The 57,671-nt window shown below is 34.0% G+C and carries 59 protein-coding genes, 3 pseudogenes and 2 other annotated features (2 of these 64 only partly in view); of the genes and pseudogenes, 51 read left to right on the top strand and 11 right to left on the bottom strand.

Annotation, left to right across the window (positions count from 1 at the left end):
- The 8 genes and pseudogenes from hitR to MHB70_RS08680 form a co-directional block, all read left to right on the top strand.
- Positions 1-451: the 3' portion of an envelope stress response regulator transcription factor HitR gene (hitR, locus tag MHB70_RS08645; RefSeq protein WP_000612405.1), read on the top strand. The gene continues 227 nt to the left of window position 1, outside the view; 451 of the gene's 678 nt are visible here — the last part of the coding sequence; its start codon lies beyond the left edge, outside the window; it ends in the stop codon at positions 449-451.
- Positions 448-1,521 carry an envelope stress sensor histidine kinase HitS gene (gene hitS, locus MHB70_RS08650; protein WP_061529890.1) on the top strand — a complete coding sequence of 358 codons (1,074 nt, stop codon included), beginning with the start codon at positions 448-450 and terminating at the stop codon, positions 1,519-1,521. Before hitR ends, hitS begins: the two co-directional genes overlap by 4 nt.
- 169 nt (positions 1,522-1,690) lie before the next feature.
- Positions 1,691-2,410 carry a 3-ketoacyl-ACP reductase gene (locus MHB70_RS08655; protein ID WP_000818985.1) on the top strand — a complete coding sequence of 240 codons (720 nt, stop codon included), beginning with the start codon at positions 1,691-1,693 and terminating at the stop codon, positions 2,408-2,410.
- A 149-nt stretch (positions 2,411-2,559) separates the two neighbouring features.
- Positions 2,560-2,964, top strand: a pseudogene (locus MHB70_RS08660) (O-methyltransferase); the annotation flags it as partial.
- 149 nt (positions 2,965-3,113) lie between these two features.
- Positions 3,114-3,381, top strand: a pseudogene (locus MHB70_RS08665) (O-methyltransferase); the annotation flags it as partial.
- Positions 3,382-3,514: 133 nt separating this feature from the next.
- Positions 3,515-4,387 carry an aminoglycoside 6-adenylyltransferase gene (locus tag MHB70_RS08670; protein ID WP_061529891.1) on the top strand — a complete coding sequence of 291 codons (873 nt, stop codon included), beginning with the start codon at positions 3,515-3,517 and terminating at the stop codon, positions 4,385-4,387.
- A 117-nt stretch (positions 4,388-4,504) separates the two neighbouring features.
- Complete coding sequence (locus MHB70_RS08675; RefSeq protein ID WP_000291210.1) at positions 4,505-5,335, top strand: peptidoglycan-N-acetylglucosamine deacetylase; 831 nt, start codon at positions 4,505-4,507, stop codon at positions 5,333-5,335.
- A 69-nt stretch (positions 5,336-5,404) separates the two neighbouring features.
- A complete protein-coding gene (locus tag MHB70_RS08680) occupies positions 5,405-5,746 on the top strand; it encodes an SdpI family protein (RefSeq protein ID WP_000964938.1) in 342 nt (113 codons plus the stop codon).
- Positions 5,747-5,794: 48 nt separating this feature from the next.
- On the opposite strand, the gene MHB70_RS08685 is transcribed toward MHB70_RS08680, so the two are convergent.
- Positions 5,795-6,403: an NUDIX hydrolase gene (locus tag MHB70_RS08685; RefSeq protein ID WP_000141364.1), complete on the bottom strand. Its 609-nt coding sequence runs from the start codon at positions 6,401-6,403 to the stop codon at positions 5,795-5,797.
- Between the two features lie 82 nt (positions 6,404-6,485).
- Here MHB70_RS08685 and MHB70_RS08690 point away from each other — a divergent pair, with 82 nt between their 5' ends.
- The 22 genes from MHB70_RS08690 to MHB70_RS08795 all read left to right on the top strand — a co-directional run bounded on the left by MHB70_RS08690 (position 6,486) and on the right by MHB70_RS08795 (position 31,506).
- A complete protein-coding gene (locus MHB70_RS08690) occupies positions 6,486-7,124 on the top strand; it encodes a pyridoxamine 5'-phosphate oxidase family protein (RefSeq protein ID WP_000510746.1) in 639 nt (212 codons plus the stop codon).
- A 235-nt stretch (positions 7,125-7,359) separates the two neighbouring features.
- Positions 7,360-7,591: a binding site (T-box leader), on the top strand.
- A gap of 115 nt (positions 7,592-7,706) precedes the next feature.
- Positions 7,707-7,938: a binding site (T-box leader), on the top strand.
- A 306-nt stretch (positions 7,939-8,244) separates the two neighbouring features.
- A complete protein-coding gene (locus MHB70_RS08695; protein WP_000552042.1) occupies positions 8,245-9,540 on the top strand; it encodes a homoserine dehydrogenase in 1,296 nt (431 codons plus the stop codon).
- Positions 9,533-10,591 (top strand): threonine synthase, encoded by a 1,059-nt coding sequence (thrC, locus tag MHB70_RS08700; protein ID WP_000276424.1) that lies wholly within the window; start codon positions 9,533-9,535, stop codon positions 10,589-10,591. The genes MHB70_RS08695 and thrC overlap by 8 nt, the downstream gene beginning before the upstream one ends.
- On the top strand, positions 10,588-11,481 hold the full coding sequence (thrB, locus tag MHB70_RS08705; RefSeq protein WP_000612653.1) for a homoserine kinase: 894 nt from the start codon (positions 10,588-10,590) through the stop codon (positions 11,479-11,481). Before thrC ends, thrB begins: the two co-directional genes overlap by 4 nt.
- A gap of 116 nt (positions 11,482-11,597) precedes the next feature.
- Positions 11,598-11,810, top strand: coding sequence for a DUF6366 family protein (locus MHB70_RS08710; RefSeq protein ID WP_000095422.1), 213 nt, complete (start codon positions 11,598-11,600; stop codon positions 11,808-11,810).
- Positions 11,811-12,026: 216 nt separating this feature from the next.
- Positions 12,027-14,333, top strand: coding sequence for a glycoside hydrolase (locus MHB70_RS08715; RefSeq protein ID WP_061529892.1), 2,307 nt, complete (start codon positions 12,027-12,029; stop codon positions 14,331-14,333).
- A 318-nt stretch (positions 14,334-14,651) separates the two neighbouring features.
- Positions 14,652-15,656 (top strand): LCP family protein, encoded by a 1,005-nt coding sequence (locus MHB70_RS08720; protein WP_002093782.1) that lies wholly within the window; start codon positions 14,652-14,654, stop codon positions 15,654-15,656.
- A gap of 152 nt (positions 15,657-15,808) precedes the next feature.
- Positions 15,809-17,056, top strand: coding sequence for a hypothetical protein (locus MHB70_RS08725; protein WP_001174826.1), 1,248 nt, complete (start codon positions 15,809-15,811; stop codon positions 17,054-17,056).
- A gap of 13 nt (positions 17,057-17,069) precedes the next feature.
- The gene (locus MHB70_RS08730; RefSeq protein WP_000104235.1) at positions 17,070-17,759 is read left to right on the top strand and encodes a response regulator transcription factor; all 690 of its coding nucleotides are present in this window, start codon (positions 17,070-17,072) and stop codon (positions 17,757-17,759) included.
- Positions 17,756-19,117 (top strand): HAMP domain-containing sensor histidine kinase, encoded by a 1,362-nt coding sequence (locus MHB70_RS08735; RefSeq protein ID WP_000824521.1) that lies wholly within the window; start codon positions 17,756-17,758, stop codon positions 19,115-19,117. Before MHB70_RS08730 ends, MHB70_RS08735 begins: the two co-directional genes overlap by 4 nt.
- A 252-nt stretch (positions 19,118-19,369) precedes the next feature.
- The gene (locus MHB70_RS08740) at positions 19,370-20,191 is read left to right on the top strand and encodes a peptidoglycan-N-acetylglucosamine deacetylase (RefSeq protein WP_000409398.1); all 822 of its coding nucleotides are present in this window, start codon (positions 19,370-19,372) and stop codon (positions 20,189-20,191) included.
- Between the two features lie 14 nt (positions 20,192-20,205).
- Entirely contained in the window at positions 20,206-20,862 is a 657-nt protein-coding gene (locus tag MHB70_RS08745; protein WP_033658408.1) for a YkyA family protein, read from the top strand.
- A 156-nt stretch (positions 20,863-21,018) separates the two neighbouring features.
- Positions 21,019-21,699, top strand: coding sequence for an MgtC/SapB family protein (locus MHB70_RS08750; RefSeq protein ID WP_000119505.1), 681 nt, complete (start codon positions 21,019-21,021; stop codon positions 21,697-21,699).
- A 79-nt stretch (positions 21,700-21,778) separates the two neighbouring features.
- Positions 21,779-22,303 (top strand): GNAT family N-acetyltransferase, encoded by a 525-nt coding sequence (locus MHB70_RS08755; RefSeq protein ID WP_000229284.1) that lies wholly within the window; start codon positions 21,779-21,781, stop codon positions 22,301-22,303.
- A 307-nt stretch (positions 22,304-22,610) separates the two neighbouring features.
- Positions 22,611-24,419, top strand: a complete 1,809-nt coding sequence (locus MHB70_RS08760) for an IucA/IucC family protein (RefSeq protein WP_001163331.1) — start codon at positions 22,611-22,613, stop codon at positions 24,417-24,419.
- 66 nt (positions 24,420-24,485) lie between these two features.
- The gene (locus MHB70_RS08765; RefSeq protein ID WP_000861773.1) at positions 24,486-26,324 is read left to right on the top strand and encodes an IucA/IucC family protein; all 1,839 of its coding nucleotides are present in this window, start codon (positions 24,486-24,488) and stop codon (positions 26,322-26,324) included.
- Positions 26,311-27,549 (top strand): AMP-binding protein, encoded by a 1,239-nt coding sequence (locus MHB70_RS08770; RefSeq protein WP_000909551.1) that lies wholly within the window; start codon positions 26,311-26,313, stop codon positions 27,547-27,549. Before MHB70_RS08765 ends, MHB70_RS08770 begins: the two co-directional genes overlap by 14 nt.
- Entirely contained in the window at positions 27,546-27,821 is a 276-nt protein-coding gene (asbD, locus tag MHB70_RS08775; protein ID WP_001250761.1) for a petrobactin biosynthesis protein AsbD, read from the top strand. Before MHB70_RS08770 ends, asbD begins: the two co-directional genes overlap by 4 nt.
- A 23-nt stretch (positions 27,822-27,844) precedes the next feature.
- Entirely contained in the window at positions 27,845-28,828 is a 984-nt protein-coding gene (locus MHB70_RS08780) for a DUF6005 family protein (protein WP_000200694.1), read from the top strand.
- A 37-nt stretch (positions 28,829-28,865) separates the two neighbouring features.
- Positions 28,866-29,708, top strand: coding sequence for a sugar phosphate isomerase/epimerase family protein (locus MHB70_RS08785; RefSeq protein ID WP_000877704.1), 843 nt, complete (start codon positions 28,866-28,868; stop codon positions 29,706-29,708).
- Positions 29,709-29,833: 125 nt separating this feature from the next.
- A complete protein-coding gene (locus MHB70_RS08790) occupies positions 29,834-30,040 on the top strand; it encodes an alpha/beta-type small acid-soluble spore protein (protein WP_000113546.1) in 207 nt (68 codons plus the stop codon).
- Between the two features lie 236 nt (positions 30,041-30,276).
- A complete protein-coding gene (locus MHB70_RS08795) occupies positions 30,277-31,506 on the top strand; it encodes an MFS transporter (RefSeq protein ID WP_033658409.1) in 1,230 nt (409 codons plus the stop codon).
- Between the two features lie 48 nt (positions 31,507-31,554).
- On the opposite strand, the gene MHB70_RS08800 is transcribed toward MHB70_RS08795, so the two are convergent.
- The gene (locus MHB70_RS08800) at positions 31,555-32,172 is read right to left on the bottom strand and encodes a LysE/ArgO family amino acid transporter (RefSeq protein ID WP_001287314.1); all 618 of its coding nucleotides are present in this window, start codon (positions 32,170-32,172) and stop codon (positions 31,555-31,557) included.
- Positions 32,173-32,291: 119 nt separating this feature from the next.
- On the opposite strand from MHB70_RS08800, the gene MHB70_RS08805 reads away from it, so the two are divergent.
- Complete coding sequence (locus MHB70_RS08805) at positions 32,292-33,737, top strand: aminotransferase-like domain-containing protein (RefSeq protein WP_002047855.1); 1,446 nt, start codon at positions 32,292-32,294, stop codon at positions 33,735-33,737.
- A gap of 12 nt (positions 33,738-33,749) precedes the next feature.
- Positions 33,750-33,917, top strand: a complete 168-nt coding sequence (locus MHB70_RS08810; protein WP_000816372.1) for a DUF3933 family protein — start codon at positions 33,750-33,752, stop codon at positions 33,915-33,917.
- A 105-nt stretch (positions 33,918-34,022) separates the two neighbouring features.
- Here the strand turns inward: MHB70_RS08810 and MHB70_RS08815 are convergent, their stop codons facing one another.
- Positions 34,023-34,988: a patatin-like phospholipase family protein gene (locus tag MHB70_RS08815; protein ID WP_000686786.1), complete on the bottom strand. Its 966-nt coding sequence runs from the start codon at positions 34,986-34,988 to the stop codon at positions 34,023-34,025.
- 81 nt (positions 34,989-35,069) lie between these two features.
- Positions 35,070-35,216 (bottom strand): YjcZ family sporulation protein, encoded by a 147-nt coding sequence (locus MHB70_RS08820; RefSeq protein ID WP_000540425.1) that lies wholly within the window; start codon positions 35,214-35,216, stop codon positions 35,070-35,072.
- 224 nt (positions 35,217-35,440) lie between these two features.
- Here MHB70_RS08820 and MHB70_RS08825 point away from each other — a divergent pair, with 224 nt between their 5' ends.
- The 4 genes from MHB70_RS08825 (at position 35,441) to MHB70_RS08840 (ending at position 38,394) form a co-directional block, all read left to right on the top strand.
- A complete protein-coding gene (locus tag MHB70_RS08825) occupies positions 35,441-36,193 on the top strand; it encodes a YwqG family protein (RefSeq protein ID WP_061529893.1) in 753 nt (250 codons plus the stop codon).
- A gap of 150 nt (positions 36,194-36,343) precedes the next feature.
- Complete coding sequence (locus MHB70_RS08830) at positions 36,344-37,504, top strand: transglutaminase domain-containing protein (RefSeq protein WP_061529894.1); 1,161 nt, start codon at positions 36,344-36,346, stop codon at positions 37,502-37,504.
- 101 nt (positions 37,505-37,605) lie between these two features.
- Complete coding sequence (locus MHB70_RS08835; protein ID WP_000362874.1) at positions 37,606-37,803, top strand: DUF4083 domain-containing protein; 198 nt, start codon at positions 37,606-37,608, stop codon at positions 37,801-37,803.
- Between the two features lie 129 nt (positions 37,804-37,932).
- Positions 37,933-38,394 (top strand): NUDIX hydrolase, encoded by a 462-nt coding sequence (locus MHB70_RS08840; RefSeq protein WP_000796418.1) that lies wholly within the window; start codon positions 37,933-37,935, stop codon positions 38,392-38,394.
- 42 nt (positions 38,395-38,436) lie between these two features.
- On the opposite strand, the gene nadE is transcribed toward MHB70_RS08840, so the two are convergent.
- Complete coding sequence (nadE, locus tag MHB70_RS08845) at positions 38,437-39,255, bottom strand: ammonia-dependent NAD(+) synthetase (RefSeq protein WP_000174898.1); 819 nt, start codon at positions 39,253-39,255, stop codon at positions 38,437-38,439.
- A 273-nt stretch (positions 39,256-39,528) separates the two neighbouring features.
- On the opposite strand from nadE, the gene MHB70_RS08850 reads away from it, so the two are divergent.
- The 3 genes from MHB70_RS08850 (at position 39,529) to MHB70_RS08860 (ending at position 43,022) form a co-directional block, all read left to right on the top strand.
- A complete protein-coding gene (locus tag MHB70_RS08850; protein ID WP_061529895.1) occupies positions 39,529-41,409 on the top strand; it encodes an FtsX-like permease family protein in 1,881 nt (626 codons plus the stop codon).
- 114 nt (positions 41,410-41,523) lie between these two features.
- A complete protein-coding gene (locus tag MHB70_RS08855; protein WP_000648323.1) occupies positions 41,524-41,811 on the top strand; it encodes an AbrB/MazE/SpoVT family DNA-binding domain-containing protein in 288 nt (95 codons plus the stop codon).
- Positions 41,812-42,071: 260 nt separating this feature from the next.
- Positions 42,072-43,022, top strand: a complete 951-nt coding sequence (locus MHB70_RS08860; protein WP_001089053.1) for a serine protease — start codon at positions 42,072-42,074, stop codon at positions 43,020-43,022.
- A 40-nt stretch (positions 43,023-43,062) separates the two neighbouring features.
- On the opposite strand, the gene MHB70_RS08865 is transcribed toward MHB70_RS08860, so the two are convergent.
- Entirely contained in the window at positions 43,063-43,371 is a 309-nt protein-coding gene (locus MHB70_RS08865) for an ArsR/SmtB family transcription factor (RefSeq protein WP_001259900.1), read from the bottom strand.
- A gap of 108 nt (positions 43,372-43,479) precedes the next feature.
- Between MHB70_RS08865 and MHB70_RS08870 the strand changes: the two genes are divergently transcribed.
- A complete protein-coding gene (locus MHB70_RS08870; protein WP_061529896.1) occupies positions 43,480-44,415 on the top strand; it encodes an aldo/keto reductase in 936 nt (311 codons plus the stop codon).
- Positions 44,416-44,661: 246 nt separating this feature from the next.
- Here the strand turns inward: MHB70_RS08870 and MHB70_RS08875 are convergent, their stop codons facing one another.
- Both MHB70_RS08875 and MHB70_RS08880 read right to left on the bottom strand, forming a co-directional pair.
- Positions 44,662-44,886 (bottom strand): hypothetical protein, encoded by a 225-nt coding sequence (locus MHB70_RS08875; protein WP_000162608.1) that lies wholly within the window; start codon positions 44,884-44,886, stop codon positions 44,662-44,664.
- An 84-nt stretch (positions 44,887-44,970) separates the two neighbouring features.
- Positions 44,971-45,318 carry a DUF4257 domain-containing protein gene (locus MHB70_RS08880; protein ID WP_000426317.1) on the bottom strand — a complete coding sequence of 116 codons (348 nt, stop codon included), beginning with the start codon at positions 45,316-45,318 and terminating at the stop codon, positions 44,971-44,973.
- A gap of 194 nt (positions 45,319-45,512) precedes the next feature.
- Between MHB70_RS08880 and MHB70_RS08885 the strand changes: the two genes are divergently transcribed.
- From MHB70_RS08885 to MHB70_RS08905, 6 genes and pseudogenes are all read left to right on the top strand, one after another.
- Entirely contained in the window at positions 45,513-46,040 is a 528-nt protein-coding gene (locus MHB70_RS08885) for a DinB family protein (protein WP_001019819.1), read from the top strand.
- 182 nt (positions 46,041-46,222) lie between these two features.
- Entirely contained in the window at positions 46,223-47,275 is a 1,053-nt protein-coding gene (rsgA, locus tag MHB70_RS08890) for a ribosome small subunit-dependent GTPase A (protein WP_001073071.1), read from the top strand.
- 310 nt (positions 47,276-47,585) lie between these two features.
- A pseudogene (locus tag MHB70_RS31125) lies at positions 47,586-48,524 on the top strand (HAMP domain-containing protein); the annotation flags it as partial.
- Positions 48,525-48,647: 123 nt separating this feature from the next.
- A complete protein-coding gene (locus tag MHB70_RS31130; RefSeq protein WP_412677731.1) occupies positions 48,648-49,466 on the top strand; it encodes a methyl-accepting chemotaxis protein in 819 nt (272 codons plus the stop codon).
- 213 nt (positions 49,467-49,679) lie between these two features.
- Positions 49,680-49,985, top strand: a complete 306-nt coding sequence (locus MHB70_RS08900) for a hypothetical protein (RefSeq protein WP_000539579.1) — start codon at positions 49,680-49,682, stop codon at positions 49,983-49,985.
- A 255-nt stretch (positions 49,986-50,240) separates the two neighbouring features.
- Positions 50,241-50,606, top strand: a complete 366-nt coding sequence (locus MHB70_RS08905) for a DUF3979 family protein (RefSeq protein WP_000965090.1) — start codon at positions 50,241-50,243, stop codon at positions 50,604-50,606.
- Positions 50,607-50,642: 36 nt separating this feature from the next.
- Here the strand turns inward: MHB70_RS08905 and MHB70_RS08910 are convergent, their stop codons facing one another.
- A complete protein-coding gene (locus tag MHB70_RS08910; protein WP_000370197.1) occupies positions 50,643-51,683 on the bottom strand; it encodes a YkvI family membrane protein in 1,041 nt (346 codons plus the stop codon).
- Positions 51,684-51,924: 241 nt separating this feature from the next.
- On the opposite strand from MHB70_RS08910, the gene MHB70_RS08915 reads away from it, so the two are divergent.
- The 3 genes from MHB70_RS08915 (at position 51,925) to MHB70_RS08925 (ending at position 54,138) form a co-directional block, all read left to right on the top strand.
- A complete protein-coding gene (locus MHB70_RS08915; RefSeq protein ID WP_000106367.1) occupies positions 51,925-52,368 on the top strand; it encodes a Dps family protein in 444 nt (147 codons plus the stop codon).
- A 105-nt stretch (positions 52,369-52,473) separates the two neighbouring features.
- A complete protein-coding gene (locus tag MHB70_RS08920) occupies positions 52,474-52,929 on the top strand; it encodes a DUF3939 domain-containing protein (protein WP_000488204.1) in 456 nt (151 codons plus the stop codon).
- A gap of 264 nt (positions 52,930-53,193) precedes the next feature.
- Positions 53,194-54,138, top strand: coding sequence for an alpha/beta hydrolase (locus tag MHB70_RS08925; protein ID WP_000798330.1), 945 nt, complete (start codon positions 53,194-53,196; stop codon positions 54,136-54,138).
- A 45-nt stretch (positions 54,139-54,183) separates the two neighbouring features.
- Here the strand turns inward: MHB70_RS08925 and MHB70_RS08930 are convergent, their stop codons facing one another.
- Entirely contained in the window at positions 54,184-55,185 is a 1,002-nt protein-coding gene (locus tag MHB70_RS08930; RefSeq protein ID WP_000594073.1) for an LLM class flavin-dependent oxidoreductase, read from the bottom strand.
- A gap of 104 nt (positions 55,186-55,289) precedes the next feature.
- Positions 55,290-55,481 (bottom strand): DUF3896 family protein, encoded by a 192-nt coding sequence (locus tag MHB70_RS08935; protein ID WP_000810136.1) that lies wholly within the window; start codon positions 55,479-55,481, stop codon positions 55,290-55,292.
- A gap of 324 nt (positions 55,482-55,805) precedes the next feature.
- Between MHB70_RS08935 and MHB70_RS08940 the strand changes: the two genes are divergently transcribed.
- Complete coding sequence (locus tag MHB70_RS08940; RefSeq protein ID WP_061529897.1) at positions 55,806-57,269, top strand: flavin monoamine oxidase family protein; 1,464 nt, start codon at positions 55,806-55,808, stop codon at positions 57,267-57,269.
- An 84-nt stretch (positions 57,270-57,353) separates the two neighbouring features.
- Positions 57,354-57,671 carry the 5' portion of a GNAT family N-acetyltransferase gene (locus MHB70_RS08945; RefSeq protein WP_061529898.1) on the top strand. It continues 267 nt past the right edge of the window, so the window shows 318 of its 585 coding nt (coding positions 1-318); it begins with the start codon at positions 57,354-57,356; its stop codon lies beyond the right edge, outside the window.

Below are 57,671 nucleotides of genomic sequence, written 5' to 3' on the forward strand. Positions count from 1 at the left end.
TCTGATGCTAACTGCCAAAGGAGAAACATCACAAAAAGTAAAAGGATTTCACCTTGGGACAGATGATTATCTCGTAAAACCATTTGATCCTATAGAATTAGTAGTGAGAGTAAAGGCGTTACTGAAACGTTACCAAATTACAGTATCGCAATCGATTCAAGTTGGAAATGTACTGTTAAACCGTAAAACGTTTGAAGTGACACTGGGGGAACAAACGGTTACGTTACCGCTAAAAGAATTCGAGTTACTTTTTACATTAGGATCTAAGGCGGGAAGAACTTGTTCGAGAGAGCAATTAATTGAAGAAATATGGGGATATGATTTTGAAGGGAATGAACGTACACTAGACGTTCATATTAATCGGTTACGTGAGAAGTTTCAAGAAGAGAAGTCGAAATTTAGTATTAAAACAATAAGAGGATTAGGGTATCGCTTAGAGGTAAGTAAATGAGAAAAAGAAAACGAATGAGTAAGTTGAAGATGCTGAAAGTATTTGGAGCGGTATTAGCTCTCTTTACTTTTCTTACTATCATTTGGTCTATCGCATTTTATGTAGCAACTAGTTTATTGAATGCTTTTGACGTAAATGTATCGCCGTTTGTTGCCTTTCTAATTAGTGATATGGTCGGTTTTGTATTTATTATTCTTATTTGGACATTAATTGGAATATTAATGAGGCCAAAACGAGAGGCAATGATTTGGACTATTATTGAACCGATACAAAAAATTGCAAAAGGAGACTTCTCCGTAAAAATACGAAATGAAGAAAAGTATGATGGAGAAATTGGCGTGCTCGTAAAAAGTATAAATGATATGACAGATGAACTGAATACGATGGAGAAAATGAGACAAGAGTTTGTATCAAATGTTTCTCATGAAATACAGTCACCATTAACTTCTATAAAAGGATTTGCTAGAGCACTACAAGATGATAATCTTTCTGAGGAAAAAAGAAAGCATTATCTTACCATTATTGAAACTGAAACAACGAGATTATCTAAACTAAGTCAAAACTTATTGAAGCTAACTCTTTTAGAATCCGAAGAGTATACACCAGAAAGAGTGAGCTATCGATTAGATCAACAGTTAAAGCAAATTGTATTAAATAGTGAACCACTCTGGGCTGAAAAAGAAATTGAATTAGATCTTGATTTAGAGAAAGTCCATGTAACTGCAGACCAAGAAAGTATGAGTCAAGTGTGGATTAATTTAATTCATAATAGCATTAAATTTACTCCAAGCGGTGGTACGATCACTATTCAGTTAAAGGAACATGAGACAGTAGTGGGAGTGCGTATCTGTGATTCAGGAATTGGTATATCAGAAGAACAGAAACAACATATTTTTGAGCGTTTTTATAAAGCGGATTCTTCACGAAATCGTGCCTATGGAGGAAGTGGCTTAGGTTTAGCTATTGTAAAAAAAGTACTTGATCTTCATGAAGGAGAAATAAAAGTCGAGAGTGAGGAAGGAAATGGTGCAGAATTTATTGTGTGTATTCCTAAATATGAAGAAAAGTAGTGTTAGGTGGAAAGATTTCTAACACTATTTTTCTTTAAAAAGGCATATATAGCTACTATGGTTACCTATAAGTAACCTACGCACATGAAAGTGCATCATTGCCTTTTTACATAAACATAGATACACTTTTAATATGATAAACAACAGAGAAGATTAAGGAGTGTTATACTTGGCAGAATTATTACAAGGTAAAAATGCTTTAATTACAGGAGCAGGTAGAGGTATTGGTCGTGCTGTAGCGATCGCATTAGCGAAAGAAGGCGTAAATGTAGGTCTTTTAGCTCGTTCAGAAGAAAACTTAAAAGCTGTAGCGAAAGAAGTGGAAGCAGAAGGCGTAAAAGCTGTTATTGCGACTGCTGATGTATCTTCGTATGAAGAGGTAACGACTGCAATTGAAACGTTAAAAAACGGTTTAGGGTCTATCGATATTTTAATTAATAACGCTGGTATTTCTAAATTTGGTAAGTTTTTAGAATTAGACGTTGCTGATTGGGAAAAAATCATTCAAGTAAACTTAATGGGTGTATACTATGCAACTCGTGCCGCTTTACCAAGCATGATTGAACAACAATCTGGTGATATTATTAATATTTCATCTACAGCAGGACAAAAAGGCGCGCCTGTAACAAGTGCATATAGTGCTTCTAAATTTGGTGTTCTTGGCTTAACAGAATCGTTAGCGATGGAAGTTCGTAAACATAACATTCGTGTAACGGCTTTAACTCCAAGTACAGTAGCAACTGATATGGCTGTAGATTTAGGGTTAACTGATGGAAATCCTGATAAAGTAATGCAAGCAGAAGATATTGCAGAGTTTATCGTAGCACAGCTGAAATTAAATAAACGTACATTTATTAAATCAGCAGGACTTTGGTCTACTAATCCGTAAGGGCTACATGTATTAACAAAGAAGGGACATCTATTCTGTAATGGAGTGGGTGTTCCTTCTTTATTTTTTGTATATAAAACGGAATTTTCGGTATAATCAAGTGTGAATGGTAGAAAAGCATAAAAAAACTTTAAGGGGATGGTATATACATGAGTACGATTGAGAAATGGTCGGCTGTTGATCAATATATGAGTGATGTATTAATACCGAAAGATTCTACATTAGAAAGGGTCCTTCAAGCAAACGCTGCAGCTAATTTACCGGCACATGATGTATCGCCAACGCAAGGGAAGTTTTTGCAACTATTAGTACAAATTCAAGGAGCTCGAAACATTTTGGAAATTGGTACTCTAGGCGGATATAGCACGATATGGATTGCAAGGGGCTTACCATCTGGAGGACAAGTTGTTACATTGGAAGCAAATGAAAAACATGCAGAAATTGCACGTAGCAATATTGAACGTGCTAATTTGAATGATAAAATTGAAATACGAACAGGATTAGCGTTAGATTCTTTACAACAAATAAAAAATGAGCAGTATGAACCTTTTGATTTTATCCCGCATTAACGGGCAGTAAGACTCCCACCTCAAAGGTAGGCTAGAGCAAAGAAGTTAGGTGGGAGATCAACTGCCCGTAAACGCCCGATTGGTTCAACTAATAATCAGTGGGGATGAACACCCCCCACTGATTAAAGTTTCACTTTATTTTCATAGATGCTGATAAACAAAATAATCCGACTTATTTTTGAATGGGCACTGAAACTATCACGCCCTGGTACTGTAATTATTGGGGATAACGTAGTACGTGAAGGAGAAGTTATTGACAATACTAGCAGTGATCCTCGTGTACAAGGGATACGTCGTTTCTATGAATTGATAGCTGCAGAGCCGCGTGTAAGTGCTACAGCGCTTCAAACTTTCGGAAGTAAAGGATATGATGGATTTGTAATGGCAGTCGTAAAAAAATAATGTAAGGGGATAAATAGAATGAAAAAGATGTTTAAAAAACTATAACGTGTATCGTGTACATTACAGTTAACTCGTGGACCTCCAGTATACATAACACTATATTATATATCAAAAAATTGGAGGCTATAAGTAGATGAGAACTGAAAAAGAAATGCTAGACTTAATTATAAATACAGCAAAAGAGGATGAAAGAATTCGAGCTGTCATCATGAATGGATCGCGTGTAAATCCAAATGTGAAAAAAGATTGTTTTCAAGATTATGATATTATGTATGTTGTGAATGATATACAATCTTTTATATCTAATCATAATTGGATTCATAGATTTGGAGAAATAATGATTGTACAAATGCCGGAAGAAATGTCATTAATTCCAGCAGATGAAGACGGGAAGTTTCCGTATTTAATGCAGTTCATGGATGGGAATCGGATTGATTTAACACTAGTTCCAGTTGAGTTAATAAAAAAGTTCGTTGGAAAAGATAGTTTAAGTAAACTGCTTCTTGATAAAGATAATTGTCTGGGAGAATTCCCACCAGCAAGCGATAAAGATTACTTAGTAAAAAAGCCTAAGGAAAAAGAGTTTTTAGATTGCTGTAATGAATTTTGGTGGTGCAGTACAAATGTAGGAAAAGGGTTATGGCGCGAGGAGCTTACTTATGCGAAAGGAATGCTTGAAGGCCCAATGCGAGATATGTTAGTTGTAATGCTAGAGTGGCATATTGGTATGAAAACAAAGTTTACAGCTAATGCTGGGAAGTTTGGGAAGTATTTCGAACAATATGTTGAAAAAGATGTCTGGGAGCAGTTTAAAAGGACATTTTCAAATGCAGAGTATGAAAATATTTGGGATTCATTTTTCATAATGGGTAATTTATTTAGGAAAGTTGCGAACGAAATTGCTAACACTTATGAATATCAATATCCGCAAGATGATGATGACAAAGTGACGAGCTATTTAAAGCATGTAAGAAAATTACCGAAAGATAGTAAAGTAATTTATTAAGTATATAAATCAGTAAGACTGTCCTAATTACGGACAGTCTTATTTTTGTTCAGGAATCAGAATTTCTCTAACAAAGTACAGATGAAACACATATGAAATTTTAGGGAGGTTTTTATCATGTATTATTTTTATTCACCAGAAATGTTCGTTCCATTTCCTTTAGGGCTAGAACGCAATATTTCGTACGCTTATATGCCATATCATTCATTTTATTATGGAGACTATGTAAATGCGCTACCATACGCATTACATGTTCCTCAAAATTATGAAGCACAAATGAAAGAAGAGGATCGTGGATCATGGACACCATTTTCATGGGTCGAAAAATATGCGTATGCATTTTCAGGACCATACAATAAAGCGGAAGTAGCTCTTACATTTGATGATGGACCAGATTTAGTATTTACGCCAAAAATTTTAGATAAGTTAAAACAACATAATGTGAAAGCTACTTTTTTCTTGCTCGGTGAAAATGCAGAAAAGTTTCCGAATGTAGTAAAGCGTATTGCAAACGAAGGGCATGTAATTGGTAATCATACGTATAGTCATCCAAATTTAGCGAAAGTAAATGAGGCTGAGTACCATAATCAAATTATAAAAACGGAAGAAATATTAAATCGGTTAGCTGGTTATGCACCGAAGTTTATACGTCCGCCTTACGGTGAAATACTTGAAAATCAATTGAAGTGGGCAACAGAGCAAAATTTTATGATTGTACAGTGGAGTGTTGATACGGTTGATTGGAAAGGTGTAAGTGCTGATACGATTACAAATAATGTGCTAGGGAATTCATTTCCAGGTAGTGTCATACTTCAGCATTCAACTCCAGGTGGGCATTTACAAGGATCTGTAGATGCGCTAGACAAAATCATTCCACAGTTGAAAACGAAAGGAGCGCGCTTTGTAACACTTCCAAGTATGTTCCAGACATCTAAAGAGAGAAAATGAAAATGTTAATAATTGGAACTTGGGTGATTATATAGTATAATGAAGGTATAAATTAGGGGGTGGATATAATTGTTGTATGCACTAGTAAACATAGGAATAAGCATGTTGATCGGTATTATATTTATACTTGCCGCACGTATTCTTCAAAAAAATCCACCGACAGATATTAACGCAGCATATGGTTATCGTACGAAACGGTCTATGAAAAATAAGAAGTTATGGGATGCAGGTAACAAGTATAGTGCAGAAGTGATGAAGAAAAACGGATTCATCATGATATTAATTGGAAGTGTTATTAGTATACTGTTTAGATATCCCCATACAATAATAGCGATTATGGTGGTTATGCTGTTATTAATCATTCGTTTATTTATACAAGTAGAGAATAGATTGAAGATACTTGAACAATAGTAAAAAAATAGGGCTCTGCGCAATATTATGCTAGGAGTCCTATTTTATTTATAAACTATTATTTTTTAAGAATTCTTTTCCTTGCTCTATAACAAATTCATAGTATGTAAGATCATACGGATAAATATCTTCAATTGTTATTGTAATTGGTTTATTGTTTAAAACAGAAATAGCCGAAAAAGATGAAATCTCTCTTTTTAATAGTTGTAGAAAAGCAGTTGCATGTACTTTCATCACATCGTCTACTTCATCACCTGGTGCAAATGGAAGAGGCTTTATTACGTTGTGAAAATACATATGACAAAACTCACGATCAGTAAGATTTGAAATTTCATAATCTATTTTATAGATTCCTTTGTATTTTAAATCAGTCGTTTGAAAGGAAAGCCCCAATTCTTCTTCGATTTCACGAAGGCCGCCAATTTGTACATCTTCATCATGCATAATATGTCCAGCTGAAGTAATATCCCATATACCCGGAGCTTCTTTTTTATTTTTAGAGCGTAATTGGAAATATAAGAACATATCTTCATCATCTTTTTCTATAAACCAGCAATGGAATGTTTCGTGCCAATCACCGTCACGATGTACTTCATCACGTAATTTCTTTCCAAGTGTATTTTTTTCAGAATCAAATATCGTTAACCACTCTGTCATTTTAATTCCCCTTTCTGCAAATTTTATTATACAATATTTGTATTAAAATTTGGGAAAATAAAGAAAAAAGGGGTGGTTGTAAATGGGGATAGAAAGTAAGGAAATAAAATCGATTATTTCAACAGAGGAAGAATTACGACAAATATTGGGGCAACCAAGTGAGCGAGCTTTGAAAAAAGTTATTTCATCACTTGATCATCATTGTGTAGATTTTCTGTCTAAATCTCCTTTTCTAGTATTATCTACTGCAAATAAATTAGGAGAGTGTGATGCTTCGCCAAGAGGGGATGCACCTGGATTTGTATATGTATTGAATAAAAATAAAATTATCATTCCGGAAAGGCCGGGCAATCGTCGTATAGACTCCATTTTAAATATTATTTCAAATCCGCACGTAGGGTTAATCTTTTTTATTCCTGGTCTTGGGGAAACACTCCGAATAAACGGTAAAGCATATATTACAAACGATGAAGAAATTTTGAAAGAGATGCAGGTGAATGGACGTAATCCGTTACTTGGAATTGTTGTTGAAATAGAAGAATGCTACATTCATTGTGCAAAAGCTTTTATTCGTTCTAAGATGTGGGATCCAGAATCTTGGTTAAATAAAAAAGAGTTACCTTCAGCAGCAAAAATGTTGTTGGAGCATGCGAAGGTGAATACTTCAGAAGAGGATGTTGCACGTTCTTTAGAAGAAAGTTATACGAAAAGATTGTATTAAAAAATCCTTTATTAGTATAGTTTTAAAAGGAAGGGATCTACTCGTTTTGGAATGGAATACTTTTATGTGAAACATTAATTTACAAGTTGGGAAATTGCAAAATAGGTAAATAGATTGGTCGGTATAAAATATTATTGTGAAATATAATAAAAAATGATCTTGAAAATAGTTAATAAAAATAGGCTTGCTTTTTAAAAATTTGATAACTATAATAAGTTAACAAATAGACATGAACGAAAAAGTAATGACAAGGACACGAAATCATTTTTACGGTTTACAGAGAGGGAAGTCAAGGGTGTGAGCTTCCTAACACGAGAAATGATTTTACCACCTTTGAACTTCAATAGTGAACGAGTAATCTAGTAATTATTGACGGTATCAGCCGTTATCTGAACTTGAGCAATCTAGAAGGAAATACGTCTAGATTGGAACAAGGGTGGAACCACGAAAACACATTCGTCCCTTTCCTAGGGATGAGTGTGTTTTTTTACGGCCTTAGAGATTGAAAATTTCAAATAATTAAAAAATGGTATTGATTTTGTTTTTTATGCGAGTATAATGAGTTAACAAATAAACATGAACGAAAAAGTAACGATAAGGACACGAAATCATTTTTACGGTTTACAGAGAGGGAAGCCAAGGGTGTGAGCTTCCTAACACGAGAAATGATTTTACCACCTTTGAACTTCAATAGTGAACGAGTAATCTAGTAATTATTGACGGTATCAGCCGTTATCTGAACTTGAGCAATCTAGGAGGAGATACGTCTAGATTGGAACAAGGGTGGAACCACGAAAACACATTCGTCCCTTTCCTAGGGATGAGTGTGTTTTTTTATCCCGCATTAACGGTCAGTAAGACTCCCATCTCAAAATTTGGCAGATGCGAGGGAGTTAGTTGGGAGATCAACTGTCCGTAAAAGCCCGATTGGTTCAACTAATAATCAGTGAGGAATGGTCAAAATCTCCACTGATTAAAGTTTCACTTTATTACTTTGAAAGGAGGTGCTGTAACATGAAACGATTCGTACGTACGGAAATAACCACCACCTGCATGATTAAAAAGCAGAACAAGGTGATTGATAGAGATAAAAAATAAAATTGTAGGAGGAGATTAGAAGATGCATAACGTTATTAATGTTGGGGTGTTAGGATTAGGTACAGTCGGAAGTGGTGTTGTCCACATTTTGAAAGAACATTATAAAAAAATCGCACTTGATACAGGATACGAAGTGAAAGTAAAAACAGTCGTTGTACGTGATTTGGAAAAAGAACGCGATGTTTGTATTGATGGAATTGCAGTAACAAGTCATGCAGATGAAGTTCTAAATGATTCAAATATTGATATTGTAGTAGAGGTAATGGGCGGAATTGAAGAAGCAAAACAGCATATTGTGAAGGCTTTACGAAATAAGAAGCATGTCGTAACAGCAAATAAAGATTTAATGGCTGTATACGGTGCGGAACTTCTTCAATTAGCGAACGTAAATGATTGTGATCTATGTTATGAGGCAAGTGTAGCGGGTGGTATTCCAGTGTTAAGAGGATTAACAGACGGATTAGCTTCAGATCAAATTGAAAAAATAATGGGAATTGTAAATGGAACAACAAATTACATGTTAACAAAGATGAGTCAAAATGGATGGTCGTATGAAGAGGCTTTACAGGAAGCACAAAAATTAGGATTCGCAGAATCAGATCCGACAGCAGATGTAGATGGACTAGATGCGGCGAGAAAGGTAGCGATCCTTGCGAATTTAGGGTTTTCGATGAATGTTTCATTAGATGATGTGCAAGTGAGAGGGATTCGAAAGGTTGCAAAAGAAGATTTACAAATGGCTGAAAAGTTAGGATTTACTATGAAACTAATTGGTAAAGCGGAGAAACAAGGAGCAGCTATTCATTTAAGTGTAGAACCGACTCTTTTACCAAGCCGTCATCCGTTATCAAATGTAAATAATGAATTTAATGCAGTGTATGTTCACGGTCAAGCAGTAGGGGAAGTGATGTTTTACGGACCTGGAGCTGGGAAGTTACCGACTGGCTCTGCTGTAGTAAGTGATATTATTTCGATTGTTAAAAATATGAATCAAGTTCCGAAAAATAAAAGTGCGTTAAAAGAACCAGTGCCGTATGAATTACAAGGAGATGAAGAAGTTGTTTCGAAATACTTCTTACGTATTTCATTACAAGATGAGCCAGGGATGTTGCAAAAAGTAACAGAATGTTTCGTTAATTATTCTGTAAGTTTAAAAGAAGTGATTCAATTACCTTTGAATCGTGAGCTTGCAGAAGTCGTTGTTGTGACACATCAAACTTCAAAATATCAATTCGAAAAAGTTTTAGGAGCAATAGAAGCTGTCGCAAGTGAAATAAACAGTTATTACATTATTGAGGAGGAAAAACAATATGTATAAAGGACTATTAAAACAGTATGCTGCTTATTTACCAGTAAATGAAAACACACCTGATGTCAGTTTAATGGAAGGGAATACGCCTCTAATTCCATTATTAAATATATCAAAACAATTAGGGATTCACTTATATGGTAAGTATGAAGGAGCGAATCCAACAGGTTCTTTTAAAGATCGTGGTATGGTAATGGCGGTTGCTAAAGCGAAAGAAGAAGGTTCTGAGGCAATCATTTGTGCATCAACAGGTAATACATCGGCAGCGGCTGCAGCATATGCGGCACGCCTCGGAATGAAATGTATTATCGTAATCCCGAAAGGAAAGATTGCGCATGGAAAGTTAGCGCAAGCAGTCGCTTATGGAGCTGAAATCATTTCAATAGAAGGAAATTTTGATGATGCACTTAAGGCTGTAAGAAACATTGCTGCAGAAGAGCCAATTACATTAGTAAACTCAGTGAACCCTTATCGAATTGAAGGGCAAAAAACAGCAGCGTTTGAAATTTGTGACCAGTTGCAAAAAGCGCCAGATGTTCTCGCTATTCCTGTTGGGAATGCAGGGAATATTACAGCATACTGGAAAGGGTTCTGTGAATATGAGAAAGAAAAAGGCTACAAAAAGCCAAGAATTCACGGCTTTGAAGCGGAAGGAGCAGCTGCAATTGTAAAAGGACATGTAATTGAAGAACCTGAAACAATTGCAACAGCTATACGTATCGGTAACCCAGCGAGTTGGTCATATGCAGTAGAGGCTGCTGAGCAGTCTCGAGGCGAGATAGATATGGTATCAGATGAGGAAATATTACATGCGTATAGATTGTTAGCAAAAACGGAAGGGGTTTTCGCTGAGCCAGGATCAAATGCTTCATTAGCTGGCGTAATGAAACATGTTCAATCTGGAAAAATCAAAAAAGGAGAAACAGTAGTTGCGGTATTAACTGGAAATGGTTTGAAAGATCCTGATATCGCAATTTCTTCTAATAAATTAGATATTGCAAGTGTTTCAAATGATATAGAACAAATTAAAGAACATATAAAAGGGGTGATTATGTCGTGATACCATTGAGAGTACGTGTGCCTGCTAGTACAGCAAATGTTGGACCTGGATTTGATTCAGTAGGAATAGCTTTGTCATTGTATTTAGAGGTTGTTGTAAAGGGCACAGCTGATAAATGGCAAGTAATACATTCCTTTGAAGATTCAATTCCGACAGATGATAAAAATTTAATCGTTAGCACGGCATGTAAAGTATGTCCTTCTTTATCACCCCATATAATAGAAGTTACTAGTAATATTCCGCTAACAAGAGGACTAGGAAGTAGTGCCTCAGCGATTGTAGCAGGAATAGAGCTTGCGAATCAACTTGCTAATTTGAACTTAACGACTGATCAAAAGGTTCAAATTGCTACAAATTTTGAAGGGCATCCAGATAATGTTGCAGCTTCTATATTAGGTGGAACTGTAATCGGAGCACTTGATGGAAAGAATGTTTCAGTTGTAAGGATTGAAAGTAAGGAATTAGGCGTAATTTCTCTTATTCCAAATGAAGAGCTAAATACAGATGAAAGTCGATCTGTATTACCAGAAATGTTTCCGTTTCATGAAGCAGTTAAAGCTAGTGCGATAAGCAACGTATTAGTAGCAGCATTATGCCAAAAGCGGTGGGAAGTTGTAGGTGAAATGATGGAAAGAGATCATTTTCACGAGCCATATCGTTTAGAACTCGTACCGTTATTACCATCTATTCGTAAATGCGCAAAAGAATTCGGTGCGTACGGCACAGCACTTAGCGGTGCGGGACCATCTATTTTTATATTAACGCCGTATGAGAAACGTCAAGAAATCGCTGAGCAATTAGCGAAAGTATTTACAGCTATGAAAGTATGTGAGCTTGAAATCGATCATAAAGGGATTTCTGTAAATAAGGAAGAACATATTGGATTATAAAAAAAGCTAGCATCGCTAGCTTTTTTTTGCTGTAAATATATTTTAAATCAGCATATAAAATGAAAATGAGTATTGTATAATTCAGTAAAGAGCGTATTAATTTTGGAGGTGATTATATGAGTTCAAAAGAGTCACCAGAAGAAAAAAGAGAACACATAAGACAAAGTGAGTTAAAAAATAACCCTACCGGTTCTTTGAATGATGGGCTCAATAGAGCGGAATCAGGTAGCCTTGGTGATATGACAGGGGGCATGAATTGGAAAGGTACAGGGATATTAATTTTAGTGTTAGTTTTAGGATATATTATATACACTTACTTTTTCAGTTAAGGAAAGCCTAGCGAAACTTTAATTTGTTTATTTGCATTATTTGTGAAAATAAAAAACAAGGATTAAAGTCCCGCTGTATTACATATTAAAAAATAAATTATAGTTATTTGAGAACTTTTTATACTCATAATAGAGTTAGCATTATGCTAGCTCTATTATTTTTTGCCATATTCCTGTAACAAATCCCCTGTATATTCAGGGATGGAGGTGCAAGAGATGAAAAAAATGATAGCGATATGTCTTCTTACAACTATGTCATTTTCGACTTTAGTCGGGTGTGATGTAAAAGGTAATAATGCTGTACAAGAGTCTAAAATAAAGAAAGCGACGTATAAAGATTTTACTTACGATGTAAATCCAGAGACTTTCACGTTAACTGTAGAACATGATGGTGTAAAGGAACAGGCATCACGAGCTCTGCCGAAAATGAAGGTGTCGAATGTAAAAAAAGATAAGGATCGTATGTCGTGGGAATATCCAGATCAAAAAGTAAAAGTAAACTTAGAAAAGAAAAAAGACCACTTAAATATTGAAGTAGAATCGATTGGTGCAGAAAGCTTTACATGGCCGAAAGTACAGGCTGAAAATTATACACTTCCGTTATGGGAAGGTAAACAAATTCCAAGTAATGATGAGAATTGGAAGAAGTTTTTAAAGGATGATGCATATTCATTTGCTGAATCATTTTCTATGAAGTTTTTTGCATTAAATGGTTCGAAATATTCCATTGTATATATTGCGAATAATCTATTTAATAATGAAGTGAAATTTCATTCGGATCCGAAAATAGGGTTTGATTTTATACATGAATTCCCGAGTATAAATAAAAATAAAACATATGGTTTTCAATTATATGTCACAAATACTGATGCAGTAAGTATTGCTAAGCTGTATAAGGATAACATTATGGAAAAAGGTGAATTTAAAACATTACAAGAAAAGGCAAGAAGAAATAAAGAAATTGAAAAACTCTATGGAGCGGCTCATTTTTATTTTTGGAATCAAAATGGTTTATCAGCAAGTAATGTAAATTGGCCGAAGTTAAGAGAGCAAATAAATAGCCCAGTGTTTAGCCATATAAAAGAGCTTATTCAAAAAAATAGTTCAGAGCCTGGGGAATTAAATGTATTTGAGCAAGTAAGTAAACAAGATTTCATTGATAAGTATCAAAAAAATGTTATTTTGCGTTATGTAAACGAAGTGTTATCAATGAAGGAATTGTATAAAGAGGATATTTTCCCGAAAGTTGATCAGGAGGCTAGTGAGTTATTAAAAAAAGGTATAGATCACTTATCGAAAGCAGAACTGTATAGCTTAAATAAGCATTTATTAAAGTCAGTACTTGGTGATTCAGTTGAAGATATAAGTAAGTGGGGAAACGCAGATGGAACGGATATAATAAAGGAAATGAAAGAAGAAGGGATAGACAAAGCTTGGATTGGTCTACCGAACTGGGAACAAGGATTTATGCAACCTAATTTTGTTACAGAAGCTAAGAAAATGGGATATTTAGTTGGTCCGTATGATTCTTATCATTCCATTCATGAGAAAGGTGATAAAAATTGGAACACAGCGTCCTTTAATGATCCATCGTTATATGAAGAGGCAACTGTAACGAAGAAAAATGGAGAAAAGGTGCAAGGGTTTTTAGGTAGAGGGCGAAAACTAAATCCAACATTATCACTTCCTAGTGTAAAAGAACGAATGAACGATATATTGCAAAATGGTCCTAAATATAATTCATGGTTTATCGATTGTGATGCAACGGGTGAAATTTATGATGACTATTCATCAAAACATGTAACGACACAGGAACAAGATTTAAAAGCAAGATTACAACGAATGGATTATATTGCCCAAGAAAAAGGTATGGTAGTTGGCTCTGAGGGCGGAAATGATTTTGCCAGTAGTACGATTGCATTTGCTCATGGAATTGAAACGCCAGTTATTAAATGGGACGATGAAGATATGCGGAAAAACAAAACAAGCCCGTATTATGTCGGTGGATATTATTCACCAAATCAAAATGTTCCAGAAAAATATGCAAAACAAGTACCATTGAAAGAAGAATATAAACAAGTATATTTAAATCCAGTATATTCGCTTCCTTTATATAAATTAGTATACAACGATTCCGTCATTACAACGCATCACTGGGAATGGGGAAGTTTGAAAGTGAAAGATGAGGTAGGAAGCCGTATGCTATATGAGTTATTGTATAATGTTCCTCCTTTGTACCATTTAGATGAAGTAGAGTGGAATCAGCATAAAAAAGATATTACAGAGCATCTGAAAGTTTGGAATGAAGTTCATAAAAAGGCAGTAAAAGAAGAAATGACAAACTTTGCATACTTGTCAGAAGATAAGCTAGTACAATCTACTTCATATGGAAAAGATATTAAAATTATTGTGAATTTCTCAAATGAAGATGTGGAAATAGAAAAAACGAAATTAAAAGCAAAGACTGCTTTAATTTATAATAATGGGAAGAAAATCATGTATACGCCGTTGGCGAAACAATAATGTGAAATATAACTGTATGAATAGAGAGTTAATAACTAACTTGACTCACTATTTTGTTCGTTCTTTCAGTTGAAAGTCAGATTATTTGAAATGAAAAGGTTGATAAATCTGTAATTTCGAATGTTGCGAAGTGCTAAATTTTTGAAGTTAGTAAATAGTGACTTGCCAAAAATAAGTACGAGAGTATAATGTGAAATGGAATATATATTGAATCCACAATGTAACCTTACAAATTTGTAAGGTAATTGAAAGGAAATTCAATATGAAGATTACTAGACATACATTATACTAGGGAAAGAGAAAGAGAGGCGAATGGGTATGAGCTCTGAATTAGAACAAAATACGAGAAGTAATAAGAAGCGTTCTAAAAGAAAGTCAATAAAGTGGTTTATAATAATTCCATTGTTCTTGCTTGTTTTTGGTGGAGTAGGATATGGGTCGTTAATATATAATAAAGCAAAAGCGGTTGTAAGTGATGCATATGCACAAATTGATAAATCATCAAAACGTGATAAAGAAGTGGAACCTTTAAAGGATAATATCTCAATTTTAATTATGGGTGTAGACGGTAGTGAAATGCGGAAAAGTCAATATGGTGAAGCGGTTCGAACGGATGCACTTTTATTAGCAACAATTAATAAAGATGATAAATCTGTTAAATTAGTTAGTATTCCGCGTGATTCACGTGTTTATATTCCATCTAGAAAAAAATTAGATAAAATTACGCATGCACATGTATTTGGTGGTGTTGAAAGTACACGAGATACTGTGGAAAGATTTTTAAATGTTCCAGTTGATTATTATGTGAAGTTTAACTTTGAGTCATTTGTTCAAATTGTAGATTCACTAGGTGGTATTGATATTGATGTACCTGTTACGTTCACTGAGCAAGATAGTAAAGACCAAGCAGGTATGATTCATTTAGAAAAAGGTTTCCAACATTTAAATGGAGAACAGGCACTTGCACTTGCAAGAACACGTAAAATTGATAGTGATGCAATGCGCGGACAGAGACAACAACTTGTAATAGAAGCAATTGCGAAAAAAGCAATGTCTGTTCAATCAATTAGCAAAATGGGCTCTCTACTTGATGCAGTTGATAAAAACATGAAAACAAACTTAACATTTGATGATATGCTTGCTATTACGAAAAACATGGCAGGATCGGATCTACAAATGGAAAAGATGCAAATTGAAGGTACTGATAAACGTATTGGTGGTATTTATTATTACATTCCAAATGAAAAAAATGTGAAAGATATTTCAAATAAACTGAATCAACATCTAGGTGTAACGCCAAAATCAGTTCTAAATGAAAAGTAAAAAAGATTGGCCTTTGCCAATCTTTTTTTATGGAAATGGATTTGTAACTTTTCTGTAACGATTTTTTATTCTAGAAAAATTATACTCATATGTATGAGATTATTGGATAAGCAAAAAGTAAAGATAAATACTGTTATAAGGAAAGATAACATATGCAAAAATGGATAAGCATTATGGGAATCGTCTTTATATTGACTGGATGTAAAATGTCTGAAGCTCCAACCAATTTAATGGGAGCTCCTGCAAATGAAAAGTGGATTAATGAACTAAAAGAGCAAATAGATAAAGATTTGCCTGTTAATTATCGGTTGCTTACTCCAAAGTCTAATAAAGATAAACAAATGATTTGGTCAATGGATTTTAAACAAGATAATAAAAAAGAAGCCATCGTATTTTATAAATTGCCGAATGAAGATCGTAGCGTATATTTAGCTGTATATGAGGAAATCGGCTATAAGTGGAAAATAAAGTCCACGCATAAATTTGATGGTGAGGATATAGATATCGTTGAAGTCGGTGATTTTACAGGGAATGGGAAGCGAGAATTATTAATTGGAATCTCTGTAAATCGTGAATCGTTAGAACATGTTATGTATGCTTTTTCAGAAGAAAATGATGATATGAAGGAGATTTATAATCGGCGTTACACGAAGTTATTTATAGAGGATCTAAATAGAAATGGTCTTAATGATATAAGCCTTGTTACTTATGAAAAAGATGAGAAGTTGACAGTTGAGCTTATTGAGCAGTTTAAGACAATATCAGAAGTTACATTTGATCCATTTATAAATAGTATTCAAAGAATACAAATGGGCCATATTTCTAAAACATTAAAGGCGATTGTAATTGATGCAGGAATTGGGGCTCATTCAGGTATAACTTATGTAGCAAAATTTGATAAGGATCATTATGAGGTACTACCTATAGATGGGAAAGAAGATTTATTCAATGAATATGTGGTGGAAAGTAAAGATGTAAATGAAGACGGTATTATTGAATTTGTTCGTACTGTACGTCCAAAAGGTTGGGAAGATAAGTCACATGGAGATAGTCCGCTCTTTGAACGTTACATACAGTGGAGTGAAGATGGAACGAAACCTATAGAAGAAAGATACATCGATATAGAAAAAGGGTATTTTGTGAAAATTCCTGAAGAGTTGATTGGGAAAATTACTATCCCAGATCAGCAGAAGGAATCAAATTCTCAAAAGTTTTTGGACGTAAATACAAATGAAATATGGCTTGAAGTCCAAATTTTTAAGCGGAAAGAATGGTTCAAAATAAAAGGATTCGAGGCAGCGGTGAAAACGGCTTCTCACGTATATGCAGTGCCGAAGCGATCAAAGTTTAAAAAAGTGAAAGCATATATAAAACCGCTAGCGGATTATCAACAAGAGTAGGGAGGTGGAAATTATGTCAACAATTTTAGTTTTAGAAGATGAAATGCCAATCCGTAGTTTTATTGTCTTAAATTTAAAGCGTGCTGGATTTTATGTATTAGAAGCTAGTACTGGAGAAGAAGCGTTACAGATTTTATGTGATCACACTGTTGATGTAGCGTTACTTGATGTCATGTTACCAGGAATTGATGGTTTTCAAGTTTGTAAAACTATTCGGGAAGAAAATAAAAAAATGGGCATTATTATGTTAACCGCACGTGTACAAGATGGAGATGTGGTGCAAGGACTAGGAATTGGTGCAGATGATTATATTACAAAACCGTTTAGTCCAGTAGAGTTAACTGCACGTATACAATCTCTATTAAGAAGAATAGAAGTGCATAAAGAAAAAACGAATACAATTACGTCTGGTCCGTTTTCGTTAAATATTATAGAAGAAAGATTATATAGAGATGGACAATTGGTTGATTTAACACCTACAGAGTATATGATTTTACAATACTTAATGAATCAATCCTCAAAGCCGGTTTCACGTGATGAAATTTTAAATATGATTTGGGGAACGAATTACGTAGGCGAGACGAAAGTCGTAGATGTAAATATGAGACGGTTACGCCAAAAGATAGAATGTAATCCATCAGAACCCGAATTTATCCTTACAGTGTGGGGAAAAGGATATGTGTGGAAGGAAAGTATAAGATGAAACGGAAAGTGACTTTATATTTTATGACGGTCATTACACTTATGCTTGTATTGTTTGAGGTAGTATTTTCGGTCTCAATTTATCGATATTATTATAATGGTATTGTGCAATATATAGAATCTCATGCGAAGACGAGTACTCGATTTTTCTCAGAATACAATTCATTATATTTTATTCGTTTGCAAGAATATAGTGGTGACATAATTAGTAGTTTTCAATTAGATGGAACGGAATTACAGTTAATTGATCGTCATGGTTTGGTTATACAATCTTCAAGTGGTGAAAAAGTAGAAGGTAAAGTGAATATCCCACAATCTTTATTGGAAGGTGAAATGTATAATCAAGTTACTACTACGAAAGATAATGAAAAACAACTAGAAGTGCTAAGCCCACTTATACATCAAGGACAAACAATCGGTGTTTTAAAATATACGACAGTATTAACACATGTGAATGCAAAGATTATTGAAATTATTATGTTTACTATTGCCGTTGGTATTGTTATTTCATGTATTGTCTTCTCAATTAGTAGACGCTTGGCAAATTCTTTTGTTGAGCCAATTGAATCTATCATTCAAGCTTCTTCACAAATCGCAGAAGGAACGTTGAAAAATAAAATTAAAGAAGATTATCCTGGTGAATTAGGTGAATTAGCACATAGTTTAAACTATATGTCTGATAAAATAGAAAAAGCGGAACAGATGAAAAATGAATTTATCGCTTCTATTTCTCATGAAATACGAACACCTTTAACAGGAATTAAAGGTTGGAGTGAGACGCTTAAAACAGTAGAACATTTAACAGAAGAAGAAATCAAGCAAGGTATGGGGATTATTTCCGGTGAGACAGACCGATTGATTCATTTAGTAGAAGAATTGTTAGATTTTTCAAGATTACAATCAAATCATTTTAATTTATATAAACAAAAGGTGCAATTGTACGATATACTAGAGGAGACGATTTGGCAATTAACTCCTAACGCTGAAAAGAAACAAATTCAATTCATTAATACTATAGAACGAATTGAATTGTTGGGAGACCGAAATAGGCTAAAGCAAATTTTCTTGAATATTATTCAAAATGCAATTAAATATTCACATGAAAATGGTACTGTATACATTGAAGCGACTAAAAATGAAGGACAAGCAGTGATAAAGGTGAAAGATGAAGGGATTGGAATTGCTAAAGAGCATTTACCATATATAGAGCAGTCTTTTTACCAGATTAATAATCATGCTGCAGGTGCAGGCCTTGGCTTAGCTATCGTAAAAAAAATGGTGGAGCTTCATAGAGGTACACTTAGTATTGTGAGTAAAGAAGGAATAGGAACAACAATTTTGATAAAACTCCCATTATAATACATATACAGTCTATTTATCACGCTATTTGTGGGTAGTGAGATTCCCGCCTCAAAATTCGGCTAGAGCAAAGAAGGTAGGTGAGAAATTAACTGCCCGTAAACACTCGATTAGTGAAGGTTAATAATCAGTGGGGGATGAATACCCCCCACTGATTAAAGTTTCACTTTATATCGTGCAATAAAATAAATAGATGTATAATTACATTGGGTGATTTATATATAAGATTAATAGGGAGAGGAATTCGATAGAATGGAAAAAGCTTTTAATATGAAACGAGTAGTAGTCGTTTTAATAGCGGTTGCAGCAGTAGCTATTGGGTATTTTATGTTTCAATCAATTACTTCACCAGCAAAGGCTGTTGCAAAACAAGAAAATGTAGTACAGCTTGCAAGTGAACAATCAAAAGTTGAATTGAATAAAACGGCACCAAGTCGTTTTAATGGAAAAGAAAGAAAAGTTGCTTATCTTACATTTGATGATGGACCAGGAAAATATACGGCTGAATTATTAAATACGTTAAAACAGCATGATGCGAAGGCGACATTCTTTTTAATTGGAGCGAATGTAAAAGAGTTTCCGGATTTAGTGAAACGTGAAAATGCAGAGGGACATTATGTAGGTATGCATAGTATGACACATAATTTTGCAAAGTTATATAAAAATGGTGAATATGTAAATGAGATGAAAGAAGACCAAAGCTTAATTGCTAATATTATTGGAAAATCACCTAAATTAACACGTCCACCATATGGTTCGATGCCTGGATTAAATGAAGGCCTTCGAAATAAAGTGGTAGAAGGCGGTTTTAAAGTTTGGGATTGGACAATTGATTCATTAGATTGGAAATATAATAAAATGCAAGTTGATGCAGCTGCAGCGCAAATTGCTCAAAACGTATTAACAAATGCAACAAAACCACAAGAAGTAATTTTAATGCATGATATTCACCCGCAATCAGTCGCTGCTGTGCCAGCAATTTTAAAGGGGTTAAAAGAAAAGGGTTATGAGTTTGAAGCTTATCATGAAGAAAGTCACTTCCCAGTGAACTTCTGGCATGATAACCGTATGTAATGGAGGAATGAATGTTGAAGTATGGAAAAGTAGCATTAGTTGGAGCGTTATCAGTAGGGGTATTAACAGGTTGTTTCGGTGAAAAGCCAGAAGAAAATTTATATACAGCTTTTGAAACAGCAGCGACACAAGAAAAGTCTTTAGTTGATGAAGCGAAAAAATTAGAGGGTTTAGAGAAGCAAGGTCAAGAACTATATTCTCAAATTTTACAAGAAGGTAAAGATCATAATGACGCAGTTATGAAAAAGATAGAACAAGCGACTGCAAATGTAGCTGACCGTGAAAAAGTATTGAAAAACGAAAAAGAAATGCTAGAAAAAGCGCAGAAGGAAACGAAATCCGTTCAAAGTAATATAGAAAAACTTGAAGATAAGAAAGTGCAAAAGCAAGCAAAGGCAGTTGAAGAGTCGTATAAAAAACGTTACGATGCATTCCAAAAGATGAATGAAAACTACACGAAGGCGTTAGCGACTGAAAAAGAATTGTACGAACAATTAAAGGTAAAAGAAACGAAATTAAAAGAGATTGGTGAGAAAGTTAAAACTTTTAATGAGTTAAATGGAGAAGCACAAAAGTCGAAAGAGCAGTTTAACAATTATACAAAAGAGTATAATGACAGTAAATTAGCATTTTATAAAGATGCGCAGATTAAGATTAAAGAACAGAAATAAAGAAAGTTCTTAATCGGAATATAAAGCCGAAAAAACATATAAAAATGTTTTTTCGGCTTTTATCGTTAAATGAATAGAAAAGACTGGAATAGATATCATAAAAGAGTTATAGTGAATTATTCGAAGGGAAACATTGTAAAGTAAGGAGAATGAAACATGTCATATGAATTTTTACTCAAATTAGGTTTAGCGCTCTTTTTAGGATTATTCATCGGGATAGATAGGCAGCTAAAGAATAAACCGCTTGGTGTGAAAACAAGTATGGTTATTTCTGTAGCAAGTTGTTTAATTACGATGGTTTCAATTGAATCAGTTCATGTATATTCTGTTCCAGGTCATACAAATATGGATCCAATGCGTCTTGCTGCTCAAATTGTGAGCGGAATCGGTTTCCTTGGAGCAGGTGTTATTTTACGAAGAAGTAATGACGTTATTTCTGGATTAACGACAGCTTCTATGGTGTGGGCTGCTTCAGCTTTAGGTATAGCAATTGGAGCAGGGTTTTATTTGCAAGCGACCGTTGCCATGATTTTAATTATTTTAGCGATTAACGTACTTCCGCAAATTGTGAAAATTGCAGGCCCGTATTCATTAAGACAAAAGGACTTATCTATAAAAATTACTGTAAAAGAGCACCAAGAATTAGATGGTATATTTAAGCAAATTAAAAAATTAGGCATGCATGTAAAACGAGTGAAAATTAAAGATATTGATAGTGGTGCATTTCAGCAATTGGAGATGGTTATTTTAGCTCCAGAAGATTTATATACAACTGAGTTATATAGTTCACTAAAAGAGATTGATCGAGTTGTTTCAGTTGAAGTTGAAAGTAGATAAAAAAGGGTGATGAAAATTCACTCTTTTTTTTACGCATAAAAAAAGAGTTTGCTATAATTATTCTCTAAAGGGGATGAGAATGGTGGAGATACACATTAGAAGGGCGACAAAATCGGATATTGCAGCAATAGCAAAAGTACATGTGGAAAGCTGGAAAACAACGTATACCGGGATATTCGAAAACGAAATTTTAGAAAATGTAACATTTGAACAAAGAAAAAAGCAGTGGGAGGATATTTTTCAAAAAGAAGATAATTACCAATTCAGATTTGTAGCAGAAACGTTAAATGGAAAAATAATCGGATTCATTGATGGGGGAGTTGAAAGAAGCGGTACATATAATTGTGATGGGGAATTATATGCGATTTATCTGTTACAACAGTATCAAGGACTGAAAATAGGACAAAAATTATTTCAAGCGTTACTGTCGGAATGTATAAAAAATGGTATGCAATCTCTTTTAGTTTGGGTCGTTACTAATAATCCCGCTAAAAAGTTTTATGAAAAATATAACCCTGAAAAAATTGATACGAAATTTTTAGAGAGAGTACAGGTAGAAGAAACAGCGTATTGCTGGAGGAATATAAATAATATTATTATGTAAACTTTATGTTTTTAAAAGGTATACCTTTAATTGGTATACCTTTTTGTTTAACTCTGTTCAATCGATTAATAACGAGTAATGTGAAAAATAATGAATAGTTAACTTGAGAGTAAAAATTTTTCTATTGTATCTTTAATTAGATGAAATAAATGATAGAAAAGGAAAAAAATTTAGTTAGATAAAAAAATTCTGAAATATACTCTTGAATTGATAATAACAATCAATTAGAATCATAATTGATAATGATATTCAATCATTGGTTGTTTTATAAAATTTCGATAGCGTTAATATAAAGAGGAGGACCAGTATGCAGCATGCGAAACAAATCGCAGAACATGCAACAATACAAAGTTTTTTAAACTGTTATTTAAGAGAAACAGGGAGTGGAGAATGGATTACAGAGGATGAAAGAATGGAAAGTATCTTCAGTAATACGTTGAATAGAAATGTAGTCCCCACATATTTATGTTGTCGGCTATCGGCACAGAATGTTACTTTGTATGGAGAAGTTATATATAAATCAGCAACAGATCGCCATTTGTTTGGAGAACAGTTTTATTATCAAATTGGAGAAACTAAAACTGTTATAAAAGCAGATTATGTTACAGTTATTACATTTTTAATAAAAGAGATGTCTATCAACTATGGAGAAGGAACTAATCCTGCTGAGCTTATGCTTCGAGTTATTCGCAGTTGTCAAAATATTGAAGAATTTACAAAAGAGAGAGCAGAAGATACATCTGCATTATATGGTTTCCATACAACTTTTATAGAGGCGGAGCAATCTTTATTATTTGGGCATTTAACTCATCCTACCCCAAAGAGTAGACAAGGTATATTGGATTGGAAAAGTGCAATGTATTCTCCAGAATTAAAAGGAGAATGCCAGCTTCATTATTTTCGCGCACATAAAAGTATAGTAAATGAAAAATCATTATTATTAGATTCTACAACAACGATTATAAAAGAAGAATTAAGTAAAGATGAGATGGTAAATGAGGAATTTATAGAGAAGTACTGTAAGGAAGATGAATATTCATTAATTCCAATTCATCCGCTTCAGGCTGAATGGTTATTACATCAACCTTATGTACAAGAGTGGATAAATCAAGGAGTGCTTGAATATATTGGTCCAGTAGGTAAGTGTTATATGGCAACATCATCACTTAGGACGCTATATCATCCTCATTCGAAATATATGCTTAAGTTTTCCTTTCCAGTGAAAGTAACAAATTCAATGCGCATTAATAAGTTGAAAGAACTTGAGAGTGGCCTTGAAGGGAAGGAAATGTTAAATACGGCTATTGGTGAAGTACGAGAAAGATTTCCAGGCTTTGATTTTATTTGTGATCCAGCCTTTATTACATTAAATTATGGAACACAAGAATCTGGATTTGAAGTAATTATTCGCGAGAACCCTTTCTATAGTGAACATGCAAATGATGCTACATTAATTGCTGGACTAGTTCAAGATGCTATTCCTGAAGAGCGCACTCGTTTATCGAATATAATTCATCATATAGCAGAGTTAGAAAATAGAAGCTGTGAAGAAGTAAGTTTAGAGTGGTTTAGACGGTATGTAAATATTTCTTTAAAGCCGATGGTATGGATGTATTTACAGTATGGAGTTGCATTAGAAGCTCATCAACAAAATAGTGTTGTACAGTTGAAGGATGGTTATCCAGTAAAATATTATTTCCGTGATAATCAAGGATTTTATTTCTGTAATTCAATGAAAGAGATGCTTAATAATGAGTTATCTGGTATTGGAGAACGTACTGGGAATTTATATGACGATTATATTGTAGATGAAAGGTTTCGTTACTATTTAATTTTTAATCATATGTTTGGACTTATTAACGGTTTTGGTACGGCAGGATTAATTAAGGAGGAAATTCTACTTTCTGAATTAAGGTCTGTATTGGAATCATTCCTTCCATATAACCGTGAACCTTCTACATTTTTAAGAGAATTGTTGGAAGAGGATAAGTTGGCATGTAAAGCAAATTTATTAACGAGATTTTTCGATGTCGATGAATTAACAAATCCATTAGAGCAAGCAATTTATGTGCAAGTGCATAATCCACTCGTTAGAGAAGTGGCTGTTCGTTCATAAATAGCGTTAAAATTTCACGTAATACAAATAATGGAATTTGGTATTTCGTCATAAGTGGAGGAGTTTATGAAAGTGGATATGTATCACACGAAAATATTGAAGGCACTTGAATCAGAAGAATACATTTCAGTGCGAAGAAGGGTGTTACGTCAGTTAGTAGAATCGTTAATTTATGAGGGGATTATAACGCCAGTTCGTGTAGAGAAGGAAGAACAAATTCTTTTTATTATACAAGGACTTGATGAAGAAAACAAAAATGTTTCGTATCAATGCCACGGAAGAGAAAGGATGACATTTGGACGTATTGCTGTAGACTCGTTACTAATACGAGTGCAAGATGAACAAAAAGAAATACAATCTGTGTCGCAATTTTTAGAAGAAGTTTTTCGGGTTGTTAACGTAGAACGAACTAGATTAGATTCTTTTATTCACGAATTAGAACAAACAATATTTAAAGACACGATTGCACAATATGAAAGAAATAAAAGGGAGGAATATACTCGAAAATCTTACGATGAGTTTGAAAGCCATTTAATAGACGGTCACCCGTATCATCCTAGCTATAAAGCGCGCATTGGATTTCAATATCGTGACAATTTTCAATATGGATATGAATTCATGAAGCCAATAAAACTCATATGGATTGCAGCACATAAGAAATATGCGACTGTAGGTTATGAAAATGAAATGATTTATAGCAATACTTTAACAGAAGAAATTGGTGTGCAGAGAATAGAAGAATATATAAATCGTATTCAAAATATGGGATGTAATCCAAAACGGTATTTGTTTATCCCAGTCCACCCTTGGCAGTGGGAGAACTTTATTATTCCTAATTATGCTGATCATATACAGGGGAAATATGTGATTTATTTAGGGGAATCATCGGATGAATACTGCGCCCAACAGTCAATGAGAACGTTAAGAAATATGACGAATCCAAATAAGCCGTATGTTAAGTTATCGATGAATTTACTTAATACTTCAACTATCCGTACGTTGAAACCACATTCGGTTGTGAGTGCACCAGCTATATCAAATTGGTTAAGTGATGTCGTAAGTCAGGATCCTTATTTAAGGGATGAATCGCGCTTGATTTTATTAAAGGAATTCTCGAGCGTAACGTATGATACGAATAAGAAAGCTACATATGGTTCATTAGGATGTATTTGGCGTGAAAGCGTTCACAAATATGTAGATGAACAAGAGGATGCAGTTCCCTTTAATGGCTTATATGCAAAAAAGAAAGATAGTACACCAATTATTGATGCATGGTTAAACAAATATGGAATAGAAAATTGGCTGCAAGTACTTATTCAAAAAGCGATAATACCGGTTTTACATCTTGTTGTAGAGCACGGGATCGCATTAGAATCACACGGTCAAAATATGATTTTAGTCCATAAAGAAGGGCTACCTGTCCGGGTTGCATTAAAGGACTTTCATGAAGGACTTGAGTTTTATCGTCCATACTTGAAAGAAATTGACAAATGCCCTGAGTTTACAAAAATGCATAAAACGTATGTGAACGGAAAAATGAATGATTTCTTTGAAATGGATCGCATCGAATGTTTGCAAGAGATGGTTTTAGATGCACTTTTCTTATTTAATCTAGGAGAGTTAGCTTTCATACTTGCGGATGAATATGAATGGAAAGAAGAACATTTTTGGATGATGATTGTCGAAGAAATTGAAAATCATTTTAGAAAATATCCACATTTGAAAGAGAGATTTGAATCCATTCAATTATACACAGCTACTTTCTATGCGGAGCAATTAACGAAGCGTCGTTTATATTTGGATGTAGAATCGCTTGTTCATGAAGTTCCAAATCCATTGTATAGTGCAAAGCAACTTAACATACAAAAATCATTTGTTACAGGGGGAAATTATGCTAATCGTTAATAAACAAGAGTATAGTAAAAATGATTTTGAATCGAGATTACAAGTTTACGAGGAAATGGAACACTTTCAAGCAGCACAAGGAAATAGATTTGCACTTTGTCTGAAAGATCCATTTGATATTATTACACTTGTGTTTTTCTTAAAAGAAAAGAAATCATCTGTACTTCTTATACATGAAGATACACCAAAAGATACGGCTATTAAAATGGCAAGGCGTGCAAATTGTACGGGACTTTTATATGGAGAATGTAGCGAATTTACAAAATTAGAAGTAGTGAATTCATTACTACAAGAGCCTTCTTTATTGCAATATAGCTCAGGAACCACGGGAGAACCGAAATTGATTTGCAGATCATGGACGGAAGTTGATACTGAAATCGTTGCTTATAATGAAGCTTTAAATTGTGAAGAAGATGAAGTACCGATTGTTATGGCTCCTGTTTCACATTCGTACGGATTAATATGTGGTACGTTATCTTCTATTACAAGAGGAAGTAAGCCTATAATTATTACGAATAAAAACCCTAAATTCGCATTAAATATTATTCGCAATACAGAAAAACATATCATATATGCAGTACCATTGATGCTACATATTATGGGGAGTTTTCCACTAGGAACGTTCCAGTTTCATAAAATTATGACATCCGGATCACCTTTGCCCGAAACATTATTTTATAAACTAAATGAAATGACAACGTACATGATGCAGCAATATGGATGTTCTGAAGCTGGTTGTATTAGTATATGTCATGATATGGAGAGTCATTTAGATTTAGGAAAACCACTTCCACATGTAAGTATAAACATAGGATCAGATGAAAACGAGCCTGAAGAAATCGTAGTGAAAATTGCTGGAAAGGAAATTTATACGAAAGATTTAGGGTATGAATCTGAGCGTGGCCTTCACTTTATGGGGCGTATGGATGATGTAATCAATGTTTCAGGGTTAAAAGTGTTTCCTATAGAGGTGGAAGAAACGATGCTTCGATTAGAAGGTATTCAAGAAGCCATTGTATACCGAGGGAAACATCCAGTGATGGGAGAAATCGTAAAAGCGAAAGTAATCTCTCATATTGACCCAGTACAAATAAGAGAATGGTGTATTCAGCACTTACCGTCTTATAAAGTTCCGCATGAAATTGAAAGTGTAACTGAAATTCCGAAAAATAAAACTGGAAAAGTAAGTAGAAAGTTACTAGAGATGGGAGAGGTTACAACATGAGACGTGAAACGTTAAAGAGTGCAGTGCTGAAAATTATGACAGAAAAAATGGAACTGAAAAATGTAACGCATTTAGAAGAAACAATGCGTTTAAATCAAGATTTATATATAGATTCGGTAATGATGTTGCAGCTTATCGTATACATAGAAATGGATTTGAAGTTATGTGTCCCAGAGGATGAGGTAGATCCAAAGGCGTTTCTTACTGTAGGATCTTTACTTGATTTTATGGAAGAGTTACAGCCGTTACAAGAATCAAATGTGAATAACTAACCTTGGAGAAAGTGGATGAGAGTATGACTTCAATTAAAGTGCACTGTTTAGTGAGCTGTTTTTGTGAAATTATAAAAAGACGTGGTGATATAGATTTTCGTCCATTTTATTTTGGACTATGGGATGGAGACTTTGATATAACAGAAGGCGGAATTATTTCGTATCACTCCGAAAACATTAACCATGATAATTATTTACTTTGGTATGAAAAACTGTATGGTATTAAAGTGAACGAATGGTATGATCATGCAAAAGATAAAGATAGAAATGTAGAAACATTTTTAGAATTAGTAGAAAATAAGCCGGAAAATCGTTATGTAATTGTAATGGTGGATATGTCTTTATTACCAGAGAGGGAAAATAAGTTTCACCAAAAACCATTTCCGCATTATTTAATGATATCGAAGACAGAGAAAGAAGAAGAATGGTTCATGTTAGATCCTGATTTTCGTTGGGAAGGGAATATGGAAAGAGAAAAAGTGATTCACTCTGTTCAAGATAATCCATTTGGTGGTGGTTATTTCATTGATGTAGAGGCGATTCAGGAGCCGACGCAAGAAATGGTAGCTAATTATTTCACTGAGACATTCAAAAAGTATGATAATGAACTGACTATGGAATTAAAAAATTTAATTATAAAAATGGCAAATGAGGAAGAGGGGTATTCGCTCTCTAAGCTTGTAGTAGCAGTAAAACAAATACCAGTACTTGCAATTCGTAAATATAGTTATGAACATGCCTTTGCATACTTCCGTGAAACGTTACAATACTCGGAAGAGGAGTTTGATTATTGGTGTGATCGGGTAGAGGATATTGTACAAGGATTTACAAATGTACAGTATCGTGCAATTAAAATGGCAATGACGAATAATAAGGGTATGCTCGTATCGATTATTGAAAAACTGGATGAAATGAATGCAATTGAACTGCAAATTAAGAAGGAATTAGAGAGACAGTTTCTATCATGGAAAGGTATGAAAACAAATCAGTCTGTCGTAACTCTTTAAAAAGCTAACTGAATTTAAGATAGGGGAGTTTAAAGTTATGAAATATTCGCTATGTACCATTTCATTTCGTCATCAATTAATTTCATTTACTGATATTGTTCAATTTGCATATGAAAACGGTTTTGAAGGAATTGAATTGTGGGGAACTCATGCACAAAATTTGTATGTGCAAGAGCGTGAAACGACAGAACGAGAGTTGAATTTTTTAAAGGATAAAAACTTAGAAATTACGATGATAAGTGATTATTTAGACATATCATTATCAGCAGATTTTGAAAAAACGATGGGGAAATGTGAACAACTCGTAATGTTAGCAAATTGGTTTAATACGAATAAAATTCGTACGTTTGCCGGACAAAAAGGGAGTGTAGACTTCTCGAAACAAGAGAGACAAGAGTATGTAAAGAGAATTCACAAGATTTGTGATTTATTTGCTCAGCATGATATGTATGTACTTTTAGAAACACATCCAAATACGTTAACGGACACGTTGCCGTCTACTTTGGAATTATTAGAAGAAGTAGACCATCCGAATTTGAAAATAAACCTTGATTTTCTTCATATATGGGAGTCTGGTGCAGATCCAATAGACAGTTTTCATCGACTAAGACCGTGGATACAACATTACCATTTTAAGAATATATCGTCAGCGGATTATTTACATGTATTTGAACCTAATAATGTATATGCCGCAGCGGGAAGTCGTATTGGTATGGTTCCATTATTTGAAGGTATTGTAAATTATGATGATATCATTCGGGAAGTGCGAGATACGGACTATTTTGCTTCGCTAGAATGGTTTGGACACAACGCGAAAGATATATTAAAAGAAGAAATGAAAGTATTAACAGATAGAAGATTAGAGGTAGTAACTTCGTAATATAAAATGATAAAAGAGTCTCTATTTAGAGTCTCTTTTTTTATAGTTAAAAATAACCAAAAATTACCATGTATTTAAATTCGAATTTGGCACAATTTATATATATATCAAGGAGGTGATTGGTAATGGCTAGAAATCGTAATTCTAATCAATTAGCATCACATGGAGCACAAGCGGCTCTAGATCAAATGAAATATGAAATTGCACAAGAGTTTGGTGTACAACTTGGAGCTGAAACTTCTTCACGTGCAAACGGTTCTGTAGGTGGTGAAATCACGAAACGCCTTGTAGCGATGGCAGAACAACAACTTGGTGGCGGATATACTCGCTAAATGTAGAAGGTTATAGGAGAAAGGAAGGATTCTTCCTTTCTTTTTTTTTCAATTAATTGGTATGGATATATAGCGAACTGGATTCAAACAATAGGAATAATACTATATTTTACCCAATTTCTTTCGTTATGAATGGGAAGTAGTAAAGATGTAATAGCCCTGGTGGAATGAAAAATTACGTTCCACCAGGGCTATTATATGGTAAGAAATATATGATGAAAGGTTCCGAAGTCAACATGTTAAAAAAAGAAAACTGTTGTTTAATTGCGCTTGCATCAGTTCCACTTGTTATGACATTAGGGAATTCAATGCTCATTCCAATACTGCCGACTATCGAAAAGAAATTACATATTTCATCGTTTCAAGTATCCATGATTATTACAATTTACTCCATAGTTGCAATTTTACTTATACCGATTGCTGGTTATTTATCAGATAGATGGGGACGGAAGATGGTAATGGTTCCGAGTTTACTGATTGCGGCTATCGGAGGAGCGGTAACTGGTTGGGTATCATGGAAAGTTGATAATCCCTACGTTTGGATACTTATCGGTAGAGCGATTCAAGGTATTGGTGCTGCTGGTGCAATGCCAGTTGTTATACCGTGTGTTGGTGATTTATACAAAGATGAAAAACAGGTTAGCGCAGGTTTAGGAATCATTGAGACATCAAATACATTTGGAAAAGTACTCAGCCCTATTTTAGGATCTGCTCTAGCTGCCATTGTATGGTTCTTACCATTTTGGGCGATTCCAGTTTTATGTGTAGTATCGATTGTTTTATTACTGGTACTAGTAAAAGCAAAAAAACAAGAAGGAGAAGTACCACCACTAAGAGAGTTTATTCAAGCTATTATCTCTACGTTTCGAGAAAAGGGAAGATGGTTAATTGCCATTTTTGCACTAGGTGCAATTATAATGCTTATTTTATTCGGAATTCTCTTTTATTTGTCTACTATACTGGAGTCAAAGTATGACATTCATGGTATATGGAAAGGGTGTGTACTTGCTATTCCTTTGCTTGTATTATCGATTAGTTCATATATGGCTGGTAAAAAAATTGGAGATAATCAAAATGTTATGAAGAAGTGTATTTATATTGGCTTTTTACTGGCTGCGGCATCAGTTATAATCCCTTTATTTATAAAAGGGATCTATTTACTACTTCTATGTCTCGTTATTATGGGAGTAGGAATTGGTATGGCACTCCCATGTTTAGATGCCCTAATTACACAAGGGATTGAAAAGGAGCAGAGAGGCACGGTTACGTCATTTTATAGTTCGATGCGATTTATCGGTGTAGCAGCTGGACCACCCCTATATTCATTTTTTATGAAAGGATCGGACCATGAAGTGTTTTATTTGACAAGTATTTTCGCTGTTATTGGTGCCGTTATAGCAATGATTTGGATTAAACCAGCAAAAGATGAAAAGGCAATAAAACAGAATCCAGAACCGACTGCATAATTTGAAATAGGATTGCATGGCCTATAATTAGCGTGCAATCCTATTAATTTAGTTAGGGAAAATAACTTGTTTTAACATATAAAGTGCGACTCCCCATATGACGAGTCCTGAAATTTTGTTTAATAATACGATTGCCTTTCCAGTTGAGTCTAGCCTCTTTAAAAACTTTCCAGCTAAAGCTAAGCTAATAAACCAAATCCAAGAAATGATAATCGTTGCAGATGTAAAAGCCCATTTTTCACTTCCTATATATTGAATAGAATTTGTCCCAATTACACCGATCGTATCTAAAATCGCATGTGGATTTAATAACGAAACCGATACAGCGAAAATAATTTGTTTTTTTAAAGGCATGCTTTTTTCTTGTTTTACATCTTTGGAAGGCTTACTTCTCCAAATAACGAAGCCCATATATATGAGAAAGATAAATCCAATCGTATATAATGTCGTCGTTAGCCAAGAAAAAGTAAGGAGTACAAGGGATACACCCTGTACTGCAATTAATATTAGTAACGTATCACATAGAGAAGCAGTTAATACTACAGGGGCTGCCCTCCAAATATTAGGTTGGCTCGCACCTTGGTTAAATACGAAAACATTTTGGACACCTAATGGAATGATAAGGCCAAATGCAAGGATGATACCGTGAATAATCGCTTCACTCATTATATTACCTCCTACTTTAATTCATTATGATAGTGTATATTGTATAGAAGAAATGAAAATTTGTATCCATCCATATGGTTGGGGAGGTCACCAACCAAAAAGAATGTAAGGTGATATGTATGATGGAAAGGTTAGTTTGGAAGCCTGATATGTCTTTAGCGTCTCCTTTGTATAAACAAATAGAAACGTATATAAAAGAAAGAATCGTTAATGGAGAATGGACTGTTGGAACAAAGTTACCTTCACAAAGAGATTTGGCACATACATTTGGTGTGAATCGAAGTACAATTGTAATGGCTTTCGATGAACTAGCAGTAAAAGGGTACATTGAGGGAAATGGCCGAAAGGGAACGATTGTTGTAAATAATAATGAGAACACTTCAACATATGCTCCGCCTCCTAATTGGCAGTCTTATGTAGAAACAGGGCTTCATTATCCGAACCTTCCTGCTATTCAAGATATTAATCAAGCTGAATTTTATCCGCATGTAATTCGTTTAGGAACAGGTGAACTCGCGCCGAGTCTCTTACCTGAAAAAAAGATGAAACTAATAATGAATAAGCTGTTGCAATCAAACGTGCCACTTGGGTATGAAGAGCCGAAAGGAAATCTCTATTTAAGGGAGAAAATTGCGGGCTACTTAAAAGGGCATGGTGTATATGTATCTCCTAATTCTATTTTAATTGTTTCAGGAGCAATTCAAGCGTTGCAACTTATTTCTATGGGGCTTCTTCCGAAAGGGGCATCGATTTTACTAGAAAAACCATCCTATTTATATTCGCTTAATGTTTTTCAATCAGCAGGAATGCGTTTAATTGGAATACCAATGGATAAGAATGGATTAAATGCATCATATATTGCGAAATATAAGAAGCAATTTAACGCATCTATTTTATATACAATTCCGTCTTTTCATAATCCGACGAACTTTAGTATGAATGCAGAGAAGCGGAAAGAAGTAATGGAGATATGTAATGAAATTGGATTGCCTATTATAGAGGACGCAGTGTATCAAGACTTATGGTTTGATGAGCCTGTTTCAAAGCCTTTAAAAGCATATGATAAAAACGGAATTGTACTATATATCGGGAGTATGTCTAAAGTGATTAGTCCAGGTTTAAGAATTGGATGGATAGTTGGACCTGAATCAGTAATTCAAAGGTTGGCAGATATAAAAATGCAAACAGATTATGGTTCGAGTTCTATATCCCAGCAAATTGCAGCAGAATGGTTTACAAATGGATTATATGATGAACATTTACAGTTTGTAAGAAATGAATTGAAGAAACGTAGAGATTTTATGTTACATATGTTAGAGAAATATTGTCGTGAAATAGCAACATGGTATGAACCGACAGGTGGTTTTTATATTTGGTTACATATGAATGTACCCGTTTCGAATCGTAGCTTATTTGACAAAGCTTTACAAGAAAAGATTATATTAAATCCAGGTACTTTGTATGATAGAAGTGCAAACCAATTTTTGCGACTATCGTATTCATATGCAACGTTAGAAGAAATTGAAATAGGTATAAAAAAACTTGCACAACTAATTAAAATGTAAAAGGAGAAAGTAATGAAACAATATGTAATTTGCCAAATTATCGATGGAGATAAATATTTAGCTGCTTATGCAGAGACGAAGCAGGACGCAGTCGAAAAAGCAGAACTGCTAGGATTAAGAACGGGAAATCGTTACATAGTAATTACCGCGGAAGAAGCGAAAGGGTTAACTTATCCGTAAGCAATGTGTGGGGTACGTAGTTGGTAAATAAGCCTAGTAATATATGAAATTACTAGGCTTATTTATTATTAAAGCGTCAAGAAATCTCGTATGAAAATAATAATATTATGAGTCAAGCTGACGGAAAAATCGATTGGTTTTGCGATGTTGATTTCCATTTCTATATTCATCAACATATTGTCTGAAGTTCCAAGATTGTAAAAACTTATTTGCGGAGTTATAACCAGAATTGTAAAGCCATTCTTTTTCCTCTTTCGTTAATTCAAAATTTGTACTTGTAATCGTCCCTGTAGGAATTGTAATTGTTCTTGCTTTTGATTCTTTATCTAAATGCCGTAAATCATGAGCTTGCATCATTGTTTTAAATAGTCCTTTGAACATGGAAATGGGCTCTTTATAATGGGCGGGATCAGCTTGAATTTCATCTTTTACAAAATGAAATCCAAAAGTTGGCCAGCGAGGTGAGGTAGGGGAGTCAAAAATCCAAATGGGATAATTGCTTAAAATCCCACCATCAACCATATAACAAGGTTGTTTCCATTTTGGTGTTCTCCATTTTACTGGTTCAAAGAAGAAAGGAATGGTACTACTCATTCTTACTGCCTTAGCAATCGAGAAGCGATAATTTAAAAATCCGTAGTTTGGCAAGTCATCGGGAAAGACAACCATTTTACCGTTGCTTATATCAGAAGCAATAATTTTAAGTTTGTTTAAATCAGGTAAATCTGTAAATAAGTGAATTCCTTTTTTTCGTAGTAATTCTTCAAGCCATTCTTCTATAAATACATTGGAATAAATACCTAGAGTAGACCATGCACTTATTCCTTTACCGATAAACGGGATTCTATCAAGGAAAGTTTTCTTCATAAATTTGTTATAATCAATATCAGTTATAATTGTTTTTAATTCTGAACAAGAATAGCCAGCAGCTAAAAGAGCTGCAATAATAGCACCAGCCGATGTTCCAGCTACACGCTCCCATTCATACCCTTTTTCAGCTAACGCGCAAATTGCCCCTACATGTGCAATTCCACGCACACCGCCTCCTTCAAAAACACCATCAATTTTCATTGCACATACTTCCTTTCTAAAAATGAAAATGTAAAAAAAGCACGTAATATACGTGCTTTTTTACAATAGTTTTTAAGTTTACTAGCAGCCTACAAAGCCGCCCCAACAGCTAGCTCCGATGATGATTAGAAGGATAAATAAAACGATTAATAAAGCGAAACCTCCATAACCACATCCACCACAACTACCGCCGTAACCGTAACCGCCGCAACTATATCCGTAACCCATGTGGAATTCCTCCTTAAATTAAAAATGAAAATGAACGAAGGGAAAATGTACTGGAAGGAATAAAGAACTATCGTGTTTGTAGGAACAATGTATACTATGCTTTTTTAAACTTGTTCGCGTATGAGGGATAAGCCCGTTTTTTGGAAGGCTTGTTGATTTTGTGATATATGGAGTATAATCTTTGTGCTATGATACAAATAAGTATAGAGATGTAAGGAGAATATATGGATAACAAAATTGAAGTGTTAATTGATAAATATGGACTGACACATTTAAAAGAGGAACTTATTAATACTGTATTTCCTTGTGTAAAAGTTGTGCCTGAGCAGCAAGAAACGGTTGCGATTGGTAGTTCAAAAATGGGGGGAGCTCCTGATTTACCGGATACATTTGAATATCCAATGTATAAAGGAAATCCGTTACATTTTATCGCGCAATTTAATCTAAATGATTTACAAAACGTTCGTATGAATCACAATCTACCTAAGGCAGGAATGTTATATTTCTTTAGCATTGAAAATTACTTTGAAGAAGATGTGAATCCAATGGAAGCTGGGCGCGTACTTTATTATGATGTTCCAGTAGAGCAATTACGAAGAGCGGATGAAACGCAAGCGAAATATAATCAATGCGCAATTACTTTTGAACTGACGTATAAATTACCAGAACTTTTCATTGAAGATGAGGCCGATTCAGATCGTTTCTTGCAATTACTTGAAGAACTAATCCCAGATAACTACGATAACCATCAAATGTTTGGTGAGCCATTCTATGTACAAGAGGAAGTACTACATGAGACAGGAGAATATATGGGGATAGATCCACAGCAAATGACGCTTTTATTCCAAATCGATTCAGATCATAAAAATTGTAATATGGTTTGGGGAGAGTTAGGAATGCTATATTTCTGTATTGGTAATGAAGATTTGAAAAATCGACGTTTTGAAAATACATGCTGTGTGTTACAAACTTGTTAATAAAAAAGGTTGCTCTTTTTAAAAGAGTAACCTTTTTTATGTGAATTAATTAATATGCATAATCTCATATGACCTATTTTGAAAAGTATTGTATACTCTGAAACTATACGATACTTTTTCGTATAGTTATAGAATATAAGGAGTGACAAGATGGGAAAGACAAGTAAGTATATGACAGCTGCCGCACTTTGTTCAACGATTGTAATGGGAGGCTTACAATCGTCAACTGTATCTTATGCAGCTACGAATCCAACTGTAGTGACGACACAATCAGATGTAAAGTTATTAGATGATTTCAGAAAAGAACTAAAAAAACAGATTGATAATCGTGAAGAAAATATTACAATCACATATAAAACAAAAGATAGAGATGCTAGAAAGATTATGGACCAATTGTACGGCGAGTTTAATAAAATCGTAGATGCTGATGAGTATGTAAAATATAATGTAGCCTCTACTAGATATTCTATTAAAGGGATGCCAGGGAACTATTCGTTTACACTACAAGTGAAATACCGTGAATCAAAAGAGCAAACACAATATGTAAAATCTCAGGCGAAAGCAATTATAAGTTCAATTGTAAAGCCAGGAATGGATGCGCATGAAAAAGTAAAAGCTATTCATGATTATGTTGTGAAACATGTATCATACGACACTTCTTATCAAGCGTATACAGCATATGAAGCGTTAGCGAACCGTTCTGCTGTTTGCCAAGGGTATACATTATTAACATATGAATTACTAAAAGAAGCAGGTATTCAAAATCATATTGTAACTGGTACAGGAAATGGACAAGCTCATGCTTGGAATTTAGTGAACATTGAAAACAAATGGTACCACCTTGATACTACATTCGATGATCCAGTACCAGATAAAGCTGGACGTGTAACATATTCATATTTTAATATGTCTGACGAACAATTAAGTAAAGACCACGACTGGGATCGTAGTAAATATCCAGCGGCAACTACAAGTTACTTTGGTGAGTTAACAAACAAAATAAAAGCTGGTAGTTCAAAAACCGTCGTATATGAGCAAATGTTAAAAGAAACAAATTTACAATACTTATCTGCACAATATGGAGCGGAAAATTATAATGAATTTAAGCAAAAGTTGCAGCAACAATTTGCTAGTAAACCAGAAAAGGTAGAAGTACGATATAAGCAGTCCATGGATGGAACAATGCAAGATATAAAGAAAGTATTAAATGAAATAAATTGGCCAAAAGGTGCAAAGCGTGTATCTTATCAAGTAGCACCATATAGTGCGATGGCAGGTTATTCATTAGCGACAATTACATTTACGTATTAAGTAATGAAGAAGAGCATCTGTAAAAGGTGCTCTTTTTATTATGTATCGTTTTTAAAAACAGAATTGTGTGATAAAATAAAAAGGAAGGATGTGGAATTTAAATGGATTTGTTCGAAAGTAATATTTTTATATTGATATATAATTGTTTAGTAATCGGACTTATCGTTTTGTTTTTCCTATCATTTACTTTGTTTATTAGAAGATTATTGCAAAGTAGCGCTGCAAAAAAACAACATGTTATCAATATGAATCAGAAGCTAGATCGAATTATTGAATTGCTAGAAATAAATAAGAAGTAAAGTGAAGGCTTTTACGAGCAGTTGATCTCCCACCTAATTACTTTGCTTCCGCTACATTTTGAGGTGGGGATCTTACTGCCTGGCAAATAGCGAGATAACGATGGAAGACGTATGAAAAGGGGAAAGGAAATGGCCGATTATATAAAAGAATTACGTGAAAAAGTAGGACATGATTATGTTTTCTTAAACTTTGCGGGTGGTTTTGTGTTTAATAAAGAGGGAGAAGTATTACTGCAAAAAAGAGGAGACTTTAATGCTTGGGGCTTTCCAGGTGGCGCAATGGAGATAGGAGAGTCGGCTGCGGAAACTGCGATTCGAGAAATAAAAGAAGAAACTGGGTATGATGTAGAAATACATGAGCTTATTGGAGTGTATACAAAATATTTTCAAACATATCCAAATGGAGATAAAGCACAGACAATTGTGATGTGCTTTTCATGCTCAATAGTTGGAGGGAATAAAAAAATAGACGGTGATGAAACGTTAGATTTAAAATTTTTCCCATTAGACAAAATGCCTCCGTTATTTTGTAAACAACATGAAGATTGCTTGCAAGATTTATTGGAGAAAAGAGTAGGGGTATATCGCTAACATATAAAAAAGAAGCTAAAAGATTAGCTTCTTTTTTATGTTCTATTTCCACCAATCATCAAACATTGACGCTGGTACTTGTCTTTTATGTTCACTCACTGTGTAACGCTTTTCGATTTTTTCTGCAACGTCAGCTGGAACTGATTTACCTTCTAAATAATCATCTAATTGATCGTAAGTAATGCCTAATTCTGTTTCATCAGCTTGACCTGGCTTTTCATCTAATAAATCAGCTGTGGGCATTTTTAAGTAAAGACGCTCATCTGCACCTAACTCTTGTAATAAAGCACGTCCTTGGCGCTTCGTTAACCCCGTTAATGGTAATAAATCTGCACCACCATCTCCGAATTTTGTAAAGAATCCTGTTACAGCTTCTGCAGCATGATCTGTTCCGATAACAAGTAGACCTTTTTGTCCACCAATTGCATATTGTGTAACCATACGGATACGAGCTTTCACGTTACCTTTATTGAAATCAGTTAATGATTCACCTAATAAGTTCTCGTATTGATTTGAAAAAGCATCAACGGTTGAAGCGATATCAAATGCAGTTGATTGATCAGCTTGAATAAATTGTAATGCTAATTGTGCGTCATCTTCATCCTTTTGCACTTTGTAAGGAAGACGTACAGCGATAAACGTTGCGTTACCACCTTCGTTACGAATTTCTTCAACTGCAAGCTGTGCTAAACGTCCTGCTAATGTAGAGTCTTGGCCGCCGCTAATTCCAAGTACAAATCCTTTCGCACCTGTTTTTTTTACATAATCTTTTAAGAAATCAACTCGTTTACGAATTTCTACTTTCGGATCAATTACAGGCTGAACATGTAATGCTTTCATAATCTGTTCTTGTAATGTCATTATGTTTTCCTCCTATTCATATTAAAGCGGTAAATAAAAAAATTTTATGTATATATTGGTACATACTTCTATCCTTTATTATTTCGCAAAACTAACGAATATACAATAGGATGTGTGTATGAATATGAATGTAGTCATTATAATGAAACTGTTTCGTTTAAGCAATTTTTTTACCTTTCAAAAATGTAAGGTTTTTGTCATTTGAATCGATGGAAGGTATCTCCCTACTTTACTACTATAAAAGCATAGTTAGTAGAAGGGCGGAGAAGTAATATGAACATTAGAGAACTCGCATATCGGAATGTAACGCGAAATAGACGGACATATTCAGCATATTTTTTGAGTAGTGCATTTGCAATTATGGCCTTTTTTGTATATTCGTTTTTTGCGTTTCATCCGGCATTAAGTGCAGGAGAATTAGGACAGTATGTATTTGTAAGTATGTCGTTTGCACAGTCTATTATTTACGTATTTACATTCTTCTTTATTTTATATTCAATGGGAATGTTTTTAAAAACGAGAAAGCGTGAACTAGGAATTTTAATGATGCTTGGTATGACGAAATATCAATTAAAGCGTCTTATCTTCTTTGAAAATATTATGATTGGAATAGGGGCAATTATTTTCGGGATTCTTTCAGGTATGTTGTTTTCAGGAGTATTAATTTTTGTAGCCCCAATGATATTAAAACTAGATATTTCCTTATCCTATTACATTCCAATGAAAGCAGCTGTTGTAACGAGTATTATGTTTTTCATATTATTTATGATTATTTCATTATTTAGTGCCGGAATGGTTCGTAAAAATAATATTATGAAATTGTTTAGAGGATCAGCAGAGGCGAAGCCAGAACCGAAAGCATCGAGTATTTCTTCTATATTAGCAGTAGTATTGCTTAGTACTGGTTATACAGGCGCTCTTATGTCACATGGTGCTATGGTATTTGTGATGATGATTCCGGTTACAACGGTAGTCATTATTGGTACGTATTTGCTGTACAAGCAGTTGAGTGTCTTTATTATTCGGCTATGTAAAAAAAGTAAACGTTTCTATTGGACACAGACAAATATTATTACGTTGTCAGATTTAGCGTACCGTATGAGAGATAACGCAAGAATGTTCTTTATTGTAACGATAATTTCAACTGTAGCATTTTCGGCAATAGGTACATTAGTTGGCTTTGCATCAATGACGAAAGGGATTATGGAGAGGCCAATTGCGTTTCATTACCACTCTAAGCAAGGGAATAGTAATGAATCACAGCATCTAAAGATCATCGATGAGGGACTAAAAAAACATAATATAGCAGCTTCAAAAACTAATATCTCATCGAAGAAAACGGAGGAGCAGTCATTAAGAAGCGCCATTTTTATAAAAGAATCAGAGTATAAGGAATATGCAAAGTTAACAGGAGAACCATTTAATACTGTAGCAAATAAAGAGGTTTTATTTTTGTCGGCCGAAATACCAGGACCACCGATGAAAGAAAGAAAAGAAATTACTTTACCTAATATGAATGAACATTTAAAAGTGAAAAAAGTTACTTCGTCTTCATTGGGGAAAATATTAAGAGGAAATGTTTATGTAATCCCTAATAATCAATATGATTCATTACAAGGTGGATTTATAGAAACAAAAGATTATATGTATAAAACTGAAGGAATGAAAGATGAAATTAAGGTTGGTAAAGAACTTACGAGTCAGATGAAGCCTTATGAAGAACATGCAACGTTTAGTGCAGAAGAGTACGAACAAAACCAAAGTTTACAAATCGCAGGACCAATTTTATTTGTAGGTTTCTTTATTGGTATTGTATTTTTCGTATGTGCAGGAAGCTTCCTTTACTTCCGTTTATTTTCTGATTTGGAGGATGATACTCGGTTATTTGAAATGATTCGAAAAGTTGGCTTAACGAGTGGGGAATTATCGAAAGTAGTTACAATTCGATTGGCACTTTTATTCTTCGTTCCGATAGGTGTTGCAACATTACATGGGGCAGTAGCGTTAACTGCGTTAGGACAGATGTTTGAGTACTCACTGTTTAAAGAAAATACAATTGTATTAAGTATTTTCGTAGGAATTCAAGTTGTATACTTCTTAATAATACGATCTCGTTATTTAAAACAATTGAAAGAGAGATTACGTATTCGTTAACTGTGTTTTTTTAACTTGAGTACAAAATTTTCTAAAAAGATACAAGTATTGCCAAAAAGTGATAAAATGGAAAAAGCGAGGTGGAAAATTAATAGAGAGTAAGGGGGGAGTAATATGAAAGCAACAGGAGTTATTCGAAAAGTAGACGAATTAGGACGAATTGTTATTCCTAAAGAATTAAGAGATGTATTAGGGATACAAATTAAATCACCACTTGAAATTTTCGTAGATGAAGATAAAGTCATTTTACAAAAATATGAACCTTACAATGCTTGTCAAATAACAGGTGATGTTTCAGACCAGAACATATCATTAGCAAATGGAAACATTACTGTTAGTATAGATGGGGCGAAACATTTAATAAAAGAAATAGAGAAATTTTTAAAAAAAAGTGAGATTTAGTTTTCATTTATAATATTTTAAAGATTATATATCATTCTTTAAAAAAACTATAAAAGGGCCATTTAATGGTCCTTTTATTTTTATACATTCGTTGAATGATTTGAACTGTTATTGCCTGCAAAGCACGGGATAAATGTTAGTAAGTTATATTGAGAAACATTTAAAATGAAGGAAAATAGAACAGTTAAAACGAATGTTAAATGTAAACCTATTCAATAGTGGTCTGAAATGAAAATAATATATTTTCAGGAGGGATTACGATGAACAGTAGTACAGCGAATAAACAAAAAGGTATACAATTGATTCCGTTTACCGTAAATAAGGTGGTTGAACAAGTAAATGAAATTCCACCAGGTGTACAACTGATTAACGCTCCACAAGTATGGGAGAAGAGTGCGAAAGGAAAAGATGTTGTCGTTGCCGTATTAGATACAGGTTGTGATATTAATCATATAGATTTAAAAGATCGTATTATTGGTGGGAGAAATTTCACGAAAGATTATGAAGGAGATCCGAACATTTACCTTGATAATAACGGCCATGGGACTCATGTAGCGGGGACGATTGCAGCGACTGAAAATGATGTCGGTGTTTTAGGAGTCGCACCTCTTGCTAAAATGCTGGTGTTAAAGGTTTTAGCGGGAGATGGTTCTGGTAGCTATGAGCAAATTATTGAGGCGATTCATTACGCTGTAAATTGGAGAGGACCTAATAAAGAAGAAGTCAGAGTTATTTCAATGTCACTTGGTGGTCCGCAAGACGTTCCGGAATTACATGAAGCTATTCAAAATGCAGTAAATCAAGATGTTCTCGTTGTATGTGCTGCAGGAAATGATGGAGATTGTGATGATAATACGGAGGAACTAGATTTCCCAGGTGCTTATGCTGAAGTAATTGAAGTTGGTGCTGTCAATTTAGAGCGGAAAATCGCATGTTTTAGTAATTCAAATCAAGAAATTGATTTAGTAGCGCCAGGTGATGAAATATTATCTACGTATCCAGAGGGGAAATATGCTGTATTAAGTGGAACTTCAATGGCGACGCCGCATGTCGCTGGTGCATTAGCACTTCTCATTAAGCAGTGCGAAAGAGAATATGGCAGAAAGTTATCAGAGCCAGAAATTTACGCGCAACTTATTAAAAGAACTGTACCTTTAGGATATGAGCGTACATCTGAAGGGAATGGATTAATAGATCTATTAAAAGAATAACAAATACTAAAAAACATCTCATTTGTAAGTGAGATGTTTTTTAGTATGGCTCTGTCGCATGTAATACAACGTTTAATAAACCCGGGAATCTAGCATTTAAGTCATCTTCACGAATTGAAATGAAACGTTGTGTTCCTTCAAGACGTGTATACATGACACCTGATTCACGTAAAACTTTGAAATGGTGAGATAAAGTTGATTTTGCGATTGGAATGTTTAACGCACCACAAGATTGCTCATTTTTCTCTAGTAACATATTTACAATTTGTAAACGAATTTGGTCGCTAAGTGCATATAGGACAGAAGAAAATTGAATTTCTTCTCGATTTGGATGATAGAGTGTACGCATTTTTTCACCTACTTGTATAAGTTAACATATTTGCACTATAGCATATAAAGTGATATATTTCTATTGTTCAATTATATTCGAACAATAGAAATATAAGGGGGAGAAAAAATGAAGTATATAAAATTGCAAAAGGCAGGACTAAATATTTCAAAGTTGGGTTTAGGTACAAATGCAGTAGGGGGACATAATTTATATGCTGATGTGAATGAAGAAGAAGGGAAGCGATTAGTAGAAGAAGCTATTCAGCAAGGGATTACATTTTTTGATACAGCAGATTCATATGGTTTCGGTAGATCAGAGGAATTAGTAGGAGAGGTATTAAAGGGAAAACGTCATGAGCTTATACTTGCTACAAAAGGTGGAATTCAGCCGTTATTAAATGGAGAAACGTATATTAACAATGAACCAAGCTATTTAAGAAATGCTGTGGAAAATAGTTTAAGAAGGTTACAGACAGATTATATTGATTTATATTATTTACACTTTATAAATCCTGAAACAAGTTACATAGATTCAATCGGAGAGCTTATTCGTCTAAAAGAAGAAGGGAAAATCCGTTCAATTGGGATATCTAACGTAAACATAGAACAATTAAAAGAAGCGAATCAACATGGTCATATTGATGTTGTACAATCGCCTTACAATATGTTAAATCGTACTGCCGAGGAAGAACTATTGCCGTATTGTATAAAAGAAGGTATTTCATTTATACCGTATGGGCCTCTAGCCTTTGGGATATTAGGTGGTAAATATACAGAAGATTTTGACTTGGATAAAGGGGATTGGCGTCAAAGTGTAAATCTATTTGAAGAAAATATATATAAAGGTAACTTTAAAAAAGTTGAAAAGTTAAAAGACGTAGCTAAAGAAAATAATATTGAATTGCCTCATTTAGCGTTAGCATGGTTATTAAATAAAGAAGGAATTGATACTGTTATACCTGGTGGAAAGCGGGCTGAGCAAATAAGAGAAAGTGTGAAAGCGGTGGATGTATCATTGAATGAAGGGACAATGAAAGAAATCGAGTTAATATTAGAAGAGTAGTGAGGAAGGGGAAGATCGCATGCTAAGCTCCTTTTCTTTTATACTATACAAACAGCATATAGTATAAAAATAAAAAATCCCTATAAAGATAGGGATTTATATATCGGCATATAGTTCCTTGGAAAAGGATATACTTAGTTTAACATATAGGATTACTTATATTTGTGAAATAGATGTGAAAGTAATGTGAAAAATGCTTATGGTGAAAATCTTTGTAAATAAAAAGCACTGTTTTAGCTAATATAACTAAAACAGTGCTTTTCTCTTTGATTGAACAGTTGCTGCATTTTCATCATGTATGCCTGCATCTTTAATAATTCGCTGTTTTGCTTTATTTAGTAGATGGTTTACTTCTTCACCAAAATAGTTAGCTTCGCTTTTTGTGCGGGCTTCTCGTAAACATTTATAGTTTTCTAGCAGTTCCTCTTTTTCGGTGTTTGTTAAGAAATCTTCTATTTTCTTTTTTGTCATACGAAACACCCTTTCTTCTGACAAACGACGCAATAGAAAATATATATTTTTCATTATAACAATAATTTTTAAAGAAAGTATAGACTAACGTCGTAATAATTTGTCAATTTCTTGAATCTTCTCATCAGCTTTTCCAATTTGCGTATTTTTAGCCTGCTCACCACCTAGAGCTTGGTGAAGTAAAAAAGTTTGACCGGAAATAGCAGTCACAATGGAGACTTTTATAATTTCCTTTATTGCGGTGACATCGAATAAAACGAGTCCAAGAAGTGCGGCTAGGCTACCAGTGAAAATATCAGTTAAAAATCCAAAATGAAAAAAAGTTTTCAAACGGCGTGGAAGCAATAACTTACCTTGGTTATTGATTAGATGGGAAACGAAGCCAGTAATGCCACCAACGAGAACTGCGGTTAGCCATTGATACATTTCCATCGAATCCACTCCTTTTAGTGAATAAGATTCGATTTTTTCATATTGATTCCTTTTCATATTTCATATAAGCATATTGAGAAAGTTTGTTTGGGTAAATCTTATTCAATTTAATTATAACAGAAAATTCTGATACATTTCAGTCTATTATATGAATCATATTTACAATAATATGAATACAGAAAGAGGTGTGTGATATGAATATAGAGTATCGAATAAGAAGTGTGGATGGTTATACGAAAAATATAGGGGAATTAGTGAGTATGCTGGAGCATACGAGGGCGGTAACATTACAGGAAATAGAAAATCTATCAGTTGAGCAATTAGATTTAATTATGCCGAGTGGTGGGAATTCAATTGGCGCCTTATTAAAACATATGGCATCTATAGAAAAAGCCCATCAGCTTATTTCATTTCAAAATCGTGACTTTACAAAAGAAGAATTAGAAATATGGGAAGATGCACTGTATTTAGGGGAAGTTGGGAGAACGATTCATGGTCATGAAATACAGTATTATGTACAACTTTTGCAAAGTGTTCGAGAAGAGTCGCTAAAGTATTTGAGTAAAGTAGATGATACATGGCTAATGTCAGAAAGAAAGTGGCCTAACGATGTAGCGTATAACCAGCACTATCTTTGGTTTCATGTGATAGAAGATGAAATTAATCACCGTGGACAAATTAGAATGTTAAAGAGAGATTTATTTGAAAATTACGTCAAATAAAGTAGCTTTTTAAATTAATATTCCATATAATGAGAGTAATTAAAATAAGATCGGAGTGATGTATTATGGCGAATATGACTGTAATGAATAATAAATTAAATACAAACGTGGATGGAAAGGGCGATATTATATAAGATAGTTCGCAATCCTTCCACTTAGTACAAACTAGGGAGGATATTGATTTGAATCAAAATATTTTAGAGTCGTTCGGCTGGGATTCATTTTTTGAAGAGCAAGCTGTAGAGCAGAATTATGAAGTAGGGCGTATTTTACTTGAGCATAAGCATATATATCGCATTATTTGTAATGACGGTGAATATATGGCAGAACTGTCTGGGAAGTTTCGACATGAAGCGGTAACGAAAGGAGATTACCCAGCAGTTGGTGATTGGGTGTATATAAAGAAAATAGAAAATGAGAAAAAGGCAATCATTCATCGTATTTTTTCGAGAAGAAGTTCTTTTTCAAGACAAGAAGCTGGTAATAGAACTGAAGAACAAATTATTGCAGCAAATGTTGATTATTTATTTTTAGTGAATGCACTTAACCATGATTTTAACGTAAGAAGGTTGGAGCGTTATTTACTATTAGCGTATGAAAGTGGTGCAATGCCTGTTATTGTTTTAACAAAAAGTAGTTTATGTGAAGATGTGGAACAAAAAATTGTAGAAACGGAAGCTGTTGCAATTGGTGTTCCGATCTTCGTCGTCGATAGTTTAGAGCATAGAGGTATTGACTCGTTACAACAATTTGTTGCTTCAGGAAAAACAATTGCTTTAGTCGGCTCATCAGGGGTTGGAAAATCTACTTTGTTAAATGCACTCGTAGGAATTGAGATAGCGAAAACGGGAGATATACGTGAGGAAGATAGTAAAGGGCGACATACGACAACTCATCGTGAGCTGTTCCAACTACCGAGTGGGGGCTTAGTCATTGATACTCCTGGCATGAGAGAGTTACAGCTTTGGGAAGGAAGCGATGCAATCCAGACAACATTTTCTGATATTGAAGAATTTGCAAAAACATGCCGCTTCCGAGATTGTAAACATGAAAATGAACCAGGATGCGCAGTGCATAAAGCAATTGATAACGGGCTAATGAAGATAAATCGTTTGCAAAGCTATAAAAAGTTGCAAAGAGAATTGGCGTATTTTATGAGAAAACAAGATGCTATTCTCGCAAGAGCTGAGCGTGATAAGTGGAAGAAGATTTCTAAACAACATAAAAAAATGTAAAAAACCAAAGGACTATTCCTTTGGTTTTTTGTATTTGTAAATTTTATAATAATATTATTCATATATATAGACAAAGGGGGAATATTTGTTTAAACTTTACAAGGTGTTTATGAAAAACGAATTGTAAAAATAGAGGATAGGGAATGGGATATATTCATAATTAGTTATTCATCCTTAAAACTTAATATTTAAATGTAGGAGGTTTATAATGAGTAAACTGTTAAGGTGGTTTCGAGATATAAAAGTAGCAAAAAAGCTATTAATTTCATTTTTGGTAATTTTAATTGCAGCTGTCTCTATTATTGGAGGAATGTCTTATCAAACGGCTAAAAAGAATTTTGAATCACAAATTACGAGTAGTGCTCACGATAATATAAAAATATTAGATAATTTAATCAATCAAATGATTGAGGCGAAATTTAACGAAATAAATAACTTTGCACGAGTGGTTCATAGTGATATGTATCAAGGAGATAATCAAGATGAATTAAGAAAGGTGTTATCTCAGTATATTAATTTAAATAAAGATATTGAACAAGTATATGTTGCCGGCAATGATAAGAAATTTGTGCAAGAACCCAATATACAAATGGCAGCAGATTATGATCCAACAACTCGTTCTTGGTATAAAGATGCAGTGAGTAAACAAGGTGGAATCGTGGTCACTGAACCGTATAAGGCAAAAGGAAATGGACATATTGTCGTAACGATTGCGAAACAAACAGAAGATAAAAATGGTGTTGTTGCGGTAGATTTAAGTTTAGAGAGTTTATTGAAAACAACAAAGTTAATCAATATTGGTAAAAAAGGATATACTTTCATTTTAGATGGAAAACAAAAAATAATTGCTCACCCGCAAGAAAAATCAGGTGATAAAGCAGCTGATTCTTGGGCAAAGAGAATTTACGAAGATAATCAGGGCGCTTTTTCATACACGTATGACGGTAGTGAAAAGAAAATGGTATTTGCTACAAATTTAAAAACAGGTTGGAAAATCGGTGGAACGATGTACTCAAATGAAATAATCGAAGCTGCTCAGCCTGTATTTTATAATATGTTAATTGTTATGATTATTTCACTAGTTGTAGGAGGGGCACTTATTTATTTCGTAACGCTTTCTATTACAAAACCTTTAAAGAGATTAGTTGCCACTTCTAAAGAAATAAGTGAAGGAGATTTAACGCAAACAATTGAAATTCATTCAAACGATGAAATTGGTCAACTTGCAAAAGGATTTAATGAGATGACAGATTCACTACGAACGTTAATTGGAAGAATTAATGATTCGGCCGGGCATGTTGCAGCGGCATCAGAAGAGCTAACTGCTAGTGTAAGACAAGCGAGTGAAGCAACGGAACAAATTACAATGGCAATGGATGAAATATCAAGTGGGGCAACGACGCAAACAACAAGTGTAGAAAATGGTGCAATGTTACTGTTTGATGTAACAGAAGGAATTCAGCATGTAGCAAATAGTTCATCATCTATTAATACGGCTTCTACTCATACTCGTGAAAAAGCAGAAGATGGTGGAAAGTTAGTAGGGAAAACAGTTAATCAAATGCAGTCTATTGCAGAATCTGTTTCACAATCCGATGCAGTTATACAGTTATTAAATAATAAATCAAAGCAAATTGGTGAAATATTAGAAGTAATCCAAAATATTGCAGATCAAACAAATCTTCTTGCTTTAAATGCTGCAATTGAAGCTGCAAGAGCTGGTGAGCACGGAAGAGGATTTGCGATCGTTGCAGATGAAGTACGTAAATTGGCAGAGCAATCTAGCGTATCTTCCAGTGAAATTAGTAAATTAATATGTGAAATACAAGATGATATGAGTAAGACAGTAAAATCTATGGGTCATGTAAATAAAGAAGTTCAATCTGGACTAGTTATTGCAAATGAAACGAAGCAAAATTTTGCTGAGATTTTACAATCTACAAATGAAATTGCTAATCAAATTAAAACGATGGTTGAAACGGCTAATGGGATGTCAAAAGGTGCCAATGAAGTATCTATTTCAGTCGGGCAAATTGCAATGACAGCACAGAATAATGCGACGAGTACACAAAGTGTCGCAGCGTCTGCTGAAGAACAATTAGCTTCGATGGAGGAAATTGGTTCCGCAGCTGGTACATTATCTCAAATGGCTGAAGAGTTGCAAGGATTAATTGAAAGATTTAAAGTTTAAAAGAGAAAGACTGCCCCAATAGCAGAATGCTATTGGGGCAGTCTTTTTTTTACGCAATAACTGCGATGAATTTATGCTTATAATGAATGAGGATGGAGAATAGCTTAATGATGTTTAAAACTGAATTTCTCATATTATTTGTCGAAAAATAGAGGTATTTGTTAACTTTGTGTATAATTACAATCATATAGAATACAAATAAAGGAGATTATTATGGGAGTGTATTGGGGTACAAAAAGACATTCTTGGCTTAGTTATGTCTCATTTTGGCTAAGTATTTCATTTTTTGTGGTGTTTCTAATTGAAGTGTTTATTTTAAAAACACTTTCGGATAGCTCGGTGCAAATTGTTAAATATTTCTATTTCATACTCGTACCAGTAAACATCCTTCTTAGTTTAAAGTTACTTTTTAAGAAGAATGAAAAGAAAGCATTACCCATTTTTAGTTTAATTGTCTCATTATTATTTACAATTTTAATTATAGTATTAGCAATAGCAGCTACAGGGAAATTTATTTAGGGAGAGTGATATATATCACTCTTCTTTTTTGTTATGAGCAAATAAAAAATAGGTGTTGAATAAAACTTACAGTAGAATAGTAAGTAACGGACTAAGATACATAATAATGAAGATAGAATAAAGTGTTTTGTAAGTATTAATGAAGCAAATGAATACGGTAAGAACGGTGATATATGGTACAATGACTATGGATAGTGATAGAGATAAAGGGTATATAAAATACTCATCGTTTTTTAGTAAGAGAGGGGTTATCTTATGCTATACGAGGATTTGATGACATTATTTCAAGCAGCTCCAAAAAAAGATAGAGGTGGCTGGAAATATATAATCCAAGAACAAAATGATAAATATGAAATTGTTGATGAAATGTTGAAAAATCAAATGAGTATTGAATTGTATTTTAATGAATATGATGAGGTGAAAATCACTTTATATAAAGATGGAATTCCTATTTCTACTATGCAAAGAATTGCTATTTCAAAAGTTGAATTAGACGAGGATGAAGAAGGGATTCAATTCGTTTTAGAGCGCATGCCTAGTCGAATGATTCGATTGCAATTAAAGCCATATTTGGCATTGGAAATGGGACCGTACTGGGAAATATGTGATGATTGTGAATGAACATAAAGAAAGCATCCAATAAAATGGATGCTTTCTTTATGTTTTTTGAAGTTGTTTAAAAGCAATGATTGGAAGTAGAACGATACTTACCCATCCGATGATTGGATATAGAATGTGGAGTAGTTCACTGTAACCGATGTAACTAAAGCAATAACTAATTAGTAAAATGAAGAAAATAATATTGTTACTTTTCCACCCAGTGATAGATTGCATTTGTTTTGTCATCCCGAACACATTACCAACTAAAGTTGTAAACACTTCACCGAAAATAATAAGAACAAAGAAAAAGTGAAAAGTTGCATTAAATCTTCTTATGACTTCAGCCATTGGGATATTGTATTGATAAAATTGGTCGACTGATAAGATAGCTAAATGGCTGCATAATAAAATTAAAGAAAGTCCTGCACCACCTAAAATTCCACCCCACAAAATGGCTTTTCGATCCTTTACTTCACCGGCTAACGGGACGAGAACGCTTTGGGCGAGAGAAAGATTTAAAGCGACATATGTAATAGGGCTAGTAATCCACTTCATATTCCAGCTCTCTGCAGGAATAGTATTACTAATAGGTGTTGTACTGTGGAAAAAGGTTGTAATAGCAAGTCCTATAATAAATATCATCATAATAGGTACGACAAGTGTATTTACTTCAAAAACACCTTGTAATCCGCGGCTACCTATAATGAGACAGGCGATAACTGTAATGAGAATACCGAGTTGTCTTGGTAAACGAAGTTGCTCTTCAAATACCGCCCCAGCCCCTGATAGCATAACGCTCGTTACACCAAATAATACGAGTAGTAATAATGTATTTACAACATTTCCGAATACATCTCCAAATAAATATTTGTTAAAATCTTGCGCTGAAAATGCCCCGATTTGTGATGAAAGTAACATCATCTTTGTGCCGAGCCAAATAAAAAAAAATCCACTTACACATATACCAATTGTTCCGTATAATCCGTTCACTGTAAAGAATTCAACAATTTCTCGTCCAGTAGCAAATCCAGCTCCAACGACAGTTCCGATATAAGTAGCAGCAACTTTCTTTGCTACTTGCCATTGTTGATTGTCCATGTTATCCCTCTTTCTTCTATGATGAGCTTGACTTACTATAATGCATATGTAGCAGCTTGGACGATTAGACATATGAAGTAGTTGAAAAAATACATGAATTGTATGATATTAGGGAAATATTAAAGGTGTTAAAACTTTGTTACATATGAGCCAATCATTCGAAAGGGTAGGAAATGTATGGTAAAATGTAATTAGGTTATTAAAAGATAAGCATTACAAAACGATAAGAGGAGTGGATTGTATGAGTACGAATACAAATGTTGTTGAAGTATTAAACAAGCAGGTAGCAAACTGGAATGTGTTATATGTGAAACTACATAATTATCACTGGTATGTGACAGGACCACACTTCTTTACATTACATGAGAAATTTGAAGAGTTTTATAATGAAGCAGGGACGTATATTGATGAGTTAGCAGAACGTATTTTGGCGTTAGAAGGTAAACCGTTAGCGACAATGAAAGAATATCTTGCAACATCTAGTGTCAGTGAGGGGACAAGCAAGGAATCAGCTGAGGAAATGGTGCAAACTTTAGTGAATGATTACTCTGCACTTATTCAAGAATTAAAAGAAGGTATGGAAGTTGCTGGTGAAGCTGGCGATGAAACATCAGCTGATATGTTACTAGCGATTCACACGACATTAGAACAGCATGTATGGATGCTAAGTGCATTCTTAAAATAAAAATAAATATATTTTGAAAAATTCATTGAAAAATTTTTTCAATGGATTTTTTGTGATTTTTCAGTTTTCTTTTATGCTATAATATAGTAAAAGGGAGGCGATGCAATGTTTCGCTTTTTCAGAACTGGAAAAGAAGAACGGGAAATTACGAAAGATGAATTAGAACAAGCGATGGCTAAGTTTCTAGAAACAAATGCTAATATCGTATATACAGTATTAGTAAATGATGATTATACAGTAAATTATGATTTGTTAAAGCCGTATTTGCCTGTATTTCCGACAAATGTTTTTCTTATTACGAAGGAAACGCTTGAGGTATTTGAACATACAGAAGAAAATTTAAACCTAGTTAAAGAAATTGATATCGTACAAAAGGCAGTAGATCAATATGTAACAGAAAAAGAAATGTTTCCAATTGTTGAGGGTAGTGAAGATCGCCTTATATGTGGAATGAAGCTAGGGCCGTACTTAAATCGTCTATTAAAAAGAGACTTATATATTTCAGAAAAACATTATTTAGTTTCAAGTAAACCGGATAGAAAAAAACAAAAGAGCGGGTAGATGTAAAAAACAACAATAATATATTGTTGTCTTTTTTTGGTTAAAAATATATTGACTATTCTGTCTATTTAGTTTTATACTACACGTATTGGATAGGAAGAGGTGATGTAATATGCGTATACATACGGTAATTATTAAATATCATTCTGAGGATCAAGTATGGTTAGGTTGAGTTATTGAATATAACAATGTACATACCATGATCAAAGGATGATATACAAGTTCGAGAAATAAATATTATAAACGGTTTCGGGGGATTGGTATATGAAAAATAGTATGACTTACATCCAGTTATTAAATGAAACGTTACGTTGTTATGCAAATAAAGGAAGTTTTGAAGCGTATACGTATATAATGGAACATGCTAAAGGTGTAATAGGTAATGAGGCACAAATATATAATTTTAAATATGCACTAGCAAGTGCAGCAGGACTTGAAGAAGAAGCTTTGCATGTAATGAAGGAAGCTATTATAGAGAATGGATTTTGGTATGGAAATGAATATTTAATTTCCGACGACGATTTAAAACCACTACATAAGTTTGAAGAGTTTCATAAAATGGTTCAATTATGTAAAGAAAGAGAAGAAGTAGCAAAGAAAACAGAACGAGCAGATGTGAAATATATTTACAGCGAGGAAAAGGGAAATCTACTAGTTACAATGCATGGTGATCAAGAAAATATAGGAATAATAGAACCATATTGGAAATCAGTTATTACACAAGATTATACGTTAGCGTTACCACAGTCTTCGCAAATTCAATTTTCAGATGGGTTTGTTTGGGATGATATACATAGAGGGAAAGAAGAATTAAAAGAGCATTACGATAAATTTATAGAGAATCATACAGTAGAAAATGTAATAATAGGTGGTTTTTCTGCTGGAGCAAGAGTAGCTTTACTTACGATTTTACAAAAAGATATAGATGTAGATGGTTTTATTTTTATGGCACCGTGGCTTCCAGAGATTGAAGAATGGAATGAGTTGCTGGAAGTACTACAGGATAAACATATAAAGGGATATATAGTATGCGGGGATCAAGATGAAGATTGTTTCGAATGCACGCAGCAATTTGTACGATTATTAAGAGATAAGAATATAGAACATAAGTATAAAATTGTGCCTAACTTAAATCATGATTATCCTAATCATTTTGATGAGTTATTAAAAGAAGCTATTGAATATATAGGAAGTAAAAACAATAAGTAGTAAGAAAGGGAGATGCATCGTCGTTGATGTATCTCCCTTTTACAATTATAAATTAAAAGCATTTGCTAGTAAGCGATAAGAATTTAATTTATGTTCAAATTGATGAGTAATCGTGATAACCATAAATTCGTCAGTATTGTACGCTTTACTTAAATTTACTATTTTTTCTTTCACAGAAGTCGGATCACCTACGATCATACGTTGACGATTTTCTTTTATACGGAATAAATCATACGCACTGTATGAATAATTTTGAGCAGTTTCGATAGAAGGTGTACCAGTTGTTCGTTTTCCTTGCTCTAGTAATAAGATTGATAAATCTAAACTAGAAGCAATTTTTTCTGCCTCTTCATTTGTTTCTCCGCAAATAACAAAAATCGCGACAATTGATTTTGGTTTATCTCCTAAATAGGAAGGTTGAAATTGTTCCTGGTAAGCCCTCATAACTTCTGGGCCTCCGAAGCCATTAATAAATTGTGCAAATGCAAAAGAAGCTCCGTTGTGCGCCGCAATTTTAGCGCTCTCTCCGCTAGAACCGAGCATCCACATTTCAGGTGATGTTGGAATAACTGGAGTAGCCTTTAAATTTGCATAATGATGATTTTCTGGTACTTGATCATGTAAATACATTGCAACATCTGCAACTTGTTCTGGGTATTGATCAAGTGAGACCATTTTTCCTTCTTGTAGTGCACGAGTTGCTATTGGCATACCACCAGGTGCTCTACCAACACCAAGGTCGATGCGGTTTGGATAAAGTGCTTCTAAAACGCGGAAATTCTCGGCAACTTTATATGGGCTATAATGCGGTAACATAACACCACCCGAACCAACTCTAATATGTCCCGTTTTCGCTGCAATATGAGAAATAAGTATTTCTGGACTTGAACCAGCTAAGCTTACGGAATTATGATGCTCGGATACCCAAAAACGTGTGAATCCGAGTTTTTCTACTTCTTGTGCAAGCGTAACTGTATGTGAAATAGCTTGGGTTGCTGTGCTACCATCTGAAATAGGTGATTGGTCTAATACACTTAATTTGATCATAGAATATACCTCTCAATCTTAATGTACATCCTATTATATATTTACTTACGAAAAATGCGTAATGAAATGCTCAAAATGAAAAGCGGATAATATTATATCCGCTTTCAACGAGAAAATCCCCGTTCATAATGATTCATTTCGACTAAGTTTAAAATATATTCATAGTTGTCAATTTCATGTTTTAGCTGTTCACGTTCTTTTTCAGATAGTCTCTTATTGCTAAGTTTTTTACATAAGTTTTGTTTCTTTAATTCTAGATGTTTTTTTGTAGCGTCGTAATCATAAATCTGTTTCATTTTCAACCACTCCTTCGTTGAGTTGCTATATTATACGAAGCATAAAGAAATGTGAGATCTGTCTCTTATGTACTTTTAGTGAATATTCAAATTGCAATGGTGTTATGTTTATGGGGATTTATGAATAAAATGCACTAAACCACTAATGCGCATTTTATCCCGCATTAACGGGCAGTAAAACTCCCACCTCAAAATTGGGCTGGAGCAATGAAGTTAGGTGGGAGATTAACTGCCCATAAAAGCCCGATTGGTTCAACTAATAATCAGTGGGGGAAGAACACCCCACTGATTATAGTTTCACTTTATGAAGTAAGGGGTGGAATTGTGCAGAAAGACTTAATGTATAACACTAAGATGGATGAAACGTTACAAGTTATAAATAAGGGATTGAATAAGACGACACGTCCGAAACAAATTATTGTAGTAGGGGCAGGCATGGCTGGATTAGTTTCGGCATCTTTATTAAAGGCTGCAGGACATGAAGTGAAGATTTTTGAAGCAAACAATCGTGTAGGCGGCCGCATAGAGACAGTTAGAATGGAAGGTACCGGATTATATTTAGATGTTGGGGCGATGAGAATTCCATATTCGCACACGTTAACGATGGCATATATAAGAAAGTTTGGGTTACAGGTGAGTCCGTTTATTAATAGGAATGAGACAGATATCATCTACGTAAATGGTCGGAAAACGACATTAAAACAATATGAAAAAGATCCAAGTATTTTAAGATATCCTGTGGAAATGAATGAAGTTGGGAAAACGTCTGAGGAACTATTATTGTTAGCGGTACAGCCCATTATAAATTTTATAAAAAAGAACCCAGAGAAAAATTGGGATGTTGTAGTAAAGGATTTTGGAAGATACTCTACAGGACAATTTTTAAAGTACCATCCTTATCAATATAATACGTATTTTTCACCAATAACGATTGAGATGATTGGTGTTTTATTAGATTTAGAAGGTTTTTTAGAAAGGTCATTCGTTGAGACGTTACGTTTTTTATACATTATGCAAGAGGAGAGCGGATTTTGTGAAATAATAGGTGGAAACGATAGATTACCAAAATCTTTTTTACCGCAATTAGAAGAAAATATTATTTATAATCAAAAATTAATGAAGCTACATCAACACGATAACGGTGTGACAGCTTTCTATCGAAACGAGGAAACTTTTGAATATAGTAGTATTACAGGGGATTTAGTTATTGTTACAATTCCGTTTTCGACAATGCGTTTTGTGGAAGTAGATCCATTTGACTCTATATCTCATGAAAAGTGGAAAGCAATTCGTGAATTGCATTATATGCCTGCGACGAAAATAGGCATTCAATTTAAAAGTCGATTTTGGGAAGAACAAGGGCAATTAGGTGGCAGAATTATAACAGATTTGCCAATTCGTTACGCCTATTATCCAAGCCATGGAATTGGACAGAAAGGACCAGCTATGATGTTAGGAAGCTATACATGGTCTTATGATGCGTTGCTATGGGATGGGTTATCGAAGGGTGATCGTATTTATTACACATTACACAACTTAGCAACGATATTAGGTGGTCAAGTATATGATGAATTTATGTCTGGAATATCAAAAAGTTGGACATTGGATCCATATGCACTTGGAGGATTTGCTCTTTTTCAAGCCGGTCAAGAATCTGAGCTACAACCAGCGATTGTAAAGCCAGAGGGGAAAATATTCTTTGCTGGAGATCATACAACGTTATATCACGGATGGATTCAAGGTGCGATTGAGTCTGGAGTTCGTGTAGCGGTGGAAGTGAATGAGTAAAAAGTTTTTAATTCAGAAAATTCTTTACTGTATAACTTGAGATGGATATTATTATATATAAAAGAAAAATAGGGAGTGTTTACAGTGAAACCGTTATTATTCGATTTTTCTTCTGAATTTTATACTGACAGGCTTTTTATTCGAATGCCGAAACCAGGAGATGGTAAAGTTGTATACGATGCAATTCAAGCTTCAATACAAGAACTAAAACCTTGGATGGTGTTTGCACAAAAAGAGCAAACAGAGCAAGAAGTAGAAGAAAGTATTAGAAAATCACATATTCAATTTTTGCAACGTGAGGATTTAAGGTTACTAGTATTTTCGAAAGAAACAGGTGAATTTATTGCATCTGCCGGATTACATCGTATTAATTGGGATATACCTCAATTTGAAATCGGATAT

Origin of the sequence: Bacillus sp. FSL M7-1020 (assembly GCF_038050415.1) — a bacterium.
Classification (GTDB): domain Bacteria; phylum Bacillota; class Bacilli; order Bacillales; family Bacillaceae_G; genus Bacillus_A; species Bacillus_A toyonensis.

Coding starts and splice junctions, on each gene's coding strand:
- MHB70_RS08790 (WP_000113546.1), top strand. CDS start 29,834: ATGGCTAGAAATCGTAATTCTAATCAATTAGCATCACATGGAGCACAA.
- MHB70_RS08900 (WP_000539579.1), top strand. CDS start 49,680: ATGGGAGTGTATTGGGGTACAAAAAGACATTCTTGGCTTAGTTATGTC.
- MHB70_RS08695 (WP_000552042.1), top strand. CDS start 8,245: ATGCATAACGTTATTAATGTTGGGGTGTTAGGATTAGGTACAGTCGGA.
- MHB70_RS08720 (WP_002093782.1), top strand. CDS start 14,652: ATGAGCTCTGAATTAGAACAAAATACGAGAAGTAATAAGAAGCGTTCT.
- MHB70_RS08815 (WP_000686786.1), bottom strand. CDS start 34,988: ATGAAAATTGATGGTGTTTTTGAAGGAGGCGGTGTGCGTGGAATTGCA.
- MHB70_RS08875 (WP_000162608.1), bottom strand. CDS start 44,886: ATGACAAAAAAGAAAATAGAAGATTTCTTAACAAACACCGAAAAAGAG.
- MHB70_RS08920 (WP_000488204.1), top strand. CDS start 52,474: ATGTTTCGCTTTTTCAGAACTGGAAAAGAAGAACGGGAAATTACGAAA.
- MHB70_RS08755 (WP_000229284.1), top strand. CDS start 21,779: ATGGTGGAGATACACATTAGAAGGGCGACAAAATCGGATATTGCAGCA.
- MHB70_RS08870 (WP_061529896.1), top strand. CDS start 43,480: ATGAAGTATATAAAATTGCAAAAGGCAGGACTAAATATTTCAAAGTTG.
- MHB70_RS08770 (WP_000909551.1), top strand. CDS start 26,311: ATGCTAATCGTTAATAAACAAGAGTATAGTAAAAATGATTTTGAATCG.
- MHB70_RS08935 (WP_000810136.1), bottom strand. CDS start 55,481: ATGAAACAGATTTATGATTACGACGCTACAAAAAAACATCTAGAATTA.
- hitS (WP_061529890.1), top strand. CDS start 448: ATGAGAAAAAGAAAACGAATGAGTAAGTTGAAGATGCTGAAAGTATTT.
- MHB70_RS31130 (WP_412677731.1), top strand. CDS start 48,648: ATGGATGAAATATCAAGTGGGGCAACGACGCAAACAACAAGTGTAGAA.
- MHB70_RS08715 (WP_061529892.1), top strand. CDS start 12,027: ATGAAAAAAATGATAGCGATATGTCTTCTTACAACTATGTCATTTTCG.
- MHB70_RS08765 (WP_000861773.1), top strand. CDS start 24,486: ATGAAAGTGGATATGTATCACACGAAAATATTGAAGGCACTTGAATCA.
- MHB70_RS08860 (WP_001089053.1), top strand. CDS start 42,072: ATGAACAGTAGTACAGCGAATAAACAAAAAGGTATACAATTGATTCCG.
- MHB70_RS08850 (WP_061529895.1), top strand. CDS start 39,529: ATGAACATTAGAGAACTCGCATATCGGAATGTAACGCGAAATAGACGG.
- MHB70_RS08855 (WP_000648323.1), top strand. CDS start 41,524: ATGAAAGCAACAGGAGTTATTCGAAAAGTAGACGAATTAGGACGAATT.
- MHB70_RS08685 (WP_000141364.1), bottom strand. CDS start 6,403: ATGACAGAGTGGTTAACGATATTTGATTCTGAAAAAAATACACTTGGA.
- MHB70_RS08800 (WP_001287314.1), bottom strand. CDS start 32,172: ATGAGTGAAGCGATTATTCACGGTATCATCCTTGCATTTGGCCTTATC.
- thrC (WP_000276424.1), top strand. CDS start 9,533: ATGTATAAAGGACTATTAAAACAGTATGCTGCTTATTTACCAGTAAAT.
- MHB70_RS08735 (WP_000824521.1), top strand. CDS start 17,756: ATGAAACGGAAAGTGACTTTATATTTTATGACGGTCATTACACTTATG.
- MHB70_RS08805 (WP_002047855.1), top strand. CDS start 32,292: ATGATGGAAAGGTTAGTTTGGAAGCCTGATATGTCTTTAGCGTCTCCT.
- nadE (WP_000174898.1), bottom strand. CDS start 39,255: ATGACATTACAAGAACAGATTATGAAAGCATTACATGTTCAGCCTGTA.
- MHB70_RS08915 (WP_000106367.1), top strand. CDS start 51,925: ATGAGTACGAATACAAATGTTGTTGAAGTATTAAACAAGCAGGTAGCA.
- MHB70_RS08930 (WP_000594073.1), bottom strand. CDS start 55,185: ATGATCAAATTAAGTGTATTAGACCAATCACCTATTTCAGATGGTAGC.
- MHB70_RS08825 (WP_061529893.1), top strand. CDS start 35,441: ATGGATAACAAAATTGAAGTGTTAATTGATAAATATGGACTGACACAT.
- MHB70_RS08910 (WP_000370197.1), bottom strand. CDS start 51,683: ATGGACAATCAACAATGGCAAGTAGCAAAGAAAGTTGCTGCTACTTAT.
- MHB70_RS08865 (WP_001259900.1), bottom strand. CDS start 43,371: ATGCGTACACTCTATCATCCAAATCGAGAAGAAATTCAATTTTCTTCT.
- MHB70_RS08670 (WP_061529891.1), top strand. CDS start 3,515: ATGAGAACTGAAAAAGAAATGCTAGACTTAATTATAAATACAGCAAAA.
- MHB70_RS08835 (WP_000362874.1), top strand. CDS start 37,606: ATGGATTTGTTCGAAAGTAATATTTTTATATTGATATATAATTGTTTA.
- MHB70_RS08710 (WP_000095422.1), top strand. CDS start 11,598: ATGAGTTCAAAAGAGTCACCAGAAGAAAAAAGAGAACACATAAGACAA.
- MHB70_RS08905 (WP_000965090.1), top strand. CDS start 50,241: ATGCTATACGAGGATTTGATGACATTATTTCAAGCAGCTCCAAAAAAA.
- MHB70_RS08785 (WP_000877704.1), top strand. CDS start 28,866: ATGAAATATTCGCTATGTACCATTTCATTTCGTCATCAATTAATTTCA.
- MHB70_RS08740 (WP_000409398.1), top strand. CDS start 19,370: ATGGAAAAAGCTTTTAATATGAAACGAGTAGTAGTCGTTTTAATAGCG.
- MHB70_RS08760 (WP_001163331.1), top strand. CDS start 22,611: ATGCAGCATGCGAAACAAATCGCAGAACATGCAACAATACAAAGTTTT.
- MHB70_RS08925 (WP_000798330.1), top strand. CDS start 53,194: ATGAAAAATAGTATGACTTACATCCAGTTATTAAATGAAACGTTACGT.
- MHB70_RS08750 (WP_000119505.1), top strand. CDS start 21,019: ATGTCATATGAATTTTTACTCAAATTAGGTTTAGCGCTCTTTTTAGGA.
- MHB70_RS08880 (WP_000426317.1), bottom strand. CDS start 45,318: ATGGAAATGTATCAATGGCTAACCGCAGTTCTCGTTGGTGGCATTACT.
- MHB70_RS08820 (WP_000540425.1), bottom strand. CDS start 35,216: ATGGGTTACGGATATAGTTGCGGCGGTTACGGTTACGGCGGTAGTTGT.
- MHB70_RS08830 (WP_061529894.1), top strand. CDS start 36,344: ATGGGAAAGACAAGTAAGTATATGACAGCTGCCGCACTTTGTTCAACG.
- asbD (WP_001250761.1), top strand. CDS start 27,546: ATGAGACGTGAAACGTTAAAGAGTGCAGTGCTGAAAATTATGACAGAA.
- MHB70_RS08690 (WP_000510746.1), top strand. CDS start 6,486: ATGGGGATAGAAAGTAAGGAAATAAAATCGATTATTTCAACAGAGGAA.
- MHB70_RS08730 (WP_000104235.1), top strand. CDS start 17,070: ATGTCAACAATTTTAGTTTTAGAAGATGAAATGCCAATCCGTAGTTTT.
- MHB70_RS08885 (WP_001019819.1), top strand. CDS start 45,513: ATGAATATAGAGTATCGAATAAGAAGTGTGGATGGTTATACGAAAAAT.
- MHB70_RS08780 (WP_000200694.1), top strand. CDS start 27,845: ATGACTTCAATTAAAGTGCACTGTTTAGTGAGCTGTTTTTGTGAAATT.
- MHB70_RS08810 (WP_000816372.1), top strand. CDS start 33,750: ATGAAACAATATGTAATTTGCCAAATTATCGATGGAGATAAATATTTA.
- MHB70_RS08725 (WP_001174826.1), top strand. CDS start 15,809: ATGCAAAAATGGATAAGCATTATGGGAATCGTCTTTATATTGACTGGA.
- MHB70_RS08675 (WP_000291210.1), top strand. CDS start 4,505: ATGTATTATTTTTATTCACCAGAAATGTTCGTTCCATTTCCTTTAGGG.
- MHB70_RS08795 (WP_033658409.1), top strand. CDS start 30,277: ATGTTAAAAAAAGAAAACTGTTGTTTAATTGCGCTTGCATCAGTTCCA.
- MHB70_RS08840 (WP_000796418.1), top strand. CDS start 37,933: ATGGCCGATTATATAAAAGAATTACGTGAAAAAGTAGGACATGATTAT.